This is a genomic window from Streptomyces sp. NPDC059852, from assembly GCF_042731455.1.
Taxonomy (GTDB): Bacteria; Actinomycetota; Actinomycetes; order Streptomycetales; family Streptomycetaceae; genus Streptomyces.
Map to the genome: position 1 here is coordinate 55,942 of NZ_JBHWJK010000018.1, position 54,392 is coordinate 110,333.

Sequence of the window (54,392 nt, forward strand, 5' to 3'; positions counted from 1 at the left end):
GGCTCGCCCAGAACACCCACTGACGCGGGGAGGAGCCCGCTCAGCCCAGGCGGGCCGCCAGCCCGCCCGTGCACCGCACCTCGTCGCCCGCGGTGATCAGCAGCGCCTCGACGTCCGGCAGCGACTCCAGCCAGGCCAGGCCCTCCCGCGACCCCATGGCGAAGGCCGCCGTCGCCCAGCAGTCCGCCCAGGTCAGCCGGGGGGCTGTCACCGTCACGGCCACCAGGTCCGTGACCGCGGAGCGGCCCGTGCGCGGGTCGACGATATGGGCGCCGCGCTCGGCCGTGCCGGAGGTGGCCACCGCCAGCTCGTCCAGGCCGGCCGCGGAGACGACCGCGGCGAGCCCTCCGGGACGCAGCGGGTCGGCCACGCCCACCCGCCACGGGCGCCGGGGCCCCGGCAGTCCGAGCAGCTGCACATCGCCGCCGCCGTTCACGCTCACCCCGCTCACCCCGGGAACCGCGGCGAGCGCCCGCGCCGCGCGCTCGACCGACCAGCCCTTGACGACGCCGGTGGGGTCCACGCTCCCCGCGTACGACGTGCTGAACCAGCCGTCGCTCAACCGCTGTGCCTCGGCGCCCAGTTCGAGCACCTCGGCCACCTCGGGGTCGCAGGCGTCCAGCGTGATCTCCCCGCGCGCCAGCCGGGAGACCTGACTCTCGTCGCGGTACGTGCTGAACACCTCGTCGACCCGGTGCAGCCCGGCGACCGCCTCGTCCAGAGCCGACCGGACGGCGTCGGGATCCCCGCCGCGGACGTCGAAGGAGACGACCGTCCCCATGACCTCCTCCGCACGACGTACCGCGGCGGGAGCTGGTGTCGGTTCCACCACCGTGTCAGCCACCGGCCTGGTCCAGGGCCGACTGCAGGGACTCCTTGTACCCGGCGCTGGTGTAGGTCGCTCCGGACACGGCGTCGATGTCGGCGCTGCCGGCCGCCACGGCCGCCTGGTTGAGCTTCGGCACCGCGTTGGCGGTGATGTTCGTGCTCTGCCCGCCGCTCGGCGCCTTCACGGCCTCCGCCTTGGTGATCTTCCCACCGCTGACGGTGACACGGACCTGGACCGGCCCGTACTGGGTCTGCGCGACGGCGCCGGTGACGGTACGGGTCTGCGCCGCGCCCCCGCCGGAGTTCTGGCCGCCCGACCCACCCGAAGCGTCCGCGGCGGCGTTCGCCTTGTCGATCGCCGACTGCAGGGACTGCTTGTACCCGGCGCTCGTGTAGGTCGCCCCCGACACGGCGTCGATGTCGGCGCTCTGGGCCGCGACCGCCGCCTGGTTCAGCTTCGGCACCGCGTTCGCGGTGACCTGGTCGCTCTGGCCGCCCTTGGGAGCCTGGACGGCCTCCGCCTTCGTGATCTTTCCGCCGGCCACGGTCAGCCGGACCTGGACCGCGCCGTACTGGGTGCGCGCCGCGTCACCGGTGACCGTGCCCGCCCCGGCGGCCTGCGCACCGCCCTGCGGCGAGGCCGCGACCGGGGGCGCCGCGCCGCCGGCCGCCTGGGCGGACGCCGGGTCGGTCGCCGGCTTCAGCGACAGCAGCAGCACGATCCCCGACACGGTGGCCGCACCGGCCAGCACGAAACGCCGGATGGGGTGGCTCTTCCTCATGGCTTTCCACAGCTCCTGGAGTGGTGGTGACTCGAAGTCCGGTCGCTCACATCTCGAACGACTCGTGGTGGATGCGGCGGGCGGGCACTCCGGCGCCGCGCAGCGCCTCGTACACGGACTGCGCGAACCCGGGCGGGCCGCAGAGGAAGACGTCGTGCTGGTCGATGTCCGGCAGCTTCTGCCGCAGCCGCTCCGCCGAGATGTCCGGACGTTCGCCGTCCGGGCTGTTGACCGCGTACATCAGCCGGGCACCGCGCTCGTCGGCGATGGCCGACAGCTCGTCCCACAGCGCCAGGTCCTGGGTGCTGTTGGCCCGGTAGAGCAGGGTGATGTCACCGGAGGCGCCCGGCAGCGTCTCGAACAGGGCCCTCATCGGCGTGATGCCGACACCGCCGGCCACCAGCAGCACCTTGCCCCGGCTGCGGCGCTGGGCCGTCAGGGCGCCGTAGGGGCCCTCCGCCCAGACCTTGGTGCCGGGCTTCAGTTCGCGCAGCCGGGAGGTGTGGTCGCCGATCGCCTTCACCGTGATCCGCAGCATGTCCGGGCGGGGCGCCGCCGACAGCGAGTACGGGTGGGAGCTGAACCGCATGCCCGGCGCCTTGAACCGCCAGCGGAAGAAGTGCCCGGCCTCCGCGCCCATCCGGTGCAGCTTGCGCCCGCCGATCAGCACCGAGACGATGCCGGGCGTCTCCTCGATGACGGCCTCGACGTACATCCGGTGCCGCAGGTTGAGGCGGATCGGGGTGATGACCCGGTACCAGAGCACCAGCGCGGTGACCGCCCCGTACAGGCCGTACCAGAAGGTCTTCGCGGTGGGCTCGACGGCGAACTCGTTGCCGGTGGTGATCTGGTGCCAGAACGTCAGGAACACCGCCGCGTACGTCAGCAGGTGCACGTGGTACCAGCTGTCGTAGGGGATGCGGCGCCGGATGCCGCCGACGGAGATGAACGCGATGACGAACAGCAGCCCGGTGCCGATGGCCGCCTTGCCCATGTCGGGCAGCGTGTTGACGGAGTCGATCGTCTGCTGGACGACGTCGCCGAGGGTCCGTCCGCTCTGCAGGGCGTAGGCCCACATCGTCAGGAAGACGTGCGCGATGACCAGGCAGACCGTGTACCGGCCGCTCATGGCGTGCCAGCGGGCGACCCGGTCCGAGCCGACCCGCCGCTCCAGCGCGGGCACCCGCGCCATCTGCAGGACGACCAGCGCCATCAGATAACCGGCGAGCAGACCGGTGATGCGCCCGGCGGCCAGGATCTTCGCGGTGTTGTCCGCGAGGGACGGCGTGTTGTCCCACCACAGCCACAGCACCGCCGCCGCGCCCGCCCACAGGGCGACGACCAGCGGGACGGCCGGGGAGCGGCGCGGACGGATGCGGCGCATCGTCTGGCGGCGGGCGGCACGGCCGCCTGCGAGCGTGGTGGTCACGGTTCCTCCGGGGACGGGAGCAAGGGGGTTGACGTGGTCCCTTGGCCCAGAGATACGTGCGGGGAGGCCCGTGTGTTCAGCGGTTCGCGGTCAGTACCGGGTGATCGCGGTGGAGCCGGACGCGGTGCCGATCGCGATGTGCGGCTCGCGTTCGGGATCGGCCCACTCGAGGATGCTCCTCATCGCGTCCCGGGGCACCGACACACAACCCGCCGTAGCCCCCCGCCCGTTGACATGGAGGAAGATCCCGGCGCCGCGTCCCCTCACCGGACGGGTGTAGTTGAAGCCGATGACGAGGGCGTGCGCGTAGCGGGAGCCGTAGGTGATCAGGTGCTCGGACTCGGCGGGCCGGCAGTCGGGGGCGAGCGGCTGGCTCCAGCGGTTGTAGGCGCGCGAGTCGTTGTCCTGGCACCACCAGGAGTCCTCGCGCACCCGGCGGTAGGCGTACGCCGTCCCGGGCGGCGCGGCCTCGATGCCGAAGGCGTACGGCAGCCGGAACAGCCCGGTCGGCGTCGTGTTCGTGCCCTGCTTCCGGCGCGCCCCCGCGACCAGGCCCTTCGCCCCGAACCGCGCCGGCGCCGAACCCGCCCGCACCCAGCGCTCGCCCACGCGGTCCCACCAGGTCACCGTCCCCTGGGTGGAGCCGGTCCGCGGCGCGACGGCGGTGATCAGCTGGGTGCCGCCCCCGGTGTCGGCCATCCGCCCGGGCAGCGGGTCCGGCGCCCCGCCCGGCGCGGCACCGAGCGCGAGAAGGGAGACGGACACGGACACGAGGGCGAGGGCGGCACGGCGCATGCCTCAGAAGCTAGAGGGGGGCAGCGGCAACGGCAGCCCGGGAAGTCCGTCCAGGCTGGTCGCGACGTACTCCTTCTTGGTGAAGTACGCGTCGAGCGACTCGTCGTCCTCGCGGGAGAAACGCTTTCCGTGCAGATCGCGGTCCTCGTCGTACGTCATCAGGGGGACGGCGTACCCGCAGGTGTCCCGGATGAGCTCGGCGTGGACGACGATGACGGCGCGCAGGCCGTGCTGGGCCGGGTCGATGCCGGGGAAGTGTTCGAGGAGCCCGGTGAAGCGCGGGTCGTCGCGGAAGACGGCCTCGCCGCGGCCGTGCACGCGCACGATGTTCGGCGGGCCCTGGAAGGCGCACCACATGAGGGTGATCCGGCCGTTCTCCCGCAGATGCGCGATCGTCTCGGCGTTGGAGCCCGCGAAGTCCAGGTAGGCCACCGTGCGTTCGTCGAGGACGGCGAAGGAGCCCTTGAGGCCCTTGGGGGAGAGGTTGACGGTGCCGTCGGCCGCGAGAGGCGCGGTGGCGGTGAAGAAGAGCGGCTGCTCCTCGATGAACGTGCGGAGCCTGCCGTCGATGCGTTCATATGTTTTGCCCACGTCCACCGATTATGGGCGCTGTTCGTTCGGCTGTCTAAGGATTTCGCGGCCGCTGCCCCGGTGTCACCGTGGCCGCCCCGGCCGGCGTGCCAACGGGGCGGCCACGGCTGCCTGTCACGTCACCGGGTGAGCGTGCAGGCGGCGAACGCCTCCAGCCCGTCGGGCTTCGCTGCCGCGCGGCCGATGGCGGTCTCGATGCGGTTGAGCGCGGCGACGCGCTTGTCCTTCAGCGGGCCGAGGATGGCGTTCTGGACGAAGTCGGGGCCGCCCTGTCCGACGGTGTTCGCCAGGCGCTGGTTGGCCTCGCTGATCTGGGTCTGGAGCTGGGCGAGGTTGCGGTCGACCTCGGCCTGGGCGGAGGCGGGGACCGCGGGCAGTTCGCCGGTGACGTCGGGGCAGGTGATGGTGCCGGCGCCGGTGCCGCCGCCGTTCGCGTTGCCGTTTCCGCCGGCGTTCCCGTTGCCCCCGCCGCCGCCCTGGCCGTTCCCGGCGTTCCCGTTGCCCTGCCCGGCGCCCGCGGTCCGGCTCGGCGTGGGTGTGGCCTGCGCGCCGCCGGCGTTCAGCGTGCAGGTGGCGAACGCCTGGAGCCCCTGCGGCTTCGCCGCCGTACGGCCGATGGAGAGGGCGATGCGGTCGAGGGCGGCGGCCCGCTTGTCCTTGAGGGGGCCGAGGATGGCGTTCTGGACGAAGTCGGGGCCGCCCTGCCCGACGGTGTTCGCCAGGCGCTCGTTGGCCTCGCTGATCTGGGTCTGGAGCTGGGCGAGGTTGCGGTCGACCTCGGCCTGGGCGGAGGCGGGGATCTCGGGCAGTTCGCCGGTGACGTCGGGGCAGCCGACGGTGCCCGGACCGGCCAGCGTGCGGGCGGGCTCGGCGCTCTGCCCGGACTCGCCGGCCAGGGCGAAACCGGCGATCACCGTGCCGGACAGCGCCACCGCGGCGGCGCCGCCGACGAACGCGACGCGACGCTTGTCGTACTTCGGAAGAGCCCTGGACATACGGATGCCTCACTCGGGTTCGGGGTGTCGTCGGGGAGGAACGCGGCGCCTGCGCTCGCGGGGAGATACGAGTAAGCGGTTACTCGTGTTCAACGGGAGCACGCGCGTTCCGCACCGCCCGGCTCGGATTGACGAATCATGCAGACCTCTGCATACTCATGCATGCCGATACGTGGTGAGCCATCCGGTGCCCACCAGCGTGGCGACGGCCCCTCGTGCACGCCACGGGAGGCGACGCCACACCCAGACCTGCGAGGAGCACAGCGAGTGAGCAGCAACAGCGGTGACGTCCGGCTCTGGGGCGGCCGTTTCGCCGACGGTCCCGCCGAGGCCCTGGCCAAGCTGTCCGCCTCCGTCCACTTCGACTGGCGGCTGGCGCCTTATGACATCGCCGGGTCCCGTGCGCACGCGCGCGTGCTCCACGCGGCGGGGCTGCTCACCGAGGACGAGCTGACCCGTATGCTCGCCGGACTCGACCAGCTGGAGGCGGACGTCGCCGACGGCTCGTTCGTGGGCACGGTCGCCGACGAGGACGTCCACACGGCCCTGGAGCGGGGCCTGCTGGAACGACTCGGCCCCGACCTCGGCGGCAAGTTGCGCGCGGGACGCTCCCGCAACGACCAGGTCGCCACCCTCTTCCGGATGTACCTGCGCGACCACGCCCGGATCATCGGCGGTCTGATCGCCGAGCTCCAGGACGCGCTGATCGGGCTCGCCGAGGCCCACCCGGACGTGGCGATGCCGGGCCGCACCCACCTCCAGCACGCCCAGCCGGTGCTCTTCGCGCACCATGTCCTCGCCCACGTCCAGTCCCTGTCCCGGGACGCCGAACGGCTGCGGCAGTGGGACGAGCGCACGGCCGTCTCGCCGTACGGCTCGGGCGCGCTCGCGGGCTCCTCGCTCGGTCTGGACCCGGAGGCGGTCGCCGAGGACCTCGGGTTCGAGCACGGGTCGGTCGGCAACTCCATCGACGGCACGGCCTCCCGTGACTTCGTCGCCGAGTTCGCCTTCATCACCGCGATGATCAGCGTGAACCTCTCCCGGATCGCCGAGGAGATCATCATCTGGAACACGAAGGAGTTCTCCTTCGTGACCCTGCACGACGCCTTCTCCACGGGCTCGTCGATCATGCCGCAGAAGAAGAACCCGGACATCGCCGAGCTGGCCCGGGGCAAGAGCGGCCGTCTGATCGGCAACCTCACGGGTCTGATGGCCACGCTCAAGGCGCTCCCGCTGGCCTACAACCGGGACCTCCAGGAGGACAAGGAGCCGGTCTTCGACTCCTGCGACCAGCTGGAGGTCCTGCTCCCCGCCTTCACCGGCATGATGGCCACCCTCACGGTCAACCGCGCGCGCATGGAGGAACTGGCCCCGGCCGGCTTCTCCCTGGCCACCGACATCGCCGAGTGGCTGGTCAAGCAGGGCGTCCCCTTCCGGGTCGCCCACGAGGTCGCCGGCGAGTGCGTGAAGGCCGCCGAGGCCGAGGGCAAGGAGCTCGACGAGCTGACGGACGACCAGTTCGCGAAGATCTCCGCCCATCTGACGCCCGAGGTGCGGACCGTGCTGAACGTGCCCGGCGCCCTGGCCTCCCGCAGCGGCCGCGGCGGCACCGCCCCGAGCGCGGTCGCCGTCCAGCTCGCCGAGGTCAAGGCCGACGTGGCGGCCCAGCACGCCTGGGCCACGGCCAAGAACGGCTGAGGCCCGCCCCGTGGGCCGGGGCGTCGCGGGTTACGTTGGTCGCACAGCGGTACGCAGCCGACCGAACGGAGCCCGCGATGCCCTTCGCCCGACTGGCGACAGCGACGACCCCGACCTGCCACATCGGACTCGGCCTCGCCGCCGTCGGCCGCCCCGGCTACATCAACCTCGGCCGGGACGAGGACCTCGGAGCCGACCGCAGCGTCGAGGCGCTGCGCGCCCGCACCCATGAACTCCTCGACGCCGCCTACGCCCAGGGCGTGCGCTACTTCGACGCCGCCCGCTCGTACGGCCGTTCGGAGGAGTTCCTCGCCTCCTGGCTGGCCGCCCGCCCGGACGCCGACGACGTCGTCGTCGGCAGCAAGTGGGGCTACACCTACACCGCGGACTGGACGACGGACGCCGAGCGGCACGAGGTCAAGGACCACGGCCTGGCCACCTACGAGCGCCAGCGCGCCGAGACCGCCGCGCTGCTCGGCGACCGCCTCGACCTCTACCAGATCCACTCGGTCACCCCGGACAGCCCCGCGCTCACCGACAAGGAGCTGCACGCGCGGCTCGCGGAGGCCGCCGCCCAGGGCGTGACCATCGGGTTCTCCACGAGCGGCCCGGCCCAGGCGGACGCCGTGCGCGCCGCCCTCGCCGTGACGGTCGACGGCGAGCCCCTCTTCCGTACCGTCCAGTCGACGTACAACATCCTGGAGACCTCGGTGGGCCCCGCCCTCGCCGAGGCGCACGACGCCGGGCTGACGGTGATCGTCAAGGAGGGCATGGCCAACGGGCGGCTCGCCGGCCCGGACGCGCCCGGCGCGCTGCGGGCCGTGGCCGCCGAGACCTCCCAGGGCTGCGACGCGGTCGCCCTCGCGTTCGTCCTGCGCCAGCCGTGGGCCGGTGTCGTCCTGTCCGGCGCCGCGACCACCGCGCAGCTGGCGTCCAACCTGCACGCGGCCGTGGTCGACCTGGACGAGGAGCGGCTGGCCCGGCTCACGGCCCTCGCCGAGGAGCCGGGCGCGTACTGGGAGACGCGCGGCCGCCTGCCCTGGCACTGATCCGTTCTTCTCGTTCCGGAGACCGGCTGGTCTTTTCACGTGCCGGCGACCTGTGATGAGTCACGCACGCCCTGAATGAGACATCACTGTCTCACATGGGCTACTCTCGTATCATGGCTGTCGATCGTGAACTCGTGCTGCGCAGTGCCGCGGCCCTGCTGACCCGCAAGGCCACCGCGACCATGGACGAGGTCGCCAAGGCCGCCGGGATCAGCCGCGCCACCCTGCATCGGCAGTTCGCGGGCCGTGACGCGCTCGTCCGCGCCCTGGAGGCGCTGGGCATCGCCGAGTGCGAGGCCGCGCTGGACGCGGCCGACCTCGACAGCGGCTCCGCGTCCGACGCCGTACGCCGGCTCGTCCACGCGATCGAGCCCGCCGCGGGACTCCTCGCCTTCCTCTACACCGAGAACCAGCTCTACGAGGGCGAGGAGATCAACCCCGGCTGGACCGCGATCGACGAACGCATCGCCGCCCTGTTCCGGCGCGGCCAGCTCGCCGGAGAGTTCCGCATCGACCTGACCCCGGCCTGGCTCACCGAGGCGCTGTTCGGCCTGATGGCCTCCGGCGCCTGGATGGTGCAGAGCGGCAAGGGAGCCCCCCGGGACTTCCACCACATGATCGTCGGGCTGCTGCTCGGCGGCGCACTCCGGAGAGAGGAATCATGACCAGCACCCTGCGGCCGGCGGACACGGCCGAGGCGGTGACCGCGCGCCCGGGCCGTTGGCTCGCGCTGTCCGTCCTCGTCCTCGCCGTGCTGCTGGTGGCCGTCGACGCGACCGTCCTCGGTCTCGCGACCCCCTACATCAGCGAGGACCTCGAGCCCTCCGGCACCCAGCTGCTGTGGATCGGCGACGTCTACTCGTTCGTGATCGCGGGCCTGCTCGTGTCGATGGGCAGCCTCGGCGACCGCATCGGCCGCAAGCGGATCCTGCTCGTCGGCGCCACGGCGTTCGGCGCGCTGTCCGTCCTCAACGCCTACGCCACGAGCCCCGAGATGCTGATCGCCGCCCGGGCCCTGCTCGGCGTCGCGGGCGCCACCCTGATGCCGGCGACCCTCGCCCTGATCCGCAACCTCTTCCACGACCCGCGCGAGCGCAGCCTCGCCATCGGCATCTGGGGCGCCACGGCCTCCGCGGGCACCGCCGTCGGCCCGATAGCCGGCGGATTCCTGCTCGAACACTTCTGGTGGGGCTCGGTCTTCCTGATCAACCTGCCCGTGATGGTGGTGCTGGTCCTCGTCGGCGTCCGGCTGCTGCCCGAGTCCCGCGACCCGGCCCCGGGCCCCTGGGACCTGCCCAGCGTCCTGCTGTCCCTGCTCGGCATGGTCGGTGTCGTCTACGCCGTCAAGGAGGCCGCCGCGCACGGCTTCACCTGGCTCACGCTCGCCGCGGGCCTGGCGGGCGCGGGCGCCCTGTACGGCTTCGTCCGGCGTCAGCTCACGCTGCCGGCGCCGCTGCTGGACATGCGGCTGTTCCGCCACCGGGGCTTCAGCGGCGCGGTCCTGGCCGACCTGCTCACCATCCTCGGCCTGTCCGGGCTGGTGTTCTTCCTGTCGCAGTTCCTGCAGTTGGTGCAGGGTAGGGGACCGCTCGAGGCGGGACTGGCCGAACTGCCCGCGGCGATCGGCGCGGTGGTGGCCGGCCTGGTAGCGGGCCGTGCGGCCCGCCGCTTCTCGGTCCGGGCCGTCGTCTCGGCCGGCCTCGCCGCGATCGGCGGCGCGCTCGCCGTGCTCACGGTGATCGACGGCACCACGGGCTACCCCCTGCTGGGCGCGGCCCTGCTCGTGGTGGGCGTCGGCGCGGGCTTCTCCTTCACCGTGACGTCCGACGTGATCCTGTCCTCCGTACCGAAGGAGCAGGCGGGCGCCGCGTCGGCGGTGTCGGAGACGGCGTACGAACTCGGCGCGGCCCTCGGCATCGCGGTGCTCGGCTCGATCGTCACCGGCGTCTACCGGGGCTTCACCGGCCCCACCGGCACCCCGGCCGAGGCCCACGAGTCCCTCGGCGGCGCGGTGGAGGCGGCGGCGGGGCTGCCCGCCCGGACCTCCGAGGCGATGCTGGACGCGGCCCGGACCGCCTTCGTCGACGGCCTCGCCCTGGCGGCGGGCGCCGGAGCGGCCGTCCTGCTGGCGGCGGCGGTGGCGGCCTGGTTCCTGCTGCGCGGTCAGCGGCTGGACGACACGGCGTCCCGGTGAGGACGGCCCACGCGATGGGTCAGGCCGCTTCCTTGGCCTTGCTCGCGTACATGTCCACGTACTCCTGGCCGGACAGCCGCATGACCTCGGCCATCACGGAGTCGGTCACCGCGCGCAGCACATAGCGGTCGCGGTCCATCCCCTCGTACCGGGAGAACTCCATCGCCTCGCCGAAGCGCACGGTCACCTTGCCGGGGCGGGGCATGCCGGCGCCGTTCGGCTGGATCTTGTCCGTGCCGATCATGGCGAACGGCACGACCGGCGCGCCCGTCATCAGCGTCAGACGGGCGATGCCGGTGCGGCCCCGGTACAGGCGCCCGTCGGGGGAGCGGGTGCCCTCGGGGTAGATGCCGAAGACCTTGCCCTCCTCCAGGATCCGGCGCCCGGTCATCAGCGCGGCGACGCCGCCCCGGCCGCCGTCCCGGTCCACCGGGATCATGCCGACGCCCGTGAAGAACCAGGCCATGAGACGGCCCTTGAAGCCCTTGCCGGTGACGTACTCGTCCTTGCCGATGAAGTAGACCTGCCGGTCGCACACCAGCGGAAGGATCATCGAGTCGATGAACGTGAGGTGGTTGCCGGCCAGGATGACCGGACCGTCGCCCGGGATGTGCTCCGCGCCCTCCACCTGTGGGCGGAACATCAGGCGCATGATCGGTCCGAGCACTGCCTTGATGAGCGCGAAGCGGGACAACGGGCCCTCCGGTGTCAAGGGATTCATCTATGTCTGTGCAGGTGAGGACGATACTCGCGGTGACCGCGATCCCGCACATCGGGTACGCCGACTTCATCCAGGTCTTACTCGTCGTTGACCTGCGTTCACCTGCGGTGACGCGGCGCCGGTGTGCCGTAACGCGGCCGCAACGGTGTGACGGACGTCGCTCGGGCGACGTATCACGGGTTCCCCGCCCGGGCGTGGCGAATCCGACGCCCCGTCACCTCGCCGCCCCCACACGCCATCCGGTGTCACCCGTGTGTTCGGCCCGGGGTCTCCCATCTGTCATGCACGCGCACCTACGATCGGCCCGCACCGACGCATCGAGGCAGGAAGGGCGCTCATGGGAACCCAGGACGACGAGCAGACCACCACCACCGGACGGCGGACTCTTCTCGGCGCGGCCGTACTCGGGGCGGGAGGCGTCCTCGGGCTCTCCGGTCAGGCGGCCGCCGCCGGCGGCGGACACGGAGGCGGCGTGCACGGGGGCGGCGGACTCAAGAGCCTGCCCAAGCCGACGATCATCGGCCACCGCGGCGCCAGCGGCTACCGGCCCGAGCACACCCTCGGCTCCTACCAGCTGGCCCTCGACCTCGGCGCCGACATCGTCGAGGCCGGCGACCTCGTCCCCACCCGGGACGGGCACCTCGTCTGCCGGCACGAGCCGGAGATCGGCGGCACCACCGACGTCGCGAGCCACCCCGAGTTCGCGGGCCGCAGGAAGACCAAGTCGCTCGACGGAGTGCCCACGACCGGCTGGTTCACCGAGGACTTCACGCTGGCCGAGCTGAAGACGCTCCGGGCCACCGAGCGCGTCCCGGCCAACCGCCCGCACAACACCCTCTACGACGGGCGCTGGGAGATCCCCACCTTCGAGGAGGTCCTCGCCTGGCAGGACGAGCAGACCCGCAGGAGGGGCCGGCAGGTCTGGATCTACCCCGAGCTCAAGCACCCCACCTACTTCCGCGAGCAGGGCCTCGGCCTGGAGGAGCGGGTCGCCAAGGTGCTGCGCCGGCACGGCAAGGACAGGAAGGACTCGCCCGTCATCCTCCAGTCCTTCGAGCCCACCAGCATCCAGCGCATGGACAAGCTCGTCGGCAACCCCCTCGTCGTCCTGCTCTCCGGCGCGAGCACCCGCCCCTGGGACTTCGAGAGGACGGGGGACCCGCGCACCGTCGCCGACCTGATCACCCCGGCCGGGCTGCGGGAGATCGCCTCCTACGCCCAGGGCATCGGCCCCACCCTGGACCTGGTCATCCCCAAGGACGCGGCCGGGAGGCTCACCACCCCCACCACCCTGGTCCGGGACGCGCACGAAGCGGGCCTCCTGCTGCACCCCTACACGATGCGCAACGAGAACCCGTTCCTGCCCGCCGAGTTCCGCAAGGGCACCGACCCGGACGCCTACGGCGACGTCTTCGGCGCCTACCGCGTGTACTTCGCCACCGGGATCGACGGGGTCTTCACCGACAACCCCGACACCGGCCTGCTCGCCCGTCAGGACCTCGTCAACCGCTGAGGCGCGGGCCCCGGTTGGGGTGAGCCGCGGCCGCCCGGGCAACCCCGCGCCCCGGCGGCCGCGTCGTGCCGCACATGAGGGACTACCTGGTCACCACCCTGCGCCCACTGCTCGCCGCCGAGGCCCGGGCCGAGGCGTCCGCCTCCGGAGCCGAGCCCGCCGACCTGGAGCAGGCGGTGTGGCTGCGCCTCCTGGAACACCTCGACGCGGACGGCCCGCCCGCCGACCCGCACGCCTGGCTGCGCCGCGCCGTCCGCTCGGAGTCCCGCCGCAGCCGCCGTACGGCCCGGCACGAACGGCCCTACGAGCACGAGCCCGTCGCCGACACCGACCGGCACGACCCCGAGGGCCTGGCGCTGGCCGCCGCCCACCGCCGCGCGCTGCGCGACGCGGTCCGCCGGCTGCCCGGCCGCTGCCCCCGTCTGCTGGAGGCGCTGCTCTCCCCGGACGACCCGACCTACCGCGAGATCGCGGGGGAGTTGGGTATCTCACAGGGCAGTCTCGGCCCGGAACGTTCCAGATGCCTGGAATGTCTGCGTCGATTGCTCACACCGGAGGTTGCGGCCCGCAGTGCGCGGGGATAGGAGTGAGGGACGACCGGTGATCAGGTGAGCGGGAGGCGTGCGCACATGGGCATGAGCGTGACCATCTCTGCGGCGACCGAGCAGGACGCTGAGCAGATCTTCAGGCTGCAGTACCTGTGCTTCCAGAGCGAAGCGGCGCTGTACGGCAACTACCGCATCGCCCCGCTGGTCCAGAGTCTTGACTCGGTCCGGGCCGAGGTCGCCGCGGACTGCGTCTTCGTGGCCCGCCTCGGCGAGGAGGTCGTCGGCTCGGTCCGCGGCCATGTCACCGAGGACGGCGCCGCCGCCATCGGCAAGCTCTGCGTCCACCCGCGTCTCCAGGGCCACGGCATCGGCGCCCGTCTGCTGCGCGCGGCCGAGGCCGCCCTCGCCGAGCAGCGCGGCGCCAAGCGGTTCCGCCTGGAGGCCGGTCACCGCAGCGAGGGCAACCTCCGCCTCTACCGCAAGGTCGGCTACGCGAGGGTCGGCACCGCCCAGGGCGCCGACGGCGTCCCGATGATCGTCCTGGAGAAGGAGGCGGGCGCCTTCGCCACTACGGCGTGACGGCGCGGGCCCTGCGGAGCCAGTACAGGGCCGACAGCGGCAGCAGCACCGGGATGAAGAGATAGCCCATGCCGTAGTCGGACCAGACCGTCGCGTCGGGGAACGCAGAGGGCTCCACCAGGGTCCAGGTGCCGACGACGAGGACGCCCACGAGCTCGGCGGCGCAGCACACCAGCGCCGCCCTGCGGGCCCGTTCACCGCCCCGTACCAGCGTGTACGTGATGAAGCCGTACACCACACCGGCCACCGCCGACAGCGTGTAGGCGAGCGGGGCCCGGCCGAAGTCCGTCGCGATCTGGTACGCCGAGCGCGACACCGCGCCGACCACCATCACGCCGTACAGCCAGACCAGCAGGACGCCGGGCCCGCCGATCAGCCGCGCCGGCCTGTCCTCGGTCGTGGCCATCTCAGCCTCCCCAGATGTCATAGAGCCGCACCTCCAGCACGGCCAGCACCACGCCGCCCGCGGCGACCGTGACCGAGCCCCATTTGGACCGTTCCGCCAGCGACATGAAGCCCGCCGCCGGCACACACGCGAACGCGCCCAGCAGATACGCCACGAAGATCGTCGTGCCCTGCTCCGGCTTCTCGCCCCGCGCCAGCAGCACGATCCCGACGACCAGCTGCACCAGCGCCAGCACCGTCACGACGGCCATGCCGATGAAGTGCCAGTCCTTCGTCGGCTGGTCACGGGTGGCGGCCCAGCCGCACCACGCGGCGAGCAGCAGCGCGGCGACACCGGTCACCAGCATCAGGACAGCGAACATGCCGGTGAGCCTATTACGGGCCAAAAGGCCTGATGCGGCCGCCCCCGGACAGCGGCCGTAGGGTCGGGGGCATGAAGATCCGTGCACAAGCCCTCCTGTTCGACAACGACGGCACCCTCGTCTCCTCCCTCGCCTCCGTGGACCGCTGCTGGACGCGCTGGGCCGCGGAGTACGGCGTCACGGAGGCGTTCGGCAGGATCGAGCTGCACGGGCGCCCGGCCGTCGAGATAGTCGCCGACCTGCTGCCCGCCGCACGCGTCCCCGAGGCGCTCGCCCGGATCGAGGCGCTGGAGGTGGAGGACGTGCCGAACGACGGCGTCCACCTGCTGCCCGGCACCCGCGCCTTCCTCGACGCGCTGCCCGCCGACCGCTGGGCCGTCGTCACCTCCGCGACCCGCCGGCTCGCCGAGGCCCGGCTCGACGCCGTCGGCATCCTGCCCAAGACGATGGTGACCGCCGACGACATCACGCGCGGCAAGCCCGACCCCGAGCCCTACCTGCTCGCCGCCCGTGAGCTGGGCGTCGACCCGGCCGGCTGCGTCGTCTTCGAGGACGCCCCCGCCGGTCTCGCGGCCGGCCGGGCCGCCGGCATGACCACCGTGGCGTTGACCACAACCCACCGGGCCGACGAGCTCGACGCCGACCTCGTGGTGAAGGACCTGTCGGCCTTGTCCGTGCTGGCCGGCGACGGTTTCGTGGAGATCTCCGCCCGCGTCTGACCCTGTCCGCCGCTGTCCACCATGCGGACAGCGGCGGCCGGTAAGGACCATACGTCTGCTTTACTGATCGCATGACCACCACGAGCAGCCGCATTCCCGCGACCGAGGCGCCCCTGACGCCCGGTGCTCGTTGTATGTGTCGAATGTGCGCCTTCTAGAGGGCCCCCGCACCATCCGAGCCTCGCGCCCCGAAGCGAGCCCGCTCAGGTCCGCCCGCCCCGGGTTCCAGGACTGAGCCACGCCCCCGCGCACACGTTCTCCGCGTTCCCCCTTGCACGGAACCGTGCTGCGTCCGGCTGCCTTCGACCACGTATGCCCCGTGCCCGGCGACCACGACGCGCCGCGCACTCGACAGTGACGGAACTCCAGTGATCACCACTTCGGGCCTCACCAAGGTCTACCGCTCGCGCGGCCGCGAGGTCACCGCCCTCGACGGCGTCGACCTGCACGTCCGCGAGGGCGAGGTGTACGGCGTCATCGGCCAGTCCGGCGCCGGCAAGTCCTCGCTCATCCGCTGCGTCAACCTGCTCGAACGCCCCACCGCCGGCACCGTGTCCGTCGCCGGTCAGGACCTCACCGCGCTCGCCGGACGCGGCCCCCGGGCCGGCAAGGAGCTGCGGCGGGCGCGCAGCCGGATCGGCATGGTCTTCCAGCACTTCAACCTGCTGTCCTCCCGGACCGTCCAGGACAACGTCGAACTGCCGCTGGAAATCCTCGGCATGTCCGGGAAGGAACGTTCCCGCAAGGCGCTCGGACTGCTCGACCTGGTCGGCCTCGCCGACAAGGCGAAGTCCTACCCCGCCCAGCTCTCCGGCGGCCAGAAGCAGCGCGTCGGCATCGCCCGCGCCCTGGCCGGCGACCCCAAGGTGCTGCTCTCCGACGAGGCCACCAGCGCCCTCGACCCGGAGACCACCCGCTCGATCCTCCAGCTGCTGCGCGACCTCAACCGGCAGCTGGGCCTGACCGTCCTGCTCATCACGCACGAGATGGACGTCGTGAAGTCGATCTGCGACTCCGCCGCCCTGATGGAGCGCGGCCGGATCGTCGAGTCCGGCACGGTCGGCGAACTGCTCGCCACCCCCGGCTCCGAACTGGCCTCCGCCCTCTTCCCGGTGGGCGGCGAGGCATCCGCCGACGACCGGACCGTCGTCGACGTCACCTTCCACGGCGAGGCCGCCACCCAGCCGGTCATCTCCCAGCTCTCGCGCACCTACAACATCGACATATCGATCCTCGGTGCCGCCATCGACACCGTCGGCGGTCTCCAGGTCGGCCGGATGCGGATCGAACTGCCCGGCCGCTACGAGGACAACGTCGTGCCGATCGGCTTCCTGCGCGAACAGGGACTCCAGATCGACGTCCTGGGCCAGGAGCCCGTACTGCTGAAGGAAGGTGCCCGGCCGTGACCTGGTCCGAAATGCAGCCCCTGCTGGAGCAGGCGTGTTGGGACACCCTCTACATGGTCGGCTGGTCCACCCTCATCGCGGTGGCCGGCGGACTCCCGCTCGGCATCCTGCTCGTCCTCACCGACCGCGGCGGACTCCTCCAGAACGTCCTCGCCAACAAGGTCATCGGGCAGATCGTGAACGTCGCCCGCTCGATGCCCTTCATCATCCTGATGGTCGCCCTGATGAGCTTCACCCGCTGGGTCACCGGCACGACCATCGGCCGCGAGGCCGCCATCGTGCCGCTCGCCATCGGCGCCATCCCGTTCTTCGCGCGACTGGTCGAGACGGCCGTCCGCGAGGTGGACGGCGGACTCGTCGAGGCCGTGCAGGCGATGGGCGGCAACACCTGGACCGTCGTGCGCAAGGTCCTCGTCCCCGAGTCGCTTCCGTCCCTCATCGCCAGCACCACGACCACGATCGTCGCCCTCATCGGCTACTCGGCCATGGCCGGCACGGTCGGCGCCGGCGGACTCGGCGACATCGCCATCCGCTACGGCTTCCAGCGCTTCGAGAGCGAGCTGATGTGGATCACGGTGGCGATCCTCGCCGTCGTCATCTCCGTCATCCAGGCCGCCGGCGACTACGCGGCCCGCTCCCTGCACCACCGCGGCGGCCGCTCCGGACCCGCGCCGAAGCTGCGCCTGCTGAAGGCCGCCACCGCCACGAGCGAGACCGTCTAGGTACCGCTCGCACCCCCGAACTCCCCGGGCACCCATGCCGGGGTCGCACCACCCCTAGGAAAGGCACTTTTCGTGCGTAACACCGCCAAGATCACCACCGCCGCCCTCGCCGTCGGAGCCCTCACCCTCGGGCTCTCCGCCTGCGGCTCGGACAAGGACTCCGGTTCCGACGCGAACGCCCCGCTGAAGGTCGCCGCCACGCCGACCCCCCAGGGCGAGATCCTCACCTACATCAAGGACAACCTCGCGAAGAAGGCCGGCCTCGAGCTCGAGGTCAAGGAGTTCACCGACTACGTGACGCCGAACACGGCCGTCCAGCAGGGCGAGGTCGACGCCAACTACTTCCAGCACAAGCCGTACCTGGACGACTTCAACAAGAAGAACGGCACCGACATCGTCGCCGTGCCGAACGCCACGGTGCACCTGGAGCCCCTCGGCGTCTACTCAAAGGGCGTCAAGAAGCTCGCGGACCTCGAGAAGGGCGCCACCGTCGCCCTGCCGAACGACACCACCAACGAGGCCCGCGCGCTCAAGCTGCTGGAGGCCAACGGCCTGATCGAGCTCAGGGCGGGCGTGGGCTACGAGGCGACCCCCAAGGACATCGCCTCCAACCCGAAGAACCTGAACTTCAAGGAGCTGGAGGCCGCCCAGCTGCCCCGCTCCCTCGCCGACGTCGACGCCGCCGTGATCAACGGCAACTACGCGCTCGAGGCCGACCTCAGCCCGGCCGACGACGCCCTCGCCGCCGAGTCCCCGAAGGACAACCCGTACGGCAACTTCCTCGCCGTGAAGAAGGGCGACGAGGACGACCCGCGCGTCGAGAAGCTCGCGAAGCTGCTCACCTCGCCCGAGGTGAAGAAGTTCATCGAGGACAAGTACGACGGCGCCGTCGTCGCCGCGTTCTGAGCCGGCCGACCGCCATCTGACGGGGCGTTCGACGCGTATCGCCCACCACGGGGTCCCCACCTTCACCGGGTGCGGGCCCCGTGGTGCGGTTCAGTGCTTTCATGCTGCATGCTGGGCAGTTCGCAGGCCCTGAAGGTATTTCCGACGGTTACGGAGCGGCGCATGACTGGCACCTTCCCCACCATCTCCATCAGCACGGAGCGGTTGGTGCTGCGTCCCCTCGACGAGGACGACGTGCCCGCACTCGCCGAGATGATGAACGACGAACAGGTCGGCGCCTGGACGGACGTGCCCCAGCCGTTCACCGAGGACCGCGCCCGCACCTGGATCACCGAGTACGCCCCCGCCGAACGGGAGGCGGGCCGCGGACTCGACCTCGCCGTCACCGAGTTCCTCACCCAGCGTCTGGTCGGCATCGTCCAACTGGCCAAGACCAACTGGCACGTACGCGCCACCGAGCTCTCCTACATCGTCGCCCCCTGGGCCCGCGGCGAGGGCTACGCCTCCGAGGCCGCCCTCGCCACCGCCCAATGGCTGTTCGCCGACCAGAAGTTCGAGCGCATCGAACTGCGCACGGCCGCCGACAACACCGCCTCCCAGCAGGTCGCCCAGAAGATCGGCTGCATCAGCGAGGGCGTCCTGCGCAACGCCTGCATAGCCCACGTGCGCACCGAGGACGGCACCTGGACCGATGTGCGCACCGACTTCATCGTCTGGAGCCTCCTGCCCGAGGACCTCGACGGCGCCGGGGACCACCTGGCCGGATCCGGCGGCTTCACCTCCTACGGCGAGTGGAACTGAGCCGGACCCGGACGCCCGGCGGCCCCGCCGCGACCAGGTACCCTCACGAGGCCCGGTCCTCGGGCTCCCCATGACGACCTGCGCGCACCCAGGAGACTGACGACGATGGCCGACCGCGTCACGGTGATCGGCTGGGACGGCTCGCCGCTGACCGCCGCGGCACGCTCCGCCCTCGGTGCGGCCACCCTCGTGGCCGGCGCCGCCCACCATCTGGCGCTCCCCGAAGTGCCGCCCGCCGCCGAGCGCATCCGCCTGGGCAGCGTCGCCCTCGCCGCCCGCCGTATCGCGGGCCACCGCGGCACCGCGGTCGTGCTCGCCGACGGCGACCCCGGCTTCTTCGGCGTCGTACGCACGCTGCGCGCCCCCGAGTTCGGCCTCGAGGTCGAGGTCGTCCCCGCCGTCTCCTCCGTCGCCTCGGCCTTCGCCCGCGCCGGGATGCCCTGGGACGACGCACAGGTGGTCGTGGCACATCCGCGCACCCTGCGACGCGCGGTGAACGTGTGCCGCGCCCACACCAAGGTCGCCGTGCTGACCTCGCCGGGCGCCGGTCCCGCCGAACTGGGCCTGCTCCTGGAGGGCGTCCACCGCACCTTCGTGATCTGCGAGGAACTGGGCACCGGCCGCGAACAGGTCACCGTCGTCACCTCCGACAAGGCCGCCGACCACACCTGGCGCGACCCCAACGTCGTGATCGTCGCCGGCGGCACCGCCCCCGCGCCCGACGGCATCGGCTGGATCGCGGGCCGCGACCCGTCCACCGGCCCCCGCGGCTGGACCCTGCCCGCCCAGTCCTACGGCGGCCTCATGGGCGAGGGCGAGCTCGAACCGCTGCGCGCCGCCCAGCTCGCCCGGCTCGGCCCCCGCCTCGGCGACCTCGTCTGGGACATCGGCTGCGGCAGCGGCGCCTTCGCCACCGAGGCCGCACGGGCCGGCGCGGCCGTCATCGCCGTCGACAGCGACCCGCGGGCCTGCGAGCGCACCGAGGCCAACGCGCGCGCCTTCGGCGTCCAGACCCAGATCGTCCACGGCACCGCCCCGCACGTCCTGGAGAACCTCCCCGAACCGGACGTGGTCCGCGTCGGCGGCGGGGGAGCGGCCGTCGTCTCCGCCGTGGCCGACCGGCGCCCGCAGCGCATCGTCACCCACGCCGCGACCCGCGACGCCGCCGAACTCATCGGCCGCGACCTCACGGAGCACGGCTACGACGTCGAGTGCGCCCTGCTGCAGTCCGTCGAACTCGACACGCGGGCCTGGACGGAACGCGAGCGGAGCGTCGCGTTCCTGCTCAGCGGGGTTCTGCCCGATCGCTCGGTGTGACCGTCCGACCATCCCCGTGATCCTGTTGTCGTACCGCTCGCGGTAGGCTGGCCGACTGTTGTACCGCATGTGGACGCCCGGCGGTTCGTCGGCCAATGTCCGGAAAAACGCTCCCGGTTCGGAGCGGGTGTGGTACGGCGAAACCGGAGGACGCGCAACGTGGCGCAGTCCACAGCGGCCCGTCGCGGATCAGCCTGTCGCGACGGCCGAACGGCCAGGACAATGCCACTCAATGGCTTTGTCGCCTTTTTTGGGCGGGTCGTTCGTGCCGCTGGGCTCGGACGCTCGTTCTTCATGGCGGGGGCGGTCGGTGCGCCGTCCCCGGTGAGCAGGACGTGGAAGCACTAACCGATGGGCGAGGGGTACGCATGACCGACACCGGCCAGGTCCCGGGCGAGGGACTGCCGGAGAGCGCAGGCATGGTGGAGCAGCCGGGCGTCCCCGCGGCGCCGGATGCGTACAGCTACCTCTCCGAGACTCCCGCCGAGGAAGAAGACCTGCTCCTGCCCGGCTCCCAGGGCGCCTGGGGCAACGAGGTCGCCCCGCCCGCGCCGGAGCCGGTCGTCGAGGCCGTGCACGAGCCCGACGCGCACGAGCTCTCCGGCCGCGACAGCGGCTCCGTCGACCTGACCGGCGTACGGCTGCCCGGGCCTTCCGCGCCCACGGCCCCCACGACGCCGATCCCGCCGATCACCCCCCGGCGCCCCCTGCACCTGGGCCCGCCGATCCCCGACGCCTCCGCCAGCCCGGTCCGTTCACTGGCCGACCGGGGTGCCGTCGGCATGCCGGTCCGGCAGCCGGGCCCGGCCGTCCCCGAGCACACCGAGGCGCAGGCCCCGGCGCAGGCGGCCGCCTGGGGGGCGCCCGCCCCCGCGCCGATCGGCACCGAGGCCCAGGCTGCCGAAACGGTTGTCCCGGCCGCCGAGCCCGTCGGCGCCGCGCAGGCGGTCGTGGCGCGGGTCGCCACGGAGGCCGGTGCCGCCTCGGGCGTCGCCCAGGCCCACGAGGCCGGTGCCGGCGCGCAGGCCGCCGAGGCCCAGGCGCCCGTCGCCCAGGACGAGTCGTACGGCGCACCCGAGCCGTCGCCCGAGCACGCCGCGGCCGTCCCCGGCCAGGCCGGCGCCCCGGCGCCGGTCGCGCACGAGTCGCATGGGGACGCGTCCGCTCCGGTCACGACCGGCGGGGCCCCGCAGGACGCCGTCGAGCCCCAGGGCGTCGCCGCAGCCCCGCAGGACGTTCAGCCCGGCGAGCCCGAGCAGGCCCCGGCCGCTCCCGAGGTCGCCGAAACTCCCGAGGCCCCGCAGAGCGCCGAGATGCCGGCCCCCGAGGCCGCACCCGTCGCCGAGGCGCCGGAGCCCGAGGCGGTCATGCCCGAGCCCGTCATGCCCGAGGCCGTAGAGCCCGAGCGCGCCCCGGTCCAGGAAGCCCCGGCCCCGGTCGCCGAGGCCCCCGAAGCCGCCCCGCAGAACGTCGAGGTCCCGGCGGACGCCGAGGCCCCCGGCGCGGAGGCACCCGAGGCACAGCCCCAGCCCGAACCGGTCCGGGCCCCCGAGCCCGTCCCGGCGCACGCACCGGAGCCCGTGGCCGCGTCGCACGCCCCCGAGCCCGTCCAGGTGCTCCCGCCCCAGGCCCCGGCCCCCGAGCCCGTCCCCGCCGACGTGCCGGACGGACCGGAACAGGCCGAGCCGCAGGCCACCGCCACCGCCGTACCGGAGCAGCCCGAGCCGGAGGCCGTCGCGGTCCCCGAACCGGCCGCCGAGGCCCCCGTCGCCGAGGAGGCCGCCGTGCCGCCGAGCGAGCCCGCCCCGGCCGGGCAGCCGGCCCAGTTCCCCGACGCCGTGGCGCCCCAGGCCGGGCAGCCGCTGCCCGAGGCTTCCGAGGCCCCGGCCCCCGAGGCCGTCCCCGCCGAAGCCGTCCAGCCGCTCGCGGCGGCCGCCGCCCCCGAGCCGGTGACGCTCGAGCAGTACGCGGCCGAGCAGTACCTCGCCGAACCGGCGGGCCCGCAGCTCAGTCCGGCCGCCGGGCCGGACGACGCCGTGGCCGTGATGCCCGGCGCCGTCTCCCAGGAGCCCGCACCGGGCCAGCCGCTCGGTCAGTTCGTCCCGGTCGAGGGCACCGTGCCGACCACTCCGCACCTCGCACCCACCCCGCCGCAGCCGCTCGTCCTGCCCACCGAGGAGCCCCCGGCGCCCGCCGCCGAGGTGCCCGCCCCCCGCGAGGCCGACCCCGGACTCGTCCAGCACGCCGACGACCTGGACACCCGGGCCGCCGACGAGGAGGCGCAGGCGGAGGAGGCCCCGGCGCAGGACGCCCCGGCCGCGGAGGAGCCCCAGCGGCCCGGCGGCCCCGCCGCACCCGCGTACGACGACGCCGAGCGCGAGGCCGTCCTCAAGGTGATGCGCGAGCGCCGCGACATCCGCAACGGCTTCCGCAGCGACCCCATCCCGCACGAGGTGCTGCTCCGGGTCCTGGAGGCCGCGCACACAGCGCCCTCCGTCGGCCACTCCCAGCCCTGGGACTTCGTCGTCATCCGCTCGTCGGAGACCCGGCGCACCATGCACGAACTGGCCATGCGCCAGCGTGAGGCCTACGCCAAGTCGCTGCCCAAGGGCCGCGCGAAGCAGTTCAAGGAACTGAAGATCGAGGCCATCCTCGACACCCCGGTGAACATCGTCGTCACCGCCGACCCCACCCGCGGCGGCCGCCACACCCTCGGCCGGCACACCCAGCCGCAGATGGCGCCGTACTCCGCCGCCCTCGCCGTCGAGAACCTCTGGCTCGCCGCCCGCGCCGAGGGCCTCGGCGTGGGCTGGGTCAGCTTCTTCGACGAGCGCGAGATGGTCCGCGCCCTCGGCCTGCCCGAGCACCTGGAGGTCATCGCCTACCTGTGCGTCGGGTACGTCGACGAGTTCCCGGACGAGCCCGAGCTGCTCCAGGCGGGCTGGTCCAAGCGCCGCCCGCTGTCCTGGGTCGTCCACGAGGAGACGTACGGCCGCCGCGCCCTGCCCGGCGAGGAGCCGCACGACCTGCTCGCCGAGACCGTCTCCCAGATCCGCCCGCTCGACGCCAAGGCGCTCGGCGAGGCGTGGGAGCGGCAGAAGCGCATGACCAAGCCGGCCGGTGCGCTCGGCATGCTGGAGATCATCTCCGCCCAGCTGTCCGGCCTGTCCCGGCAGTGCCCGCCCCCGATCCCGGAGCCCGCGGCCGTCGCGATCTTCGCCGGTGACCACGGTGTGCACGCCCAGGGCGTCACCCCGTGGCCGCAGGAGGTCACGGCCCAGATGGTGGCCAACTTCCTCGGCGGCGGCGCCGTCTGCAACGCCTTCGCCGCCCAGGTCGGCGCCGAGGTCTGCGTGGTCGACGTGGGCGTGGCCGCGGACCTCCCGGCCACCCCGGGCCTGCTGCCCCGCAAGGTCCGCGCCGGCACCGCCGACATGACGACCGGCCCCGCGATGACCCGCGAGGAGGCCAAGCAGGCCATCGAGGTCGGCATCGAGACCGCCCGCGACCTGGTGGCGGCCGGCAACAAGGCGCTGCTGACCGGTGAGATGGGCATCGCCAACACCACGGCGTCCGCCGCGCTGATCTCCCTCTACACCGGCACCGACCCGGCCGAGGTCACCGGCCGCGGCACCGGCATCAACGACGAGACGCTGGCCCGCAAGACCGAGGTCGTGCGGCGCGCCCTGGAGTTCCACCAGCCGGACCCGGCCGACCCGATCGGGGTCCTCGCCGCGATCGGCGGTCTGGAGCACGCCGCGCTGGTCGGTCTGCTGCTCGGCGGTGCCTCCCTGCGCACGCCGGTGATCCTGGACGGCGTGAGCGCCGGCGCCGCCGCCCTGGTGGCCCGCGCGATCGCCCCCGAGGTGCTGGCCGCCTGCATCGCCGGTCACCGCAGCGCCGAGCCCGGCCATGTGGCGGCCCTGAACAAGCTGGGTCTGCGCCCCCTGGTCGACCTCGACCTGCGGCTCGGCGAGGGCACGGGCGCGCTCCTGGCCCTCCCGCTGGTCCAGAGCACGGCCCGGGCGATGCACGAGGTGGCGACGTTCGACTCGGCGGGCGTCACCGAGAAGTAGCCGGGTGCCTGGGGACCCGGAGCCGCGCGCCCCGGGTCCCCTCGCCCTGCGCGGGGAACGGTGGGCCGCCCAGCCTTCGGACACCCTGACCGCCGGTGCCGTCCGCAGCATAAAATCCGCACGTCAGGGCATCGCCCCGCCGCCACCCCAAGGGAGCCGCACCCTCATGGCCGAACACCCCGCCTATCCCGTAGGCCTGCGCCTGACCGGTCGCCGGGTCGTCGTCCTCGGCGGTGGCCAGGTCGCCCAGCGCCGCCTCCCGGCGCTCGTCGCGGCGGGCGCCGACATCCGGCTGGTGTCCCCGGAGGCGACCCCGTCGGTCGAGGCGATGGCGGACGCGGGGGAGATCGCCTGGCACCGGCGCCGCTACGAGGAGGGCGACCTCGCGGACGCCTGGTACGCCCTGATCGCCACCAGCGACCCGGAGGCCAACACGGCCGCCTCCGCCGAGGCCGAACGGCACCACGTGTGGTGCGTCCGCTCCGACGACGCCGACGCGGCGACGGCCTGGACGCCGGCCACCGGCCACAGCGAGGGTGTCACCGTCGCCGTCCTCACCACCGACGCACGCGGCCGCGACCCCCGGCACACCGCCGCCGTGCGGGACGCGGTCGTCGAGGGCCTGCGCGACGGCACCCTCGTCGCCCCGCACCACCGCACCCGCAAGCCCGGCGTCGCCCTCGTCGGCGGCGGCCCCGGCGACCCGGACCTGATCACCGTGCGCGGCCGCCGGCTGCTCGCCGAGGCGGACGTGGTCATCGCCGACCACCTCGGCCCGCGCGACCTCCTCGCCGAACTGCCGCCGAGCGTCGAGGTGATCGACGCGGCGAAGCTGCCGTACGGCAGGTTCATGGCCCAGGAGGCCATCAACGAGGCGCTGATCGAGCACGCCCGCCAGGGCAAGTCGGTGGTGCGGCTCAAGGGCGGCGACCCCTTCGTCTACGGCCGTGGCATGGAGGAGGTCATCGCTCTGGCGGAGGCCGGCATCCCGTGCACGGTCGTGCCCGGCATCTCCAGCTCGATCTCCGTGCCGGGCGCCGCCGGCATCCCGGTGACGCACCGGGGCGTCGCCCATGAGTTCACGGTGGTCAGCGGCCATGTCGCCCCCGACGACGAGCGGTCCCTGGTGGACTGGCCGTCGCTCGCCAGGCTCACCGGCACGCTGGTGATCCTCATGGGCGTCGGCACCCTCGCCAAGGTCGCCGAGACGCTCATCGCCCACGGGAAGTCACCGGACACCCCGGTGGCCCTGGTCCAGGAGGGCACCACGGCCGGGCAGCGCCGGGTCGACGCGACGCTCGCCACGGCCGGCGCCGCGGTGGTCGAGCACGAGGTGAAGCCGCCCGCCGTCATCGTCATCGGCGCGGTCGTGAAGGCGGGCCCCGCCGCCTCGGAAACCCCCCAGACGTAACCGCGGGTAACACCCCCGCCCCGCACCGTTGGCACCACACCCAGGACAAGGCAGTATCACTCCGTGGCCGATCTCATCACCGTCGACGACCCCGACGACCCGCGTCTGCGCGACTACACGGGCCTGACCGACGTCGACCTGCGCCGGCGCCGCGAACCCGCCGAGGGCCTGTTCATCGCCGAGGGCGAGAAGGTCATCAGACGGGCCAAGGAAGCCGGCTACGAGATGCGCTCGATGCTGCTGTCGGCCAAGTGGATCGACGTGATGCGCGACGTCATCGACGAACTCCCGGCCCCCGTCTACGCGGTCAGCCCGGACCTCGCCGAACAGGTCACCGGCTACCACGTGCACCGCGGCGCGCTCGCGTCCATGCAGCGCAAGCCGCTGCCCAGCGCCACCGACCTGCTGCACACCGCCCGCCGCGTCGTGGTCATGGAGTCGGTCAACGACCACACCAACATCGGCGCGATCTTCCGCTCCGCCGCGGCCCTCGGCATGGACGCCGTCCTGCTCTCCCCGGACTGCGCCGACCCGCTGTACCGCCGTAGCGTCAAGGTCTCGATGGGCGCGGTCTTCTCCGTGCCGTACGCCCGTCTGGAGACCTGGCCCAAGGCGCTGGAGACGGTCCGCGAGGCCGGCTTCTCACTGCTCGCCCTGACCCCGGACGAGAAGGCGAAGACCCTCGACGAGACCGCCCCGCACCGGATGGACCGGGTGGCCCTGATGCTCGGCGCCGAGGGCGGCGGCCTGACCACGCAGGCCCTGGTCGCCGCCGACGAATGGGTGCGCATCCCCATGTCGCACGGTGTCGACTCCCTCAACGTGGGCGCCGCGGCCGCCGTCGCGTTCTACGCGGTGGCCACGGGCCGCCCCGAGGTCTGACGGCTACTCCGGGATCTCGAACTCGGACGAGTACCGCTCGTCCATCGTCCCGTGGTCCGGCGCCACCGGCTGCTCCTGCGCGGGGCGCCCGCCGCCGGTGCCGCCGAGGCCCCGGTCCGGGCCCTGGCAGCCCTGGGCGGCCGCGATGCCGAGCGCCACGAGCAGCGTCACCACGACGAACACGAACAGCCGCTGGCGCAGGAGCTGCGGATTGGCGGGCCGGCGCCCGGTCCCCGTGTTCCGCGGAGCCGTACGGCCGGTGCCGCCGCGCGTCACGGGCCGGCCGCCCTTGCGCGGGGTGCCGCGCGGCGCGGGCGTCGGCCGGGACCCCGCGCGGGACACGGAACCGCCGCCGGTCCGCGGCGCGGAACCGTCCCGGGAAGGCCCGGGCACCCGGCCCGCACCGCCGCCGCGCGGTCCGGCCGCACCGCGGGGCGGGGGAGTGCCGGGCGAGCGCCGCTGCACCCGCTGCGGTTCCGGATACGTGTCGGCGAGCCGGCCGGTGACCCGGTCCGCCTCGGCGGCGCGCTGCGCCGGCGGGCGTACGTCCCCGAGCCCCTGCGCCTCCCGGGCGGCGATCTCCTTCAGGCGCAGCGACAGCTGCAGGGTGCTGGGCCGCTCCTCGGGGTCCTTCGCCAGACAGGCGCGCACCAGGGGCGCGAGGGCGTCCGGCACCCCGTGCAGCTGCGCCTCCTCGTGCACGACCCGGTACAGCATCACCTCGGAACTGCCGTGCCCGAACGGCGAGTCGCCCATCGACGCGTACGCGAGCGTGGCGCCCAGGGAGAAGACGTCCGTGGCCGGGGTGACGGCGGCGCCGCGCACCTGCTCCGGGGCGAGGAAGCCGGGCGAGCCGACCGCCGTGCCGACATGGGTGAGGGTCGAGGCGCCCGTGGCCCAGGCGATGCCGAAGTCGATGATCCGCGGCCCCTTGGGGGACAGCAGGATGTTGGACGGCTTCAGATCCCGGTGCACGACCCCTGCCTCGTGGACCGCGACCAGCCCCTCGGACAGGGCGGCCCCCACGGCGGCGACCTCCGCGGCCCCCAGCGGGCCCTCGTCGGCGACCTTGTCGTGCAGGGACGGGCCGGGCACGTACTGCGTGGCGAACCAGGGGCGCTCCGCCTCCAGATCGGCGGCCACCAGCCGGGCCGTGCACCCGCCCCGGATCCGCCGCGCCGCCGAGACCTCCCGCGCGAACCTGGAGCGGAACTCCTGGTCCTCCGCCAGATCGGGCCGGATCACCTTGAGCGCGACCCGCTGCCCCTTCTTGTCGGAGCCCAGGTACACGACACCCATTCCGCCCGCGCCCAGCCGTCTGTGAAGCCTGAACGATCCGACGACGCGCGGGTCCTCGCGCCTCAGGCGCATCATCGCCATGTTCATCCCCGCTGCCCGGTCCGTGTGACGTGCCACAGCTTACGTTTCCACGGGCCGCCGCGCGCAGAGGCCGCGCCCTCTCGGCCCGGTGGATTGTCGCGCGCGAACCGCGAAGGTGAAAGCCGGTCAGCAAGCTGACGCACAAGGCGACTTCACTGCCTCCGCCGGGTCAACCCGCAGTGCGGTAAGGGAGGTTGGGTCCGCTTCGACGCACAGCAGGACGGGGGAGGCGGGGGAGCGGGACGTCGGCCGGACCGTTCCGCCGGCGAGGGACAGGTGCGGACGCCACCCGAGGATCGCGGGCCCGTCGGCCGGCACCGAGTGAGAGAAGTCACCCGGTGGGGCCTGCCGGAACCCCGCAGGACACCCCGGAGAAAACGGGCGGACCGGACGTCCCCTCCGGGAAGACCCCGAGACCCGCGCGCCGGTCTCCACCCAGGGGAGTACTCCGCCCACGGGGGCTCATCCTCCGGGAGGCCCGCCAATCGGTACGAGGGCATGACGTGCGGAACGGGCCGCGCCCCTAGATTTGAGGTCAAGCGGCGGGTGCAGCACTCGTCCCCCGAGGTCAGACGCCCGCCGCTGCAGACAGATCCGACACAGGTCAGGAGAGGGACCATGGCCCAGACGGCACCGCGGGCACTGCTCCGCACCCAGGCGCGCTTCCTGCCGCGCCCCCGCCGCCAGGGCCGCCGGCACCCGCTGGTGGCGACGCTGATGGCCCTTCCCCTGGCGGCCCTGCTCCTGCTCGTCTTCGACGGGTGGGAGACGGTGGCCACACAGGCGTCGTCCGTGGGTGTGATGCTGGGGCGCTGAGCGGCGACCCCAGGCCCGGAAGAGCGGTCCGGGCGAGGACATCCATCCATGAAACCCCGTGGGGACGGGGGTGCGGCGGACGGCACAGATGCCGGCGCAGCTGGGGAGCTGCGCCGGCATTGCTCTGCCCGGCCCCGGTGGCGTACGCGTACGCTCGCCCCAGCCGACCCGCCTGCGAGGACCCGAAGTGACCGCCCATCCACTACTGCCCGACCTCGCCGCGCACGCCAAGGCCACGGCCCACTCCCTCACCCCGTCCTGCGGCTCCTGCGCGGCCGTCACCCTCGCCGACCGCCCCGACGCCACGGTCGTCCGCCACGCCGGCACCGTGGCCAAGGCCCACCCCCCGGACAGCACCCCGGCCGACCTGGTCCCCCGCCTCGCCGTCGCCGCCCGGCTCCCCGGCCTCCTCCTGGCCCCGCTCACCCCCGAGCCCGCCCATCTGCACGGCCGCCTCGTCACCTGCTGGCCGTACGGCCGCCCCGTGGACCCGGCCGATCCCGACGCGGCGCCCTGGGAGGAGGCGGCCACGCTGCTCGCGGGCCTGCACCGCACCCCCGTCCCGGCCGGTCTGCCCGCGATGCGGGGACCGGCGAAGGCCGCCCGCGCCGTGACGCGGCTCCGCTCCACCACCGCCGCCCCGGGCACGGCGGCCACCGCGGTCCTGCGCGCCTGGGACACCCTCCCGGCCTGGGCCCGCGCCGAGGCCCCGCAACCGGCGCCGGGCGCGCTGTGCCACGGCGACTTCCACCTCGGCCAGCTCGTCCGGCACCCGGCGCCCGACGGCCCGTGGCTGCTGATCGACGTCGACGACCTCGGCACCGGCGCGCCGGCCTGGGACCTGGCCCGCCCCGCCGCCTGGTACGCCTGCGGCCTGCTCCCGCCCGACGAGTGGAGCCGCTTCCTGACCGCCTACCGGGCCGCCGGCGGCACCGCCGTCCCCGCCGAGGGCGATCCCTGGCCCGCCCTGGACGTCCCGGCCCGCGCCCTCACCGCGCAGACGGCGGCCAGGGCGATCACCAAGGCGCGGGAAGAGGGCCGGCCGCTGGACGAGGTCGAGCAGTGCCTGGTGGACGCCTGTGACCGAATGGTGCCCGTCCCGCCCGAGTTGACCCAGGCTTCCCCGAAGTAGGGTGCAACCGACCGCAGCCGGGCAGAGTCTGTCCTGGCGAGACGCGAAGCAGGACCGACCGGCGAGGAGTTGAGCCGAACGATGCAGTGTCCGAAGTGCCATGCGCCGATGCACACCTACAACCGCAACGGCGTCCAGATCGAGCAGTGCAGCGGCTGCCGCGGGATCTTCCTGGACTACGGCGAGCTGGAGGCCCTGACCCGCCTGGAGTCCCAGTGGACCCAGCCGGCCCCGCCGCCCCCGGCCGCCCCGCAGGCCTACCCGGCCGCAGCTCCGCAGGCCCCGGCGTGGGGTGCCCCGCACGGCGGTCACGGCGCCCACTACGGCCACCGCCGCCACAAGAGCTTCGGCCACATGCTGTTCTCCAGCTGAGCCGCCGGGCACGAGGAAGCCCCCCGGTCGACGACCGGGGGGCTTCGGTGTGTGGACGATACTGGGATTGAACCAGTGACCTCTTCCGTGTCAGGGAAGCGCTCTCCCGCTGAGCTAATCGTCCTCGGGACCACGACCCGGGGGCCGTGGGCACTGCGTGCGCGATACTGGGATTGAACCAGTGACCTCTTCCGTGTCAGGGAAGCGCTCTCCCGCTGAGCTAATCGCGCGGGTCAGACCTTCGATGATCGATCGAAGATCCAGTGGACGATACTGGGATTGAACCAGTGACCTCTTCCGTGTCAGGGAAGCGCTCTCCCGCTGAGCTAATCGTCCTTGGAGGTGGAGACGGGATTTGAACCCGTGTAGACGGCTTTGCAGGCCGTTGCCTCGCCTCTCGGCCACTCCACCAGGAGTGAGGGGGTCGGGAAGATCCCCTTGTTCCTTCGAGCGGACGACGAGGCTCGAACTCGCGACCTCAACCTTGGCAAGGTTGCGCTCTACCAACTGAGCTACGTCCGCTTGTCGTTTCCGTCCCGCTCGCGCGGCCCGGCGACGAGTTGAACTCTAGCGGATTCCGGGGCCAGCACAAAAACGCGTTTGCGCAGCGTGCTGCGCCTCACCTGCCCGGTGAGCCGGGGAACCGTCCCGGGAGGACAGGGCCAGGTCGTCGCGGGGGCACCGGCCATAGACTCGACGGCGTGCACGACCTCCCGCCTCTCGCCCGTTTCGGCGACCGCGTCGCCACCGGTCTCCTGGACGTCACCAGCGACCCCGCGGCCCTCGACTCCAGCGGCTTCTGGGCCGTCTGCGCCGACTTCGAGGGCGCCCTGACCTGCGCCCGCTTCCGCGACGTACGGCGGGAGGAGGTACCCGCGCCGGTGCCGGGCGCCTGGGCCGGACCGGCGGCCGGTGACTGGACGTCATCTCTCGACCGCGCCGCGTACACGGCCGGGGTGCGGCGCATCCGTGAGCACATCGCGGCCGGCGAGGTCTACCAGGCCAACCTCTGCCGTGTGCTGAGCGCGCCCGTCGCGGCGGACGCCGACGTCGACGCGCTGACCGCGCTCCTCGCGCGCGGCAACCCGGCGCCGTACGCCGGAACGATTCGGCTGCCCGGGCACGGCGTGGAGATCGCCACCGCCTCGCCCGAGCTGTTCCTGCGCCGCGACGGGCGTGTCGTGGAGTCCGGGCCGATCAAGGGCACCGGCCGCACCGAGGCGGACCTCCTGGAGAAGGACTACGCCGAGAACGTGATGATCGTCGACCTGGTGCGCAACGACATCGGCCGGGTCTGCGCCACCGGCTCGGTGTCCGTCCCCGACCTGTGCGCCGTGGAGAAGCACCCGGGGCTCGTGCACCTGGTCTCCACCGTCCGCGGCGAACTGCGCCCCGGCGCCGGCTGGCCCGAACTCCTCGACGCCGCCTTCCCGCCCGGCTCCGTGACCGGCGCGCCCAAGTCCAGCGCGCTGCGGATCATCGACGCGCTGGAGACGGCACCGCGCGGACCGTACTGCGGAGGGATCGGCTGGGTCGACGCCGACCGCGGCACCGGCGAGCTGGCCGTCGGCATACGAACCTTCTGGATCGACCGGGACGCGGGCGCGCTGCGTTTCGGCACCGGCGCGGGGATCACCTGGGGATCGGATCCGGAGGGGGAGTGGCGGGAGACCGAGCTGAAGGCATCCCGGCTGCTCGCGGTAGCGTCGGGCGCGTACGAGGTGAGTGGAGAGGGACTGCAACCGTGAAGATCTGGCTCGACGGCGGGCTGAAGGACATCGAGACCGCCCGCGTCTCCGTCTTCGACCACGGTCTGACCGTGGGCGACGGCATCTTCGAGACCGTGAAGGCGGTGGACGGCCGGCTGTTCGCGCTGACCCGGCACCTCGACCGGCTGACGCGCTCGGCGCTGGGGCTCGGCCTGCCCGCCCCCGACCACGACGAGGTCCGCCGCGCCTGCGCCGCCGTCCTCGAGGCCAACCCGATGCCGCTCGGCCGGCTGCGCATCACCTACACCGGCGGACAGGGCCCGCTCGGCTCCGACCGTGGCGAGCACGGCCCCACGCTGGTCGTCGCGCTCGGCGAGACCAGCCGCCGCCCCGACAGCACCGCCGTGATCACCGTCCCCTGGACCCGCAACGAGCGGGGCGCGCTCACCGGCCTGAAGACCACCTCGTACGCCGAGAACGTCGTCGCCCTCGCCCGCGCCCATGAACACGGGGCCTCCGAGGCCCTGTTCGCCAACACCGTCGGGCAGCTCTGCGAGGGCACCGGCTCCAACGTCTTCGTCGTCCTGGACGGCGAGATCCACACCCCGCCGGTCGCCTCGGGCTGCCTCGCCGGCATCACCCGCGCCCTCACCGTCGAGTGGACCGGCGCCAAGGAGACCGACCTGCCGCTGGACGTGCTGGAGCGGGCCGACGAGGTCTTCCTCACCTCCACCCTGCGGGACGTCCAGGCCGTGCACCGCGTCGACGACCGCGAACTGCCGGGCGCGCCGGGACCGGTGACCGCCAAGGCCATGCGGATCTTCGAGGAGCGCTCCGGCGACGACCTGGACCCGTGACCGGGAATTCGGCTGCCGTGGACGCGGCGCGCTGGGTAGAACTCACCTGATGACCACGACCCTGCGGCCGACCGAGCCGCTTCAGCACCACGCCGACGGGACCCGTTCGCGCCGCTACCAGGTGTGTGTGAACGGGCGCCCCGTGGGCGTCCTCCTGCTGGGCACGCACCCCGTCTTCGGCGAGGGCGTGGCCCGGATAACGGAACTGCGCATCGAGGAGGCCGACCGGCGGCGCGGCCGGGCCACCGTCGCCGCCCTCGCCGCGGAGGAGGTGGCGCGCGGCTGGGGCTGCCACCGCATCGAGGTGACCGTCCCCGGGGACGCGGTCCCGGCACTGCGCCTGGTCACCGCCCTCGGCTACCTCCTGCGCAACCGGGGCATGGCGAAGGCCCTCGGCGACACCCCGCCCCCGCTCCCGGCGGGCACCCGCGCGCGGCCCATGACCGGGCCCGAGTACGAGACATGGCTGGTCAAGAGCGACGAGGACTACGTCCGCAGCTGGGTCGAGCGCGGTGTCCCCGAGGACGAGGCCCGGGTCAAGTCGCAGCGGGACCACGAGGCACTCCTGCCCCAGGGGCTCGCCACCCCCGGCACCTCCATCGACGTCCTGGAGCACGAGGGGACGCCGGTGGGCACCGTATGGGTCGGCACCCGGCAGGGCCGCGCCTATGTGTACGACGTCGAGACGCGTCCGGAGCACCGGGGCCGGGGCCACGGCCGCTCGCTGATGCTCCAGGCGGAGGGCCGGGCGATCGCCGCCGGGCACCGCTTGATCGGCCTCAACGTCTTCGCGGGCAACACCGCGGCCGAGCGGCTGTACGACTCGCTCGGCTACGAGACGACGGTGTACGCCCTGTACAAGGCGCTGCTGTAGCCGCCGTCAGGCCCCCGCCTGCTCCGCCAGCAGCCGGTCCACGATCTCCTCGACGCGCTCGCGCAGCCCCTCCTGGCTCTTGCCGCCGTCGAGGCGCTCGCCGTCGATCACATAGGTGGGGGTGCCGGTCACGCCGATCGCCTTGCCCTCGGCCTGGTCGGCGTCGACGATCAGGATGTGCCGGCCGTCGATCAGCGCGGTGTCGAACTCCTCCGCGTCCAGGCCCAGTTCCCGGGCCACCTCGATCAGGAAGGGCTCGCCCTGGCGGTCCAGCTCCTCGACCCGGCCGAGCACGGCCTCGACGTACGGCCACCCCTGTCCCTGCTCCAGGGCCTCCTCGGCGGCCTGAGCGGCGGCGAAGGCGTGCTTGTGCTTCTCCAGCGGGAAGTGCCGCAGGCGCAGCTCCAGCCGGTCGCCGTAGCGGGCGCGCAGGGCGCGCAGATCGTCCAGGGCGCCACGGCAGTCGGGGCACTGGAGCTCGCACCAGAAGTCGAGGACGACGGCGGCGCGGTCGGGGGAGGAGTCGTTCATGGTCCCCAGTCTCCCAGTCCCGGCCGGGGCGGCCCAATCCGGCCCGTGACCGGCACCTGCGGAGGAGACGACCCGGAGATCTCCCTGATGTCGGCCCGAGCCGTGGCCGCGCCGGGCGGCGACGGTGCAGGATGGAAGGGACGAAAGCCCCGTCGGACGCAGCCCGCCTGGAGGACCGGATGATTGCCGAGACCGTCTGTTCCGCCGTCGCCGTGGCCGGCCTGGGCATCGCGGCGGTCACGGCGTACCGCAAGCGTTTCCTCGCGGCCACGCGCATCGCGGCGTACGCGCTGGTGCCCCTGGGGCTGGTGATGACCGGCGTCGTGGACTGGCTGGCCGACACCGCCTTCAGCCCGACGGCCTGGGCGGGCTTCGGCGTCCTCGGGCTGGCCTGGGTGCTGTTCGCGAGCACCCGCGCGGTGGAGCGCCGCAGAGGCGGCACCCGCAAGGAGCGCAAGGAGGCCCGCGCGGCCGAGCGCCGCGAGGCGGTGGCCCCGGCGGCTTCCGCACCCTCGCTGGGCGAGGGGTCCACGCCGTCGAAGCGGCCCGCGTCCGCCCCGCGCGCCGAGCCCGCGGACGACTTCAGCGACATCGAGGCCATCCTGAAGAAGCACGGCATCTGACCGGGGCCCACCAGGCGGAAGCGACACAGTGGGTCGCCCCGAGGCCCTGAAACGATCACGATTCGGACCGGACCTCACGGATTACGGCGAACACCCGCTCATTCCGGGCGCGCTGATCGCGAAGCGGTGATGATCTGCGCCATCATCGCCCGCGAGATGCTGGACACGACACAGAGCGAGGCCGCGCCACCTCAGGACGAGCCTCGTGGGTGCCTCTTCGCCCTTTCCCAGCCACCGCTGATGATCTTCCTTGCGGTGATCGGGTGTCTGCTGCTCATGGCTGCGCTGCACGATCTGCTGCTGCTCTGAGCCGTACCCGCGGTCCCCGGCGCCACCCGCCGGGGCCCGCGTCGACACTCCGTCCGGCGTCTCAGCCGGTGGCCTCCTTGCGGCGCGCCCGGTAGGCGGCCACATGCAGGCGGTTGCCGCAGGTACGGCTGTCGCAGTACCGGCGGGAACGGTTGCGCGAGAGGTCCACGAAGGCGTGCCGGCAGTCCGGAGCCTCGCAGCGCCGCAGGCGCTCCTGCTCCCCGGCCACCACGAAGAAGGCCAGCGCCATGCCGCAGTCCGCCGCGAGATGGTCCGCCACCGAGGCGCCGGGCGCGAAGTAGTGCACATGCCAGCCGTGGCCGTCGTGATCGGTCAGGCGCGGAGTGGTGCCCGCGGCGGCCACCAGCTCGTTGATCAGCCCGGCCGCGGCCCTCGGGTCGGCCGCCGCGAAGATCGACGCGAACCGTCCGCGCACCTTGCGCACCGCGGACAGGTCGAACTCGGACAGCACCCCGACATCGCTGATGTCGTGCTTTCGCACGAAGTCGGCGAGGGCCGTGATGTCCGACAGCCCGTCCTCGGCGCCGTCCTCGTCCGGCGCGGTGTTCACCAGATCCACCACGACATCGAGTGCGCACCGGGCGTCATGGGTGATCAGCACGTTCTGCTCCCTGGCCTGGGGGGTGGGCGTGGGCGCCCGCCGATGCTGGCCGATGGTAGTGGCTCACCCAGCCGGCACACCGCCGTCGTCCGCACATGGCTTCGAATACAACGCCCGAGGAGCGCTCACGGTTCCCCCGGCGGCGGACGGGCCGTCCGGACGTCCAGGGCGGCGCACCACGGCCCCGCACCGCTCACGGGCCCCGAAACACCGGCGCCGCCCTCGCGACAGCGAGGACGGCGCCGGTGGCCTGCCTATGCGGTTGTCCTGGCCCGAGCCGTCACCCCGAGTCGACGGCGCCGGGCGGCTTGCGGGGATCTCGCCCTAGCTTTCCGCCAGGATGTGCGAGAGCTCCTGGTCGAGGTCGAAGTGACGGTGTTCCGTACCGGGGGGCACGGCGGCGTCCGTCCGCTTCAGGAAGGACTCCAGGGCTCGCGCGGGGGCTTCGAGGAGTGCCTCGCCCTCAGGAGAGCTCAGGGCGATGCAGACGACCCCCTGACCATGACTGCGCGACGGCCAGACACGGACGTCGCCGGTACCGGTGGGCCGGTGGAGGCCCTCGGCGAGGAGGTCGCGGGCGAACACCCACTCGACGGTCTCCTCGGCTCCGGTGTGGAAGGTGGCGTGCACGGCGTAGGGGTCGGCCGTGTCGTACCGCAGGCCTGCGGGGACAGGCAGGGAGGACTCGCTCGACACAACGAGGCGCAGGTGCAGCTCGCAGCTGACCGTGGTGTTCATAAGCGCCAGGGCCTTTCGCTCAGTGTGCGCTCGGGGATTCGCACGTCGGCGAAATCGACATGCCACCTACGGTGCCGTTGTAAACCCCTCTGAGTGTTTTGCGTGGGATTACGTAACTCTTCCGGCCGAGAACCCGTTCGTGCGGTACGACCATTTCGGTGACCGGATTCGGTCCGGTAGGGTTTGGCCGTATGAATACGGGGAGTGACGAGACGGGTGGCGCCGTCGCGGCGTCCGAAGGGGCGCAGGTGGGCAAGGCGCGGGACGACGGCGAGCGGGCCCTGGGCTCCCGGGCGCCCGAGTTCGTCAAGGCGCGGCGCCTGCTGCACCTGAGCTGGCAGGTGGGCGTCTTCATCATCGGCCTGGCGGTCGTGGTGGCCGGCATCATCATGCTGCCGCTGCCGGGCCCCGGCTGGGTCGTGATCTTCGGCGGCATGGCGATCTGGGCGACCGAGTTCGTCTGGGCCCAGCTGGTGCTGCGCTGGACCAAGCGCAAGGTCACCGAGGCGGCGCAGAAGGCGCTCGACCCGAGGGTGCGCCGGCGCAACATCGTCCTGACCTCGATCGGCCTCGTGATCATCGCCGTGCTGGTGGGGATCTACGTGTGGAAGTTCGGCGTCGTCATGCCGTGGAAGATCGAGGACCAGTGAGCGCGCGGGGTGCGGAGGCTCTCCGGGCCGGTTCCGGGGCGGTCACCCGCACCCCCTGACATGGGGTAATGTTCTTCCTGCGCCGGGGCGATTAGCTCAGTGGGAGAGCGCTTCGTTCACACCGAAGAGGTCACTGGTTCGAACCCAGTATCGCCCACCCGGATCCGACGGCCCGCCTGTGAGACCACAGGCGGGCCGTCGGCGTGTGAGGACACGGTCGCCGCGGACGGTGACGGTCCGTTACCTGGCGTGGGTGCCGAGGGTCGCGCCGAAAAGGATCAACAGGACCTTCGCGCGCTTCGGGAAGAAGTATCCGAAGATCAGGTCAAGGCGGACTTTCGGCCGTACCGGACTTCCGGAAGAACTCCAACACCCGGGCGTCCGGAGGGAATCCGCCGGACGCCTTCCGGAATGCGATCGGATTCCCGCGCGAATATGAGGCGATGAATGCGCCGCCGGCCCTGGCTCAGCGCATGGTGCCCAGGAAGTCCCGCACCCGCCGGGCGTCCCGCAGACGCTGCTCGTACGTCGCCCCGACGGCCAGCAGCAGGAGGCCGGCGAGCGCCGGGGGCACCCAGCGGGGGAGCGCGTCGGTCACCTGGGCGATGTACGGGGCGAGTTCGTGCAGGGCGTCCAGGGCGAGCACCCCGCCGCCCAGCAGGAGCGGCGCCTGGAGGTGGTGACGGGCGCCCAGCAGCGTGAGGGCCAGCGCGGCCAGGCCCAGCAGCAGGGGGCGCGCCCAGTGCGTGTCGCCCCATGCGGCCAGCAGGCTCGGCACGAGCGTGGCGGCGAGCCCGGGACCGTACGCCGTCCAGGAGGAGACCCGCGCATCGCGGCGCCTGCCGAGGGCGCCGACGACCAGGGCCGGGACGGAGACGGGCAGCGTGTACGCCTCCGGGGTGCCGACGTCCCACGCCGCCAGGCGCACCCACGCGGCCAGCACGAACAGCGCGGTGGCCGCGAAGGCGACCGGACGGCGGCCCGGGCGCAGAGCGGTCCCGGACGCGATCACCCCGCACAGCGCCAGCACGAGGGCCAGCATCGGCAGGTCGCCGGGGACGGCGGCGAGGCCCAAGGCGAGCAGCGCGACCGCCGCACCCGTGACCTCGACCGGGACCGTCGCCCGGGCGGTGTCCCCGAGCCGGGCCGCGAGCAGGGCCGCCGCCACCGGCACCACCAGGACCAGCACGGCGGTGTCCTGCGGCCGCCAGCCGGCGGCGGCACCCGACGCGCAGACGAGGGCGGTGGCGTACACGAGGGCGGCCGGGGCCGTGACCGGTGCGGAACGCGGCGTCCACGACGCCGCCGCGAAGAGCGCGGTGAGGACGGCCGTCACGGTCAGGGTCGCGCCCTGGCCGGCCAGGGACAGCAGGACGAGGGGCAGCGTGGTCAGCAGCGCGAGCACCGTCGCGGTCAGGTGAAGGGGCGAGGGCCGCTCGGGGGTCCGCGGCCAGGCCGACGCCGCGAGCGCCCCGGCGGTGAGGCACCCGAGCGCCGCCAGGCCCACGGCGTACGGGACGTCCAGCACCGGCGGCAGCACCAGCGCCGTCGCCCACCCGAGGACCAGCGCACCGGTCAGGGCGCGGGCGCGTCCCACCGCCTCGCGCGCCAGGACCAGGACACCGGCGACCGCCACCAGGACGACGGGCACCGTCTCGGAGTACGGGGGCCAGGGCACGTCGGCGGTGACCGCCGCGCGCGCGCCCGCGGGCGCCCCGGCCCACACCCGCTCGATCCAGGCGGCCGGACCGGTGAGGGCGACCGCCACCAGCGGCAGCGTCCACAGCAGGGCCAGCCCCTGGACGGCGGCGGAGGCGTGGACCAGGCCCCGGCGCACCGCCCGCGGCAGCCGGGCCCACCGGGTCACGGCGAGCAGGGCGATCCCGCAGGCCAGATACGCCGGGACCGTCCACAGGGCGGGCAGCGCGGACCGGACCGTACCGCCGATCGCGGCGACCGTGAGCAGCCCGGCGGCGACCGCCAGACCGCCCGCCTGCCGCTCGGCCGACGGATGCCGGGCCGCCGTCAGGGCGACGCCCGCCGCGAGGAGGAGGAGCGCCGCCGCACGGGCGGCGGCGCTCGGGCCGGTGGCCGTCCACGACAGCCAGCCGGCGGCCCACGCCCCCGGGACGCCCAGGCCGCAGGCGCCGACGACAGCGGTCCGCCGGACCGGCCCGGCCGGCCCCCGCAGGGCCACCGCCCCGTCACAGGCCGCCGTCACCAGCATGGCCAGGGTGACTCCGAACGGACCCGCGTCGAAGGCCACCGCGCCCAGCACGAGCGGCAGTTGGGCGGCCATCAGAGCCGCGGGCCGGGGCAGGCGCAGCGCCGAGGCGCGCGGCAGCAGACCGTACGCCGCCCACAGGGCCGCGAGCGCCGCCGAGGCGACGGCGGTGTATCCCGTGGCGTCCGTGCCGGTCAGCGCGGCCTCGTGCAGCGCGTACGCGTCCAGCGCGGTCAGCGCGAGCCCGAGGCCCGCCACCGACTCGGCCGTCGAGCGCAGTCCCCGCTTCAGCAGCGGTGCCGGCGCGGCGAGCACCGCCACCGTGACGGCGCCCAGCACCAGCGCCCGCCCCGCGATGCCGAGTTCACCCCAGCTCACCAGGGTGAACGCGATCGCCGCGACGGTGAGCAGCACACCGCCGAGCAGCAGCAGGACGTTCTGCACCCGGGGCGCAGAGGCCTCCGGGCGCGGCGGGGCGACGGGTGCGGGGGCCGGTGGTGCGGCCGCGTGGAGGGCCCTGACCAGCCAGGCCCGCCGGTGCAGCAACTGGGCCCGGCGGGCGTCCAGTCGGCGCAGCTCCAGATCCAGGAGCCGCAACTCCTCGGCCGGTGGCGGAATGTGCGTCATGACGGGAGTGTGGTCCGCGTCACGCCCGCCCGGCATGAGTGCCGGTACTCAGAAGACGTACTCAGATCACGTGCGGACCCGCTCCGGCGGGGCACACTGCGCGCATGGACTGGAGCCACTACCGCTTCCGCAGCCTGTGGGAACTCCCCGCGCCGCCCGCCGTCGTGCACGAGGTGCTGGAGCGCGCCGAGGACTACCCGCGCTGGTGGCCGCAGGTCCGGGAGGTGCGCCGGATCGACGACACCACCGGCGTGATCACCGTACGGTCCCTCCTGCCCTACGACCTCACGTTCACCGCTCGAGAGGCGAGGGACGACCGCGCGGCCGGCGTCCTGGAGATCGCCATCTCCGGGGACCTCGACGGCTGGGCGCGCTGGACGATCAGCCCGCACGGCGCCGGGTGCCTGGCCCGCTACGACCAGGTCGTCCACGTGAACAAGCCGCTGCTGCGGCGGTTCGCGGTGCCGGGCCGGCCGCTGTTCCGCGCCAACCACCGGCTGATGATGCGCGCGGGCCGCCGCGGCCTGCTGGCGTTCCTGGCCGAGCGCCGCCGAGCGGTTTGAAGGAACCGCGCGGGGACCTGTATGGTTCAGTGCGTTCCCGGGCGATTAGCTCAGTGGGAGAGCGCTTCGTTCACACCGAAGAGGTCACTGGTTCGAACCCAGTATCGCCCACCGGGAGAAAGCCGGTCCGCATCGAGCGGGCCGGCTTTTCCGCTGTTCAGGCCGCCGCCGGGAGGTCCGGGCGCAGCGGCCAGGCCGGGTCCACCGACTCCTCCGTGCCACTGCGTGCGAACCACGCCTGCAGGCCGCGCGCCTGCGCCGCGTGCCACACCGCCTGCAAGGTGTGCAGCTCCGCCGGGGACAGGCGTTCCAGGCGGGCCGCGAAGCGGCGGGCCACCGCGCGGACGACCTCCAGCGACGCCAGCGCGTCGGCCGCCGCGTCGTGCGCGTCCTCCAGTTCGACCTCGTAGTGCGCGCACAGGTCGGTCAGGGTGCGGCGCCCCTTGCGGTAGCGGTCCAGGTGCTTGTCCAGGACGCGCGGGTCGAGCACCGTCAGCTGCGCGCTCTCGAACCAGCGGGACAGCGAGGAGGCGCGGTGCCGCCGCAACTCGCGGTCCAGCAGCGTCAGATCGAATGGCGCGTTCATCACCACCAGCGGCCGGCCCGCCGTGGCCTGCACCGCCAGCTCCTCGGCTATCTCCTGCATCACCGGCGCCGGCCAGCGGCCGTTGCGCTGGAGGTGATCCTCCGTCAGACCGTGCACCGCCGTCGCCGCCTCCGGCACCGGAACACCGGGGTTCACCAGCCATCGTGTCACCCGGGGCCGGGTCCCCGGGGCGTCCTGGACGACGACGGCCGCCGAGACGATCCGGTCGGTCTCGACGTCCACGCCTGTCGTCTCCGTGTCGAATGCCGCCAGCGGGCCTTCGTACCAGCACGCCATACCGCTCAACTCCTCGTCCATCCATGGCAGCTGACGTCCCGTCTTCTGCCCGTTTGGTGATACCCGGGCCGTTTGCGGCGTACGCCGGAAGGACACAACAGGAGTGCGGGTCTTTGCAGTTCAGCGGCCCGCCACGGGGATTCACTCTGCCTGGAAGGCTGTTCGTCATGGCGATTGCGCAGCCCGAGCGGGGCGGGCTGCTGCCCGAACGGACGGGCCCCCCTCGCGGTTCACTCGCCACCACCGCGTGCATGGAGACACTGCAGGTGGGCTATCTGCACGCGGTCGCCGCGGCGGCGGGATGCTCGCTGTCCCAGCCGTTCCCGGACAACGGCATCGACTGGCACGTCAGCCACAGCGCGCCCGGCCACACGGTCGACGACGAGGTCACCATCAAGGTGCAGCTGAAGGCGACGTACCAGGTGGCGCCCGATCCGCCCGGCCGCTTCTTCTCCTTCACGCTCGACAACGCCCATCTGGCGAAGCTCGCCCGCACCCCGGTCTCGGTGCACAAGATCCTCGTCGTGATGATCGTGCCCCGGTCCCAGGAGCAGTGGCTGCGCGCCGGACACGACCGGCTCGACCTGCGGCACTGCTGCTACTGGGTCAACCTCGCCGGTCACGCGATCACGGGCCGGCGCCGCACCACCGTGCGGATACCGACCTCCCGCATCTTCGACGACCGGGCGCTCTGCGAGATCATGACGCGGGTCGGGACCGGAGGCAGACCATGACGCACCGCCCGCTCCAGGAGCCCGCCCGCCCGGTCCGGCCCCACCCCGTCGACGCCGCCTGGGACCGGCCCCCCGTGCCCGGCGACGTCGACCCCGCCGTCCTCGGAGCCCTGCTGCGCCGGCACGGCTGGCAGCGCCGCGGGGGAGCGGCGGGCCGCTACGGCCGCTGGACCCCGCCCGGACCGGCCGGCGGCGGCACCAGCCTGCTCGTCCCGGCGTCCCGTGCCTTCCCCGACAGCGACGACCTGCTCGCCGAGGCGCTGACCGCGCTGTCCCGCAGCGGCACCCCCGCCGCCCGCGAGGTGCTGGTCTGCCTCGCCGTGCCCAGCGACGAGATCCGCTGGTGGCGGGACGCGCCGGCGGGCCCGGCCGGGGCGGCGCCCTGGACCGCCGAGGAGGAGCTGCGCACCGCCGCCCGCCGCACCCTGCTCGCCGCCGCGCTGGCCACCCGCGCCCGGGCCGGATACCACGGCGCCCGGCACCGCCGCGCGGCCGTCGGCATGCTGGACGACGTCCTCGTGGGCTCCGCGCCCGACGGCCGCGGCCTCACCGCCTTCGTGCCCGTGGCCACCGGCCGCCCCCTCGCCGTACGCCTCCACCAGGCGCTGTACGCGACCCGGGAGGCCGTCGACTACCAGCGGGCCACCGGCGGGATGGAGGCCTTCGACGGGGCCGTCGAGGCGGGCGTCAGCCGCGAGCTGGTCGAGGGACTGATCGCCCTGGTGCGCGGCACGGAGGGCGCGCGCGTCGCCGTGGCGTGGGCGCCGGCCGCCGGCGTTCCCGAGGACTGCGCGGCCGACGGCGAGCCCGTCGAGTTCTCGCCCGGCGACCTGCCCGTCCTGCGGGCGGCCGGGGCCCGCTATCTGCGGGAGGAGCCGTCGGTGCCGGCGCTGATCACCGGCGCCGTCGTGCGGATGCGCCGGACCGGCACCCGCGGCGAGGGCACCGTCCGGCTGCGCGTCCTCGCGGGCGCCGAGGTCGCGCACGTCCGGCTGACGCTGGACGAGGAGGCGTACCGCATCGCCGGGCGCGCGCACCTCGTCGGACTGCCGGTGCGGGTACGCGGCCGGCTGGAGAGCCGGGGCGGTTTCCGCCGGCTGGCCGGTGCCTCGGAAGTGGTCCCGGTGCAGGTCGACGACGCCGAGCGGGACCGGCTGATGAAGGCGCTCCAGGAGGATCTCGACTTCTTCGAAGAGGTGTGCGCGGGGGAGGACGGCGGCGACTGACGGCGGCCGGAGGCTAAGGGGGCCGCGACAACCGTTTCGCGATCGGCGGTCGCGGGTCGGTACGATCGCAGTCATGCGCGCGCTCCTGGTATGGCGCCGCACCCCACCTTCAGTCAGGAGAGACCGGTGTCAGACGTCCGTGTGATCATCCAACGCGATTCCGAGCGGGAAGAGCGCGTGGTGACGACGGGCACTACGGCCGCCGACCTCTTCGCCGGCGAGCGCTCCGTCATCGCCGCGCGCGTGGGCGGCGAGCTCAAGGACCTGTCGTACGTGCTCTCCGACGGCGACGAGGTCGAGGGTGTCGAGATCTCCTCCGAGGACGGTCTGAACATCCTGCGCCACTCCACCGCGCACGTCATGGCGCAGGCCGTGCAGGAGCTGTTCCCCGAGGCCAAGCTCGGCATCGGCCCGCCCGTCAAGGACGGCTTCTACTACGACTTCGACGTCGAGAAGCCCTTCCACCCCGATGACCTGAAGGCCATCGAGAAGAAGATGCAGGAGATCCAGAAGCGCGGCCAGCGCTTCTCCCGGCGCGTGGTGACCGACGAGGCCGCCCGCGAGGAGCTGGCGGACGAGCCGTACAAGCTGGAGCTGATCGGCCTCAAGGGCTCCGCGTCGCACGACGACGGCGCGGACGTCGAGGTCGGCGCCGGCGAGCTGACGATCTACGACAACCTCGAAGCCAAGACGGGCGAGCTGTGCTGGAAGGACCTCTGCCGCGGTCCGCACCTGCCCACCACCCGGAACATCCCGGCGTTCAAGCTGATGCGCAACGCGGCCGCCTACTGGCGCGGCAGCGAGAAGAACCCGATGCTCCAGCGCATCTACGGCACCGCCTGGCCGTCCAAGGACGAGCTGAAGGCGCATCTGGAGTTCCTCGCCGAGGCCGAGAAGCGCGACCACCGCAAGCTCGGCAGCGAGCTCGACCTGTTCTCGATCCCCGAGCAGATCGGCTCCGGCCTCGCCGTCTTCCACCCCAAGGGCGGCATCATCCGCCGGGTCATGGAGGACTACTCGCGCCGCCGGCACGAGGAGGAGGGCTACGAGTTCGTCTACACCCCGCACGCGACGAAGGGGAAGCTCTTCGAGACCTCGGGCCACCTGGACTGGTACGCCGACGGCATGTACCCGCCCATGCAGCTCGACGAGGGCGTGGACTACTACCTCAAGCCCATGAACTGCCCGATGCACAACCTGATCTTCGACGCGCGCGGGCGTTCCTACCGCGAGCTGCCGCTGCGCCTGTTCGAGTTCGGGACCGTGTACCGGTACGAGAAGTCGGGCGTCGTGCACGGCCTCACGCGCGCCCGCGGCTTCACCCAGGACGACGCGCACATCTACTGCACCCGCGAGCAGATGTCCGAGGAGCTCGACAAGACCCTCACCTTCGTCCTGAACCTGCTGCGCGACTACGGCCTGACCGACTTCTACCTCGAGCTGTCCACCAAGGACCCGGAGAAGTTCGTCGGCACCGACGAGGCGTGGGAGGAGGCCACCGAGACGCTGCGCCAGGTCGCCGAGAAGCAGAACCTGGAACTGGTCGCGGACCCGGGCGGCGCCGCCTTCTACGGCCCGAAGATCTCCGTCCAGGCCAAGGACGCCATCGGCCGCACCTGGCAGATGTCGACGATCCAGCTCGACTTCAACCTGCCGGAGCGCTTCGACCTGGAGTACACCTCCGCCGACGGCTCCAAGCAGCGCCCGGTCATGATCCACCGCGCGCTGTTCGGCTCGATCGAGCGGTTCTTCGCGGTGCTCCTGGAGCACTACGCGGGCGCCTTCCCGGCGTGGCTGGCCCCGGTGCAGGCGCTCGGCATCCCGATCGGCGACGCGCACATCGAGTACCTGGAGAAGTTCGCCGCCGCCGCGAAGAAGCAGGGGCTGCGCGTCGAGGTCGACTCGTCCTCGGACCGGATGCAGAAGAAGATCCGCAACGCCCAGAAGCAGAAGGTGCCCTTCATGGTCATCGCGGGCGACGAGGACATGGCGAACAACGCCGTCTCCTTCCGCTACCGCGACGGATCGCAGGAGAACGGCATCCCGTTCGACGAGGCCGTCGCCAAGATCGCGAAGGTCGTCGAGGAGCGGGCGCAGGTCTGATCCACCGGCTCCACGAAGCCCCTGGAAGGCTCAGCCCTCCGGGGGCTTCGTGTCGCCCTCCCGGGCGAAGACCTGGAGCAGCCAGGAGGAGAACGACCCGGTCACCGCGCCCAGCAGGGCCAGCCCACCGGCCATCATGATCGTCGCGATCGCCCGGCCGCCCGTCGTCACCGGAACGATGTCGCCGTAGCCGACGGTGCTGAGGGTCGCCGCCGTCCACCACACCGCGTCGCCGAACGTCCGCATGGTGGCGCCGGGCGCGCCGCGTTCCTGCTGGAACACGGCCAGGGCGCCGGCGAAGCCGAGGAGCAGCGTGGACAGGCTCGCGTACGCGATCACGCGGGCGTGCAGGGTCAGCCGGGGCTCGCCCTGCCGGTGCTGGATGGCGTCGTAGAGCGGCACGATCCGCAGCGGCCGCAGCAGCGGCAGCAGAACCACGAGCGTGTGCAGGAAGTGCGTCCTGGCGAAGTGGAGGAAACGATCCCCGCTGAGTTGCTGGCGCACGATGAAGTCGGCGGCGAACAGCAGCCACAGCGCGGCCATCGTGTACACGCACAGGTCCTTCCAGAACGGCGGCATGCTCACCGCCAGGACGCGGGCGGCGTAGGCGGCAAGGAAGAGCAGCGACCCCAGGAACAGGGGGATCTCGGTGCGCTGCTCCCAGCGGGCGGAGGGGCTGTCGTCGTCCACGCGCCCAGCTTGGCCGGTGGCCGCCGCCCCGGCGCCCCGGCGACACGCCGGGAACGGTCGAAGCCATATGCTGCACGCATGACGAGTGAGCCGGAGCAGCAGTGGGGAGTGGGCATCCAGGACGCGTTCCAGCGCCTGTGGACGCCCCATCGGATGGCCTACATCCAGGGTGAGAACAAGCCGACCGGTCCCGGAGCGGACGACGGCTGCCCCTTCTGCTCGATCCCGGCCAAATCCGACGAGGACGGGCTGGTGGTCCGGCGCGGCGAGCAGGTGTACGCGGTGCTCAACCTGTACCCGTACAACGGCGGGCACCTGATGGTCGTGCCCTACCGCCATGTCGCCGACTACACCGACCTCACCGAGCCGGAGACCGCCGAGCTGGGGGCGCTGACCAAGCAGGCCATGACGGCCCTGCGCACCGCGTCGGGCGCCCACGGCTTCAACATCGGGATGAACCAGGGCACGGTCGCCGGTGCCGGGATCGCCGCCCACCTCCACCAGCACATCGTGCCGCGTTGGGGCGGGGACACGAACTTCATGCCGGTCGTCGGGCACACGCGGGTGCTGCCGCAGCTCCTCGCCGACACCCGGAAGATGCTGGCGGAGGCCTGGCCGGCCACCTGACCGCGCGGGGAGGGGCCGGGCGCGGCCCCTCCGCCGGCTCGTCGTCGGAGCGCCTACGCGTCGTAGACGTCCGCCTTGCGGGGCGAGGGATCCTGCACGGCCGTGCTGAGGAACGCCGAGCGCGCACCGAACTTCTCGGTGTCCACGCCGTTCTCGGCGAGGACCCTGATCGCCGAGGCGTGCACGGCCCGCAGCACCGGGGTGGCGGCGCGCAGCGCGTCGTCGGCCATGAAGCGGTGCCGCCACGGCTGGTCGGCCCAGGCGTGCCGCAGCCCGAACGGCTCGGGCAGGGCGATCGTCCCGCCCAGCCAGTTCAGCGCCGGGGGATACCAGGAGAGCGGGGCCCGCACCGCCAGCCGCACCACCTCGTCGGTGCCGACCAGCGGCAGCTTCACCGAGCGGGTCTCCCACGGCTTCAGCGACTTGGCGACCTCCTTGGTGGGCGCCTCGGGCTTCTCCTGGAAGAGCCCGTTGACCGGACCGAGGGCGTGGCCCGTCACCTCGATGCGCAGCGTCTCGTGCAGCACGGTCACGGTGATCAGCATGGTGATGATCAGCTGGCCGTCCCACAGGGTCCACTGGACGCCCAGATAGTGCCGGTCACCGCTGCCGAACTGCTGCTTGTTGCAGATCTCCTGTATCGCGTGCGGCTTGACCTGGTAGGCCTCGACGTCCGTGCCCTCCGGCCGGGACACCGCCGAGGCGCCCTCGGCGATCGGCGTGACGACCCAGTGGCGTATCGAGGGCTTGGGGAAACCGCCGGTGTTCAGCGGGCCGCGCTCGAGCATGCTCAGCTGGTCGTGGATCGCGCGGATCACGTCCCAGCTGCGGAACGGGTGGATCTCGCGGTCCGCGACGGCGGGCACCAGCTCCTCGGCCAGCTGCCAGCTGCCCCAGCGGGTGCCCATGCCGAGTATGCCCTTGGGCCCGGCGTAGAAGACCGAGTTGGACTGCTGCTCGGCGCTGAGCCTGGCCAGCGCCTGGCGCAGACGCTCGGCCTGGGTCTCGTTGGGACTGGCCGGCACCGCCTCCGGCACCTTCGCGCCGACGCTGCTGCCCGCGAGCAGGCTGTCCCAGCGCTCCCGCAGGTCCCGCGCGGTGCGCTCGCACACCTGCTTCGCCCAGAACCAGCCGAGGACCGGCATGACCACCGAGGCGCGCGCGTACCACGCCCAGATGCCGGTGAACGGCATCTTGAGCAGGAACAGCACGGCCAGCGCGCCCATCGCGACAAGGAGCACCGAGCCGATCGCCCCGCCCCGCCTGGCGTCCCGCTTGACGATGGTGGTGCGCAGCGTGAAGACGAGCAGCCACACGAGGAGCCCGGGCAGGAACAGCAGACCGCAGACGACCATGATCGCGCTGAGGGTCCGGTCCCGGGCCTTGCGGATGTTGTTGGCGGCCAGGCAGTGCTCGACCACAACCTGCGGCTCGGTGCCGAAGGACTGGATCAGCGGCTTGCGGCCGTCGCCGAGCATGCGGTCGACCACGGCCCGCGAGAACGCCTCGCCGAGGTTCGGCCGGAAGATCCTCGCCCAGGCGCGGCCCGCCTTGACATCCGTCTTGTGCCACTCGTTGTCGGCCTTCTTGATGTCCTCGTACGGGTTGTCGCGATAGGCCGCCGAGGCCAGCGCGAAGGTCGCCGTCTGTCCCTCACCGGCCGTGCGCGGCACCTGCGGACCGAAGATGTCCGCGTAACCGCCTTCAACGGTCATTCCCGCCCCCACTCGCCGCACTGTCGCTTCTGCGGCCTTCCCGACTTCCGTACGGCGCACACCTGTTGATCGGACGCCGATCGATGATCAGCGTATCCCCAGCCACCGACATCCGTCGGCGGACGCCCGAAGCCGCCCGCCGACGGGGAGGGGAGCGCCACGCACGCCGTCCGGAAGGCTCCGGCGCACGTCCGTTGCGCGGCGCGCGCCGAGGAGGCGACCGGGCGGCGCCGGGCGCGCGTTCCCGGAGTACGACCTAGGAGGCCGCCCGCGCCTCCTCCCGGACCCTCTCCGCGATCTGCTGCGGCATCGGCTCGTGCCGCGCGTACCGCCGGCTGAACCGGGCCGTGCCGTGCGACAGCGACCGCAGATCGATGGCGTACCGGCCGATCTCGATCTCGGGCACCTCGGCCTTGATCAGCGTGCGCCCGCCGCTGGTCTGCTCGGTACCGAGGACACGGCCCCGGCGCCCGGACAGGTCGCTCATCACGGCCCCGACGTAGTCGTCGCCGACCAGCACGGACACCTCCGCCACCGGCTCCAGCAGATGGATCTTCGTCTCTCCCGCGGCCTCGCGCAGCGCGAGCGCGCCGGCCGTCTGGAAGGCCGCGTCGGAGGAGTCGACGGAGTGCGCCTTGCCGTCCAGCAGGGTGACCCGGACATCGACGAGCGGATGGCCGGCCGCGACCCCCTTGGCCGCCTGGGCGCGCACGCCCTTCTCCACGGACGGGATGAACTGGCGCGGCACCGCGCCGCCGACGACCTTGTCCACGAACTCGATGCCCGAACCGCCGGGCAGCGGCTCGACCTCGATCTCGCAGATGGCGTACTGCCCGTGCCCGCCGGACTGCTTCACATGCCGGCCGCGGCCCGCCGCCCTGCCCGCGAACGTCTCCCGCAGCGACACCTTGTACGGCACCACGTCGACCTGCACCCCGTACCGGCTGCGCAGCCGCTCCAGCGCCACGTCGGCGTGCGCCTCGCCCAGCGCCCACAGCACCACCTGGTGGGTGGCCTGGTTCTGCTCCAGGCGCATCGTCGGGTCCTCGGCGACCAGCCGGGCCAGTCCCTGCGACAGCTTGTCCTCGTCGGCCTTGCTGTGCGCCTGGATGGCCAGCGGCAGCAGCGGGTCCGGCATCTGCCAGGGCTCCATCAGCAGCGGGTCGTCCTTCGACGACAGCGTGTCCCCGGTCTCCGCGCGGCTCAGCTTCGCCACGCACGCGAGGTCGCCCGCGATGCAGTGGCTGAGGGTGCGCTGCTGCTTGCCGAAGGGCGCCGACAGCGCGCCGACGCGCTCGTCGACGTCGTGGTCCTCGTGGCCGCGGTCCTCCATGCCGTGCCCGGACACGTGCACCGTCTCGTCGGGCCGCAGCGTGCCGGAGAAGACGCGCACCAGCGAGATCCGGCCGACGTACGGGTCCGACGCGGTCTTCACGACCTCCGCGACCAGCGGACTGTCCGGGTCGCACGGTTTCAGCTCGCGCGGCCGGCCGTCGAGCGTGGTCACCGCGGGAGCCGGCCGCTCCAGCGGGGTCGGGAAGCCGCGGGTGATCAGCTCCAGCACCTCGACGGTGCCGAGTCCCTGCCGGGCGCCCTCGGCGGCCGGGGCGGCGGCCAGGACGGGGAAGAACGTGCCGCGTGCGACGGCCCGCTCCAGGTCCTCGATGAGCGTATTGACGTCGATCTGCTCGCCGCCGAGATAGCGGTCCATGAGGGTCTCGTCCTCGCTCTCCGCGATGATCCCCTCGATCAGCCGGTTGCGCGCCTCGTCGATCAGCGGCAGCTCGTCGCCGCCCGGTTCGGACTCCTTGCGCTCCCCGGTGGAGTAGTCGAAGAGCTTCTGCGTCAGCAGGCCGATCAGACCGGTCACGGGCGCGTGCCCGTCCGGGCCCGGCCGGCCGTGCAGCGGCAGATACAGCGGCAGCACGGCGTCGGGGTCGTCGCCGCCGAACGCCTCCGCGCAGATCCGCGTCATCTCCTCGTAGTTCGCCCGCGCCGCCTCCAGATGCGTCACGACGATCGCGCGCGGCATGCCGACGGCCGCGCACTCGTCCCACACCATGCGGGTGGAGCCGTCGACGCCGTCCGAGGCCGAGACGACGAAGAGGGCCGCGTCCGCCGCGCGCAGACCGGCCCTGAGTTCCCCGACGAAGTCGGCGTAGCCGGGGGTGTCCAGCAGATTGATCTTGATGCCGTCCCATTCGACGGGCACCAGGGAGAGCTGTACCGAGCGGTGCTGCCGGTGCTCGATCTCGTCGTAGTCGGAGACGGTGCCGCCGTCCTCGACGCGGCCCGCCCGGTTCACCGCCCCCGCCGTCAGCGCGAGAGCCTCGACCAGAGTCGTCTTGCCCGAACCGCTGTGGCCGACCAGCACCACATTCCGTACGGACGTGGGGTGGTCGGCCGCTGTAGCCCTGCCGGCGGCTCCGGGGTGTGCGTTCGCCTTGTCGCCCATGATCCTGCCTCCCGTACACGGTGAGGTCACTGTGGGCGCGGACGTCCGTTCCCTCTCCCGGGCCCGGGCCCGGAAGGCGCCCCCAGCGACGGCGGCTGCGACGACGCCCGCGGTCCTTCGAGCTTTCCACTCACCGCACGGCCCGTCCATACGACGGACGGGACCGCGCCCGCCGCCCCGTCCCGGTGTGCCGTGGGGACCGAGGACGAGTGCCCGGCAGCCGCCCGCACGCGCGCGTGGCTACGATGGGCCAGCCGGTGGCCAGCAGGGGCCGCGCGGCGCCACACCGACCCTCGGGAAGGCCATGCTGAACAAGTACGCGCGTGCTTTCTTCACGCGTGTTCTCACGCCGTTCGCCTCATTTCTGATCAGAAGGGGCGTCAGCCCCGACACCGTCACCCTGATCGGGACCGCCGGCGTGGTCGCGGGCGCGCTGGTCTTCTACCCCATGGGCGAGTTCTTCTGGGGCACGGTCGTGATCACGCTGTTCGTGTTCTCCGACCTCGTCGACGGCAACATGGCGCGCCAGCTGGGCCGCTCCAGCCGCTGGGGCGCCTTCCTCGACTCCACCCTGGACCGGGTCGCCGACGGCGCGATCTTCGGCGGCTTCGCCCTCTGGTACGCCGGGGGCGGCGACGACATCGTGCTGTGCGCGGTGTCGATCTTCTGCCTGGCCAGCGGCCAGGTCGTGTCGTACACCAAGGCCCGCGGTGAGTCGATCGGCCTGCCGGTCGCGGTCAACGGCCTGGTCGAGCGGGCCGAGCGCCTGGTGATCTCGCTGGTCGCGGCCGGATTCGCCGGACTGCACAAGTTCGGTGTGCCCGGCATCCAGTACCTGCTGCCGGTGGCGCTGTGGATCGTCGCGGTGGGCAGCCTCGTCACGCTGGTCCAGCGGGTCGTCACCGTCCGCCGGGAGTCCGCCGAGGCCGAGGCCGCCGAGGCGCAGGACAAGCCGGAGAGCGCCTCGCACGGGAGCGAGGCCGCCACGTGAGCGCCCAGGACCGGCTGACCGACGCGCTGTACGGACTCGGCTGGGGCACCGTGAAGAAGCTCCCCGAGCCGGCCGCCGTGCGCCTCGGCCGCGCCATCGCCGACCTGGCGTGGAGGAAGCGGGGCAAGGGCGTCCAGCGGCTGGAGAGCAACTACGCGCGCGTGGTGCCCGACGCGAGCCCGCAGCGCCTGGCCGAGCTCTCCCGCGCGGGCATGCGCTCGTACCTGCGCTACTGGATGGAGTCCTTCCGGCTGCCCGCCTGGAGCGAGGAGCGGGTGCGCGAGGGCTTCGCGCCCAAGGACGTCCACCACCTCACCGACGGGCTGGCCGCGGGCAAGGGCGTGATATTGGCCCTGCCCCACCTGGCCAACTGGGACCTGGCCGGGGCCTGGGTCACCACCGAACTGAAGACACCGTTCACGACGGTCGCCGAGCGCCTCAAGCCCGAGACGCTCTACGACCGGTTCGTCGCCTACCGCGAGGGCCTCGGCATGGAGGTCCTGCCGCACAGCGGCGGCAGCGCCTTCGGCACGCTGGCGCGCCGGCTGCGCGACGGCGGCCTGGTCTGCCTGGTCGCCGACCGCGACCTGTCCGCCTCCGGCGTCGAGGTCGACTTCTTCGGCGCGACGGCCCGGATGCCCGCCGGACCGGCCCTGCTCGCCCAGCAGACCGGGGCGCTGCTGCTGCCCGTGACGCTCTGGTACGACGACTCGCCCGTCATGCGGGGCCGCGTCCACCCACCGGTCGAGGTGCCCGAGTCAGGCGATCGGGCCGAGAAGACGTCTGTCATGACACAGGCGCTGGCCGACGCCTTCGCCACGGGTATCGCGGAACATCCGGAGGACTGGCACATGCTCCAGCGCTTGTGGCTCGCCGACCTGGATCCCACGAAGGGGACCTTGTGAGAATCGGCATCGTCTGCCCGTACTCATGGGACGTGCCCGGAGGGGTCCAGTTCCACATCCGGGACCTCGCCGAGTACTTCATCCGGCAGGGGCACGAGGTGTCGGTGCTGGCTCCGGCCGACGACGACACCCCGCTGCCGCCGTACGTCGTCTCGGCGGGCCGGGCCGTCCCGGTGCCGTACAACGGCTCGGTCGCCCGCCTGAACTTCGGCTTCCTCTCCGCCGCGCGGGTCCGCCGCTGGCTGCACGACGGACGGTTCGACGTCATCCACATCCACGAGCCCACGTCGCCGTCCCTCGGCCTGCTGACCTGCTGGGCCGCCTCGGGGCCGATCGTGGCCACCTTCCACACGTCCAACCCGCGCTCGCGCGCGATGATCGCGGCGTACGCGATCCTCCAGGCCGCCCTGGAGAAGATCAGCGCCCGGATCGCGGTGAGCGAGTACGCCCGCCGGACGCTGGTGGAGCACCTCGGCGGCGACGCGGTCGTCATCCCCAACGGCGTCGACGTCGACTTCTTCGCCCGGGCCGAGCCCAACCCCGACTGGCAGGGCGGCACCATCGGCTTCATCGGCCGCATCGACGAGCCCCGCAAGGGCCTCCCGGTGCTGATGCGGGCCCTGCCGAAGATCCTCGCCGCCCGCCCGGAGACCCGGCTCCTCGTGGCCGGCCGGGGCGACGAGGAGGAGGCGGTCGAGGACCTGCCCGCCGAGCTGCGCTCCCGCGTCGAGTTCCTCGGCATGGTCAGCGACGAGGACAAGGCCCGGCTGCTGCGCAGCGTCGACCTGTACGTGGCCCCCAACACCGGCGGTGAGAGCTTCGGCATCATCCTGGTCGAGGCCCTGTCGGCGGGCGCCCCCGTCCTCGCCTCCGACCTCGACGCCTTCGCCCAGGTCCTGGACCAGGGCGCGGCCGGCGAACTCTTCGCCAACGAGGACGCGGACGCCCTCGCCGACGCCGCCGTACGCCTCCTGGGCGACCCCGCCCGCCGGGCCGAGCTCCGCAAGCGGGGGAGCGCCCACGTCCGCCGCTTCGACTGGTCGACGGTCGGCGCGGACATCATGTCGGTCTACGAGACGGTGACGGCGGGCGCGGCGGCGGTGGCCGCCGACGACTCCGGCACGGGCACGGCGGGCGGCCTGCGGGCCCGGCTGGGGCTGGCGCGGGACTGACGGGCTTCGGGAGGCAGGGGCCTCACCTGCGGCAGGGGCCCCACCTGCGGGCGGTCCCATGCCCGCGGACCCGTCGGCGGCCGCGGGAGGCCCGCGCGTGGGCGGCGTCCATGTGTGCCCGAGCCGCCCGTGGCG

The 54,392-nt window shown here is 73.0% G+C and carries 52 protein-coding genes and 7 tRNA genes (1 of these 59 running past the window's edge); 36 read left to right on the forward strand and 23 right to left on the reverse strand.

All coding sequences use genetic code 11. The features are described from left to right. Window positions 1-23, forward strand: partial view of an arginine repressor gene (locus tag ACFV46_RS22670; RefSeq protein WP_385499430.1) — the final stretch only. It extends 532 nt beyond the left edge of the window; only the last 23 of its 555 coding nucleotides appear in the window; its start codon lies off the left edge, out of view; its stop codon occupies window positions 21-23. A 17-nt stretch (window positions 24-40) separates the two neighbouring features. Here ACFV46_RS22670 and ACFV46_RS22675 read toward each other — a convergent pair whose 3' ends face one another. The 6 genes from ACFV46_RS22675 to ACFV46_RS22700 all read right to left on the reverse strand — a co-directional run bounded on the left by ACFV46_RS22675 (window position 41) and on the right by ACFV46_RS22700 (window position 5,420). Then, window positions 41-781 carry an FAD:protein FMN transferase gene (locus tag ACFV46_RS22675; RefSeq protein ID WP_385499431.1) on the reverse strand — a complete coding sequence of 247 codons (741 nt, stop codon included), beginning with the start codon at window positions 779-781 and terminating at the stop codon, window positions 41-43. Between the two features lie 55 nt (window positions 782-836). Continuing rightward, entirely contained in the window at window positions 837-1,610 is a 774-nt protein-coding gene (locus ACFV46_RS22680; RefSeq protein WP_385499433.1) for an FMN-binding protein, read from the reverse strand. A 46-nt stretch (window positions 1,611-1,656) separates the two neighbouring features. After that, window positions 1,657-3,039, reverse strand: coding sequence for a ferredoxin reductase family protein (locus tag ACFV46_RS22685; protein ID WP_361930766.1), 1,383 nt, complete (start codon window positions 3,037-3,039; stop codon window positions 1,657-1,659). A gap of 90 nt (window positions 3,040-3,129) precedes the next feature. After that, window positions 3,130-3,834, reverse strand: coding sequence for a L,D-transpeptidase (locus tag ACFV46_RS22690; RefSeq protein WP_385499434.1), 705 nt, complete (start codon window positions 3,832-3,834; stop codon window positions 3,130-3,132). A gap of 3 nt (window positions 3,835-3,837) precedes the next feature. Continuing rightward, a complete protein-coding gene (locus ACFV46_RS22695) occupies window positions 3,838-4,425 on the reverse strand; it encodes a pyridoxamine 5'-phosphate oxidase family protein (RefSeq protein WP_361930772.1) in 588 nt (195 codons plus the stop codon). 119 nt (window positions 4,426-4,544) lie between these two features. Continuing rightward, window positions 4,545-5,420 (reverse strand): hypothetical protein, encoded by an 876-nt coding sequence (locus ACFV46_RS22700; protein WP_385499435.1) that lies wholly within the window; start codon window positions 5,418-5,420, stop codon window positions 4,545-4,547. Window positions 5,421-5,687: 267 nt separating this feature from the next. On the opposite strand from ACFV46_RS22700, the gene argH reads away from it, so the two are divergent. The 4 genes from argH to ACFV46_RS22720 all read left to right on the forward strand — a co-directional run bounded on the left by argH (window position 5,688) and on the right by ACFV46_RS22720 (window position 10,361). Then, window positions 5,688-7,118 carry an argininosuccinate lyase gene (gene argH / locus ACFV46_RS22705; RefSeq protein ID WP_385499437.1) on the forward strand — a complete coding sequence of 477 codons (1,431 nt, stop codon included), beginning with the start codon at window positions 5,688-5,690 and terminating at the stop codon, window positions 7,116-7,118. Window positions 7,119-7,195: 77 nt separating this feature from the next. Beyond that, complete coding sequence (locus tag ACFV46_RS22710) at window positions 7,196-8,167, forward strand: aldo/keto reductase (protein ID WP_385499438.1); 972 nt, start codon at window positions 7,196-7,198, stop codon at window positions 8,165-8,167. 113 nt (window positions 8,168-8,280) lie between these two features. Beyond that, entirely contained in the window at window positions 8,281-8,832 is a 552-nt protein-coding gene (locus tag ACFV46_RS22715) for a helix-turn-helix domain-containing protein (RefSeq protein WP_361930783.1), read from the forward strand. Then, window positions 8,829-10,361, forward strand: a complete 1,533-nt coding sequence (locus ACFV46_RS22720) for an MFS transporter (protein ID WP_361930785.1) — start codon at window positions 8,829-8,831, stop codon at window positions 10,359-10,361. The genes ACFV46_RS22715 and ACFV46_RS22720 overlap by 4 nt, the downstream gene beginning before the upstream one ends. A 19-nt stretch (window positions 10,362-10,380) precedes the next feature. Here ACFV46_RS22720 and ACFV46_RS22725 read toward each other — a convergent pair whose 3' ends face one another. Next, entirely contained in the window at window positions 10,381-11,055 is a 675-nt protein-coding gene (locus tag ACFV46_RS22725) for a 1-acyl-sn-glycerol-3-phosphate acyltransferase (protein WP_151788016.1), read from the reverse strand. A 364-nt stretch (window positions 11,056-11,419) separates the two neighbouring features. Between ACFV46_RS22725 and ACFV46_RS22730 the strand changes: the two genes are divergently transcribed. From ACFV46_RS22730 to ACFV46_RS22740, 3 genes are all read left to right on the forward strand, one after another. Further along, the gene (locus tag ACFV46_RS22730; RefSeq protein ID WP_385499439.1) at window positions 11,420-12,595 is read left to right on the forward strand and encodes a glycerophosphodiester phosphodiesterase; all 1,176 of its coding nucleotides are present in this window, start codon (window positions 11,420-11,422) and stop codon (window positions 12,593-12,595) included. 74 nt (window positions 12,596-12,669) lie between these two features. After that, the gene (locus ACFV46_RS22735) at window positions 12,670-13,179 is read left to right on the forward strand and encodes a sigma-70 family RNA polymerase sigma factor (protein WP_385499440.1); all 510 of its coding nucleotides are present in this window, start codon (window positions 12,670-12,672) and stop codon (window positions 13,177-13,179) included. 45 nt (window positions 13,180-13,224) lie between these two features. Next, a complete protein-coding gene (locus tag ACFV46_RS22740; RefSeq protein ID WP_361930794.1) occupies window positions 13,225-13,722 on the forward strand; it encodes a GNAT family N-acetyltransferase in 498 nt (165 codons plus the stop codon). Here the strand turns inward: ACFV46_RS22740 and ACFV46_RS22745 are convergent. Next, complete coding sequence (locus tag ACFV46_RS22745) at window positions 13,712-14,128, reverse strand: hypothetical protein (protein WP_361930797.1); 417 nt, start codon at window positions 14,126-14,128, stop codon at window positions 13,712-13,714. The genes ACFV46_RS22740 and ACFV46_RS22745 overlap by 11 nt on opposite strands. Window position 14,129: 1 nt before the next feature. Continuing rightward, window positions 14,130-14,489 (reverse strand): hypothetical protein, encoded by a 360-nt coding sequence (locus tag ACFV46_RS22750; protein ID WP_361930800.1) that lies wholly within the window; start codon window positions 14,487-14,489, stop codon window positions 14,130-14,132. A 71-nt stretch (window positions 14,490-14,560) separates the two neighbouring features. Between ACFV46_RS22750 and ACFV46_RS22755 the strand changes: the two genes are divergently transcribed. From ACFV46_RS22755 to ACFV46_RS22795, 9 genes are all read left to right on the forward strand, one after another. Beyond that, entirely contained in the window at window positions 14,561-15,208 is a 648-nt protein-coding gene (locus ACFV46_RS22755) for an HAD-IA family hydrolase (protein ID WP_385499441.1), read from the forward strand. 368 nt (window positions 15,209-15,576) lie between these two features. Beyond that, complete coding sequence (locus tag ACFV46_RS22760) at window positions 15,577-16,614, forward strand: methionine ABC transporter ATP-binding protein (protein ID WP_385499443.1); 1,038 nt, start codon at window positions 15,577-15,579, stop codon at window positions 16,612-16,614. Continuing rightward, window positions 16,611-17,336 (forward strand): methionine ABC transporter permease, encoded by a 726-nt coding sequence (locus ACFV46_RS22765; protein ID WP_361930805.1) that lies wholly within the window; start codon window positions 16,611-16,613, stop codon window positions 17,334-17,336. Before ACFV46_RS22760 ends, ACFV46_RS22765 begins: the two co-directional genes overlap by 4 nt. A gap of 72 nt (window positions 17,337-17,408) precedes the next feature. Next, the gene (locus tag ACFV46_RS22770) at window positions 17,409-18,242 is read left to right on the forward strand and encodes a MetQ/NlpA family ABC transporter substrate-binding protein (RefSeq protein ID WP_385499445.1); all 834 of its coding nucleotides are present in this window, start codon (window positions 17,409-17,411) and stop codon (window positions 18,240-18,242) included. Window positions 18,243-18,404: 162 nt separating this feature from the next. Beyond that, window positions 18,405-19,043 (forward strand): GNAT family N-acetyltransferase, encoded by a 639-nt coding sequence (locus ACFV46_RS22775; protein ID WP_361930810.1) that lies wholly within the window; start codon window positions 18,405-18,407, stop codon window positions 19,041-19,043. A gap of 105 nt (window positions 19,044-19,148) precedes the next feature. Further along, window positions 19,149-20,360, forward strand: coding sequence for a precorrin-6y C5,15-methyltransferase (decarboxylating) subunit CbiE (cbiE, locus tag ACFV46_RS22780; protein ID WP_385499446.1), 1,212 nt, complete (start codon window positions 19,149-19,151; stop codon window positions 20,358-20,360). 368 nt (window positions 20,361-20,728) lie between these two features. Continuing rightward, complete coding sequence (gene cobT, locus ACFV46_RS22785; protein ID WP_385499449.1) at window positions 20,729-24,436, forward strand: nicotinate-nucleotide--dimethylbenzimidazole phosphoribosyltransferase; 3,708 nt, start codon at window positions 20,729-20,731, stop codon at window positions 24,434-24,436. 166 nt (window positions 24,437-24,602) lie between these two features. Next, complete coding sequence (cobA, locus tag ACFV46_RS22790; RefSeq protein ID WP_385499450.1) at window positions 24,603-25,847, forward strand: uroporphyrinogen-III C-methyltransferase; 1,245 nt, start codon at window positions 24,603-24,605, stop codon at window positions 25,845-25,847. A gap of 63 nt (window positions 25,848-25,910) precedes the next feature. Then, window positions 25,911-26,729, forward strand: a complete 819-nt coding sequence (locus tag ACFV46_RS22795; protein WP_361930818.1) for an RNA methyltransferase — start codon at window positions 25,911-25,913, stop codon at window positions 26,727-26,729. Window positions 26,730-26,732: 3 nt separating this feature from the next. Here ACFV46_RS22795 and ACFV46_RS22800 read toward each other — a convergent pair whose 3' ends face one another. Further along, the gene (locus ACFV46_RS22800) at window positions 26,733-28,115 is read right to left on the reverse strand and encodes a serine/threonine-protein kinase (protein ID WP_385499502.1); all 1,383 of its coding nucleotides are present in this window, start codon (window positions 28,113-28,115) and stop codon (window positions 26,733-26,735) included. Window positions 28,116-28,727: 612 nt separating this feature from the next. On the opposite strand from ACFV46_RS22800, the gene ACFV46_RS22805 reads away from it, so the two are divergent. The 3 genes from ACFV46_RS22805 to ACFV46_RS22815 all read left to right on the forward strand — a co-directional run bounded on the left by ACFV46_RS22805 (window position 28,728) and on the right by ACFV46_RS22815 (window position 30,429). After that, window positions 28,728-28,925, forward strand: coding sequence for a hypothetical protein (locus ACFV46_RS22805; protein ID WP_062674209.1), 198 nt, complete (start codon window positions 28,728-28,730; stop codon window positions 28,923-28,925). Between the two features lie 187 nt (window positions 28,926-29,112). Further along, window positions 29,113-30,057: a phosphotransferase family protein gene (locus ACFV46_RS22810; RefSeq protein WP_385499452.1), complete on the forward strand. Its 945-nt coding sequence runs from the start codon at window positions 29,113-29,115 to the stop codon at window positions 30,055-30,057. A gap of 81 nt (window positions 30,058-30,138) precedes the next feature. Continuing rightward, window positions 30,139-30,429, forward strand: a complete 291-nt coding sequence (locus ACFV46_RS22815; RefSeq protein WP_361930822.1) for a zf-TFIIB domain-containing protein — start codon at window positions 30,139-30,141, stop codon at window positions 30,427-30,429. Window positions 30,430-30,481: 52 nt separating this feature from the next. Here the strand turns inward: ACFV46_RS22815 and ACFV46_RS22820 are convergent. The 5 genes from ACFV46_RS22820 to ACFV46_RS22840 form a co-directional block, all read right to left on the reverse strand. Beyond that, a tRNA-Val gene (locus ACFV46_RS22820) sits at window positions 30,482-30,553 on the reverse strand. 34 nt (window positions 30,554-30,587) lie between these two features. Beyond that, window positions 30,588-30,659, reverse strand: a tRNA-Val gene (locus tag ACFV46_RS22825). Window positions 30,660-30,693: 34 nt separating this feature from the next. Further along, window positions 30,694-30,765 (reverse strand) — tRNA-Val (locus ACFV46_RS22830). Between the two features lies 1 nt (window position 30,766). Then, window positions 30,767-30,840: transfer RNA gene (locus tag ACFV46_RS22835), tRNA-Cys, on the reverse strand. Window positions 30,841-30,878: 38 nt separating this feature from the next. Next, window positions 30,879-30,951: transfer RNA gene (locus ACFV46_RS22840), tRNA-Gly, on the reverse strand. Window positions 30,952-31,130: 179 nt separating this feature from the next. On the opposite strand from ACFV46_RS22840, the gene ACFV46_RS22845 reads away from it, so the two are divergent. The 3 genes from ACFV46_RS22845 to ACFV46_RS22855 are packed head-to-tail and all read left to right on the forward strand — an operon-like array spanning window position 31,131 to window position 33,869. Further along, the gene (locus ACFV46_RS22845) at window positions 31,131-32,177 is read left to right on the forward strand and encodes a chorismate-binding protein (protein WP_192806059.1); all 1,047 of its coding nucleotides are present in this window, start codon (window positions 31,131-31,133) and stop codon (window positions 32,175-32,177) included. Continuing rightward, complete coding sequence (locus tag ACFV46_RS22850) at window positions 32,174-32,995, forward strand: aminotransferase class IV (protein WP_385499453.1); 822 nt, start codon at window positions 32,174-32,176, stop codon at window positions 32,993-32,995. Before ACFV46_RS22845 ends, ACFV46_RS22850 begins: the two co-directional genes overlap by 4 nt. Window positions 32,996-33,044: 49 nt before the next feature. After that, entirely contained in the window at window positions 33,045-33,869 is an 825-nt protein-coding gene (locus ACFV46_RS22855) for a GNAT family N-acetyltransferase (protein WP_361930827.1), read from the forward strand. A gap of 6 nt (window positions 33,870-33,875) precedes the next feature. Here the strand turns inward: ACFV46_RS22855 and ACFV46_RS22860 are convergent, their stop codons facing one another. Then, on the reverse strand, window positions 33,876-34,400 hold the full coding sequence (locus tag ACFV46_RS22860; RefSeq protein WP_192806058.1) for a DsbA family protein: 525 nt from the start codon (window positions 34,398-34,400) through the stop codon (window positions 33,876-33,878). Between the two features lie 179 nt (window positions 34,401-34,579). Here ACFV46_RS22860 and ACFV46_RS22865 point away from each other — a divergent pair, with 179 nt between their 5' ends. Both ACFV46_RS22865 and ACFV46_RS22870 read left to right on the forward strand, forming a co-directional pair. Next, on the forward strand, window positions 34,580-35,023 hold the full coding sequence (locus ACFV46_RS22865) for a hypothetical protein (RefSeq protein ID WP_361930937.1): 444 nt from the start codon (window positions 34,580-34,582) through the stop codon (window positions 35,021-35,023). 129 nt (window positions 35,024-35,152) lie between these two features. Next, window positions 35,153-35,332, forward strand: coding sequence for a hypothetical protein (locus ACFV46_RS22870; RefSeq protein ID WP_361930946.1), 180 nt, complete (start codon window positions 35,153-35,155; stop codon window positions 35,330-35,332). A 61-nt stretch (window positions 35,333-35,393) separates the two neighbouring features. Here the strand turns inward: ACFV46_RS22870 and ACFV46_RS22875 are convergent, their stop codons facing one another. Then, on the reverse strand, window positions 35,394-35,954 hold the full coding sequence (locus ACFV46_RS22875) for a CGNR zinc finger domain-containing protein (protein WP_361930830.1): 561 nt from the start codon (window positions 35,952-35,954) through the stop codon (window positions 35,394-35,396). 324 nt (window positions 35,955-36,278) lie between these two features. Next, window positions 36,279-36,692, reverse strand: coding sequence for an SsgA family sporulation/cell division regulator (locus tag ACFV46_RS22880; RefSeq protein WP_004002642.1), 414 nt, complete (start codon window positions 36,690-36,692; stop codon window positions 36,279-36,281). A gap of 191 nt (window positions 36,693-36,883) precedes the next feature. Between ACFV46_RS22880 and ACFV46_RS22885 the strand changes: the two genes are divergently transcribed. Together ACFV46_RS22885 and ACFV46_RS22890 are read left to right on the forward strand one after the other, a co-directional pair. Beyond that, window positions 36,884-37,342: a TIGR02611 family protein gene (locus ACFV46_RS22885; protein WP_385499455.1), complete on the forward strand. Its 459-nt coding sequence runs from the start codon at window positions 36,884-36,886 to the stop codon at window positions 37,340-37,342. Window positions 37,343-37,427: 85 nt separating this feature from the next. Beyond that, window positions 37,428-37,499, forward strand: a tRNA-Val gene (locus ACFV46_RS22890). A gap of 309 nt (window positions 37,500-37,808) precedes the next feature. On the opposite strand, the gene ACFV46_RS22895 is transcribed toward ACFV46_RS22890, so the two are convergent. Continuing rightward, window positions 37,809-40,193, reverse strand: a complete 2,385-nt coding sequence (locus ACFV46_RS22895) for an SCO7613 C-terminal domain-containing membrane protein (RefSeq protein WP_385499457.1) — start codon at window positions 40,191-40,193, stop codon at window positions 37,809-37,811. A 104-nt stretch (window positions 40,194-40,297) separates the two neighbouring features. Here ACFV46_RS22895 and ACFV46_RS22900 point away from each other — a divergent pair, with 104 nt between their 5' ends. Together ACFV46_RS22900 and ACFV46_RS22905 are read left to right on the forward strand one after the other, a co-directional pair. Next, a complete protein-coding gene (locus ACFV46_RS22900; protein ID WP_385499459.1) occupies window positions 40,298-40,756 on the forward strand; it encodes an SRPBCC family protein in 459 nt (152 codons plus the stop codon). A 39-nt stretch (window positions 40,757-40,795) separates the two neighbouring features. Further along, window positions 40,796-40,867: transfer RNA gene (locus ACFV46_RS22905), tRNA-Val, on the forward strand. Between the two features lie 46 nt (window positions 40,868-40,913). On the opposite strand, the gene ACFV46_RS22910 is transcribed toward ACFV46_RS22905, so the two are convergent. After that, window positions 40,914-41,639, reverse strand: a complete 726-nt coding sequence (locus ACFV46_RS22910; protein WP_361930940.1) for an exonuclease domain-containing protein — start codon at window positions 41,637-41,639, stop codon at window positions 40,914-40,916. A gap of 167 nt (window positions 41,640-41,806) precedes the next feature. On the opposite strand from ACFV46_RS22910, the gene ACFV46_RS22915 reads away from it, so the two are divergent. From ACFV46_RS22915 to thrS, 3 genes are all read left to right on the forward strand, one after another. Next, complete coding sequence (locus ACFV46_RS22915) at window positions 41,807-42,373, forward strand: DUF4365 domain-containing protein (protein ID WP_283289814.1); 567 nt, start codon at window positions 41,807-41,809, stop codon at window positions 42,371-42,373. Continuing rightward, window positions 42,370-43,599 carry a hypothetical protein gene (locus tag ACFV46_RS22920; protein ID WP_385499461.1) on the forward strand — a complete coding sequence of 410 codons (1,230 nt, stop codon included), beginning with the start codon at window positions 42,370-42,372 and terminating at the stop codon, window positions 43,597-43,599. The genes ACFV46_RS22915 and ACFV46_RS22920 overlap by 4 nt, the downstream gene beginning before the upstream one ends. A gap of 126 nt (window positions 43,600-43,725) precedes the next feature. Then, window positions 43,726-45,702 (forward strand): threonine--tRNA ligase, encoded by a 1,977-nt coding sequence (gene thrS / locus ACFV46_RS22925; protein ID WP_385499462.1) that lies wholly within the window; start codon window positions 43,726-43,728, stop codon window positions 45,700-45,702. A 30-nt stretch (window positions 45,703-45,732) separates the two neighbouring features. Here the strand turns inward: thrS and ACFV46_RS22930 are convergent, their stop codons facing one another. Then, entirely contained in the window at window positions 45,733-46,392 is a 660-nt protein-coding gene (locus tag ACFV46_RS22930) for a potassium channel family protein (RefSeq protein WP_376728626.1), read from the reverse strand. A 78-nt stretch (window positions 46,393-46,470) separates the two neighbouring features. Here ACFV46_RS22930 and ACFV46_RS22935 point away from each other — a divergent pair, with 78 nt between their 5' ends. After that, complete coding sequence (locus ACFV46_RS22935) at window positions 46,471-47,019, forward strand: HIT domain-containing protein (RefSeq protein WP_361930846.1); 549 nt, start codon at window positions 46,471-46,473, stop codon at window positions 47,017-47,019. Window positions 47,020-47,072: 53 nt separating this feature from the next. Here the strand turns inward: ACFV46_RS22935 and ACFV46_RS22940 are convergent, their stop codons facing one another. Further along, window positions 47,073-48,734 carry a hypothetical protein gene (locus ACFV46_RS22940; protein ID WP_385499464.1) on the reverse strand — a complete coding sequence of 554 codons (1,662 nt, stop codon included), beginning with the start codon at window positions 48,732-48,734 and terminating at the stop codon, window positions 47,073-47,075. Between the two features lie 256 nt (window positions 48,735-48,990). Beyond that, the gene (locus ACFV46_RS22945; RefSeq protein ID WP_385499465.1) at window positions 48,991-51,189 is read right to left on the reverse strand and encodes an elongation factor G-like protein EF-G2; all 2,199 of its coding nucleotides are present in this window, start codon (window positions 51,187-51,189) and stop codon (window positions 48,991-48,993) included. 304 nt (window positions 51,190-51,493) lie between these two features. On the opposite strand from ACFV46_RS22945, the gene pgsA reads away from it, so the two are divergent. Genes pgsA through ACFV46_RS22960 form a run of 3 tightly spaced genes read left to right on the forward strand, consistent with a single transcriptional unit; the run spans window position 51,494 to window position 54,257 of the window. Beyond that, on the forward strand, window positions 51,494-52,180 hold the full coding sequence (gene pgsA / locus ACFV46_RS22950; protein WP_376728629.1) for a phosphatidylinositol phosphate synthase: 687 nt from the start codon (window positions 51,494-51,496) through the stop codon (window positions 52,178-52,180). Further along, the gene (locus ACFV46_RS22955; protein WP_385499468.1) at window positions 52,177-53,085 is read left to right on the forward strand and encodes a phosphatidylinositol mannoside acyltransferase; all 909 of its coding nucleotides are present in this window, start codon (window positions 52,177-52,179) and stop codon (window positions 53,083-53,085) included. Before pgsA ends, ACFV46_RS22955 begins: the two co-directional genes overlap by 4 nt. Beyond that, window positions 53,082-54,257 (forward strand): glycosyltransferase family 4 protein, encoded by a 1,176-nt coding sequence (locus ACFV46_RS22960; protein ID WP_361930859.1) that lies wholly within the window; start codon window positions 53,082-53,084, stop codon window positions 54,255-54,257. Before ACFV46_RS22955 ends, ACFV46_RS22960 begins: the two co-directional genes overlap by 4 nt. Window positions 54,258-54,392: the final 135 nt, after the last annotated feature.

What these genes read in the sequence shown, in the direction of transcription:
- pgsA (WP_376728629.1), top strand. Translation starts at nt 51,494, where the DNA reads ATGCTGAACAAGTACGCGCGTGCTTTCTTCACGCGTGTTCTCACGCCG.
- ACFV46_RS22870 (WP_361930946.1), top strand. Translation starts at nt 35,153, where the DNA reads ATGATCTGCGCCATCATCGCCCGCGAGATGCTGGACACGACACAGAGC.
- ACFV46_RS22895 (WP_385499457.1), bottom strand. Translation starts at nt 40,193, where the DNA reads ATGACGCACATTCCGCCACCGGCCGAGGAGTTGCGGCTCCTGGATCTG.
- ACFV46_RS22735 (WP_385499440.1), top strand. Translation starts at nt 12,670, where the DNA reads ATGAGGGACTACCTGGTCACCACCCTGCGCCCACTGCTCGCCGCCGAG.
- cobA (WP_385499450.1), top strand. Translation starts at nt 24,603, where the DNA reads ATGGCCGAACACCCCGCCTATCCCGTAGGCCTGCGCCTGACCGGTCGC.
- ACFV46_RS22940 (WP_385499464.1), bottom strand. Translation starts at nt 48,734, where the DNA reads ATGACCGTTGAAGGCGGTTACGCGGACATCTTCGGTCCGCAGGTGCCG.
- ACFV46_RS22815 (WP_361930822.1), top strand. Translation starts at nt 30,139, where the DNA reads ATGCAGTGTCCGAAGTGCCATGCGCCGATGCACACCTACAACCGCAAC.
- ACFV46_RS22755 (WP_385499441.1), top strand. Translation starts at nt 14,561, where the DNA reads ATGAAGATCCGTGCACAAGCCCTCCTGTTCGACAACGACGGCACCCTC.
- ACFV46_RS22700 (WP_385499435.1), bottom strand. Translation starts at nt 5,420, where the DNA reads ATGTCCAGGGCTCTTCCGAAGTACGACAAGCGTCGCGTCGCGTTCGTC.
- ACFV46_RS22865 (WP_361930937.1), top strand. Translation starts at nt 34,580, where the DNA reads ATGATTGCCGAGACCGTCTGTTCCGCCGTCGCCGTGGCCGGCCTGGGC.
- ACFV46_RS22740 (WP_361930794.1), top strand. Translation starts at nt 13,225, where the DNA reads ATGGGCATGAGCGTGACCATCTCTGCGGCGACCGAGCAGGACGCTGAG.
- ACFV46_RS22935 (WP_361930846.1), top strand. Translation starts at nt 46,471, where the DNA reads ATGACGAGTGAGCCGGAGCAGCAGTGGGGAGTGGGCATCCAGGACGCG.
- ACFV46_RS22880 (WP_004002642.1), bottom strand. Translation starts at nt 36,692, where the DNA reads ATGAACACCACGGTCAGCTGCGAGCTGCACCTGCGCCTCGTTGTGTCG.
- ACFV46_RS22805 (WP_062674209.1), top strand. Translation starts at nt 28,728, where the DNA reads ATGGCCCAGACGGCACCGCGGGCACTGCTCCGCACCCAGGCGCGCTTC.
- ACFV46_RS22690 (WP_385499434.1), bottom strand. Translation starts at nt 3,834, where the DNA reads ATGCGCCGTGCCGCCCTCGCCCTCGTGTCCGTGTCCGTCTCCCTTCTC.
- ACFV46_RS22855 (WP_361930827.1), top strand. Translation starts at nt 33,045, where the DNA reads ATGACCACGACCCTGCGGCCGACCGAGCCGCTTCAGCACCACGCCGAC.
- ACFV46_RS22730 (WP_385499439.1), top strand. Translation starts at nt 11,420, where the DNA reads ATGGGAACCCAGGACGACGAGCAGACCACCACCACCGGACGGCGGACT.
- cbiE (WP_385499446.1), top strand. Translation starts at nt 19,149, where the DNA reads ATGGCCGACCGCGTCACGGTGATCGGCTGGGACGGCTCGCCGCTGACC.
- ACFV46_RS22775 (WP_361930810.1), top strand. Translation starts at nt 18,405, where the DNA reads ATGACTGGCACCTTCCCCACCATCTCCATCAGCACGGAGCGGTTGGTG.
- ACFV46_RS22915 (WP_283289814.1), top strand. Translation starts at nt 41,807, where the DNA reads ATGGCGATTGCGCAGCCCGAGCGGGGCGGGCTGCTGCCCGAACGGACG.
- ACFV46_RS22710 (WP_385499438.1), top strand. Translation starts at nt 7,196, where the DNA reads ATGCCCTTCGCCCGACTGGCGACAGCGACGACCCCGACCTGCCACATC.
- ACFV46_RS22715 (WP_361930783.1), top strand. Translation starts at nt 8,281, where the DNA reads ATGGCTGTCGATCGTGAACTCGTGCTGCGCAGTGCCGCGGCCCTGCTG.
- ACFV46_RS22720 (WP_361930785.1), top strand. Translation starts at nt 8,829, where the DNA reads ATGACCAGCACCCTGCGGCCGGCGGACACGGCCGAGGCGGTGACCGCG.
- ACFV46_RS22910 (WP_361930940.1), bottom strand. Translation starts at nt 41,639, where the DNA reads ATGGCGTGCTGGTACGAAGGCCCGCTGGCGGCATTCGACACGGAGACG.
- ACFV46_RS22675 (WP_385499431.1), bottom strand. Translation starts at nt 781, where the DNA reads ATGGGGACGGTCGTCTCCTTCGACGTCCGCGGCGGGGATCCCGACGCC.
- ACFV46_RS22680 (WP_385499433.1), bottom strand. Translation starts at nt 1,610, where the DNA reads ATGAGGAAGAGCCACCCCATCCGGCGTTTCGTGCTGGCCGGTGCGGCC.
- ACFV46_RS22800 (WP_385499502.1), bottom strand. Translation starts at nt 28,115, where the DNA reads ATGAACATGGCGATGATGCGCCTGAGGCGCGAGGACCCGCGCGTCGTC.
- ACFV46_RS22920 (WP_385499461.1), top strand. Translation starts at nt 42,370, where the DNA reads ATGACGCACCGCCCGCTCCAGGAGCCCGCCCGCCCGGTCCGGCCCCAC.
- ACFV46_RS22750 (WP_361930800.1), bottom strand. Translation starts at nt 14,489, where the DNA reads ATGTTCGCTGTCCTGATGCTGGTGACCGGTGTCGCCGCGCTGCTGCTC.
- ACFV46_RS22885 (WP_385499455.1), top strand. Translation starts at nt 36,884, where the DNA reads ATGAATACGGGGAGTGACGAGACGGGTGGCGCCGTCGCGGCGTCCGAA.
- ACFV46_RS22945 (WP_385499465.1), bottom strand. Translation starts at nt 51,189, where the DNA reads ATGGGCGACAAGGCGAACGCACACCCCGGAGCCGCCGGCAGGGCTACA.
- ACFV46_RS22860 (WP_192806058.1), bottom strand. Translation starts at nt 34,400, where the DNA reads ATGAACGACTCCTCCCCCGACCGCGCCGCCGTCGTCCTCGACTTCTGG.
- cobT (WP_385499449.1), top strand. Translation starts at nt 20,729, where the DNA reads ATGACCGACACCGGCCAGGTCCCGGGCGAGGGACTGCCGGAGAGCGCA.
- ACFV46_RS22900 (WP_385499459.1), top strand. Translation starts at nt 40,298, where the DNA reads ATGGACTGGAGCCACTACCGCTTCCGCAGCCTGTGGGAACTCCCCGCG.
- ACFV46_RS22745 (WP_361930797.1), bottom strand. Translation starts at nt 14,128, where the DNA reads ATGGCCACGACCGAGGACAGGCCGGCGCGGCTGATCGGCGGGCCCGGC.